Annotated in this window: 42 protein-coding genes and 2 pseudogenes; 23 read left to right on the forward strand and 21 right to left on the reverse strand. The window is 65.7% G+C overall.

Annotated elements, in window-relative coordinates; genetic code table 11:
* Positions 1-649 (reverse strand): annotated as a pseudogene (locus MKW15_RS21385) (vWA domain-containing protein); the annotation flags it as partial.
* 112 nt (positions 650-761) lie between these two features.
* Positions 762-1,244, reverse strand: a pseudogene (locus MKW15_RS21390) (AAA family ATPase); the annotation flags it as partial.
* Positions 1,245-1,388: 144 nt separating this feature from the next.
* Between MKW15_RS21390 and MKW15_RS21395 the strand changes: the two are divergent.
* Positions 1,389-2,018: an acyl-CoA-like ligand-binding transcription factor gene (locus MKW15_RS21395; RefSeq protein WP_240861881.1), complete on the forward strand. Its 630-nt coding sequence runs from the start codon at positions 1,389-1,391 to the stop codon at positions 2,016-2,018.
* A gap of 8 nt (positions 2,019-2,026) precedes the next feature.
* On the opposite strand, the gene MKW15_RS21400 is transcribed toward MKW15_RS21395, so the two are convergent.
* Together MKW15_RS21400 and kstR are read right to left on the reverse strand one after the other, a co-directional pair.
* Positions 2,027-2,176, reverse strand: a complete 150-nt coding sequence (locus MKW15_RS21400) for a DUF1059 domain-containing protein (RefSeq protein WP_240861883.1) — start codon at positions 2,174-2,176, stop codon at positions 2,027-2,029.
* Positions 2,176-2,829: a cholesterol catabolism transcriptional regulator KstR gene (gene kstR, locus MKW15_RS21405; RefSeq protein ID WP_240861885.1), complete on the reverse strand. Its 654-nt coding sequence runs from the start codon at positions 2,827-2,829 to the stop codon at positions 2,176-2,178. The genes MKW15_RS21400 and kstR overlap by 1 nt, the downstream gene beginning before the upstream one ends.
* 134 nt (positions 2,830-2,963) lie before the next feature.
* On the opposite strand from kstR, the gene MKW15_RS21410 reads away from it, so the two are divergent.
* From MKW15_RS21410 to MKW15_RS21440, 7 genes are all read left to right on the forward strand, one after another.
* Positions 2,964-5,132, forward strand: a complete 2,169-nt coding sequence (locus tag MKW15_RS21410) for an acyl-CoA dehydrogenase (protein ID WP_240861888.1) — start codon at positions 2,964-2,966, stop codon at positions 5,130-5,132.
* A gap of 114 nt (positions 5,133-5,246) precedes the next feature.
* The gene (locus MKW15_RS21415) at positions 5,247-6,326 is read left to right on the forward strand and encodes an acyl-CoA dehydrogenase family protein (protein WP_240861889.1); all 1,080 of its coding nucleotides are present in this window, start codon (positions 5,247-5,249) and stop codon (positions 6,324-6,326) included.
* On the forward strand, positions 6,316-7,479 hold the full coding sequence (locus MKW15_RS21420) for an acyl-CoA dehydrogenase family protein (RefSeq protein WP_240861891.1): 1,164 nt from the start codon (positions 6,316-6,318) through the stop codon (positions 7,477-7,479). Before MKW15_RS21415 ends, MKW15_RS21420 begins: the two co-directional genes overlap by 11 nt.
* A gap of 283 nt (positions 7,480-7,762) precedes the next feature.
* Entirely contained in the window at positions 7,763-8,773 is a 1,011-nt protein-coding gene (locus tag MKW15_RS21425) for a bifunctional MaoC family dehydratase N-terminal/OB-fold nucleic acid binding domain-containing protein (RefSeq protein ID WP_240861894.1), read from the forward strand.
* A complete protein-coding gene (locus MKW15_RS21430; RefSeq protein WP_240861896.1) occupies positions 8,770-9,183 on the forward strand; it encodes a MaoC family dehydratase in 414 nt (137 codons plus the stop codon). Before MKW15_RS21425 ends, MKW15_RS21430 begins: the two co-directional genes overlap by 4 nt.
* Complete coding sequence (locus MKW15_RS21435) at positions 9,183-10,355, forward strand: lipid-transfer protein (protein ID WP_240861898.1); 1,173 nt, start codon at positions 9,183-9,185, stop codon at positions 10,353-10,355. Before MKW15_RS21430 ends, MKW15_RS21435 begins: the two co-directional genes overlap by 1 nt.
* Positions 10,356-10,422: 67 nt before the next feature.
* Positions 10,423-12,063 (forward strand): AMP-binding protein, encoded by a 1,641-nt coding sequence (locus tag MKW15_RS21440; RefSeq protein ID WP_240861899.1) that lies wholly within the window; start codon positions 10,423-10,425, stop codon positions 12,061-12,063.
* A gap of 268 nt (positions 12,064-12,331) precedes the next feature.
* Here MKW15_RS21440 and MKW15_RS21445 read toward each other — a convergent pair whose 3' ends face one another.
* Positions 12,332-13,594, reverse strand: a complete 1,263-nt coding sequence (locus MKW15_RS21445) for an ArsB/NhaD family transporter (protein WP_240861900.1) — start codon at positions 13,592-13,594, stop codon at positions 12,332-12,334.
* 21 nt (positions 13,595-13,615) lie between these two features.
* Complete coding sequence (locus MKW15_RS21450) at positions 13,616-15,298, reverse strand: MFS transporter (protein ID WP_240861902.1); 1,683 nt, start codon at positions 15,296-15,298, stop codon at positions 13,616-13,618.
* 235 nt (positions 15,299-15,533) lie between these two features.
* Here MKW15_RS21450 and MKW15_RS21455 point away from each other — a divergent pair, with 235 nt between their 5' ends.
* Positions 15,534-15,674 carry a hypothetical protein gene (locus MKW15_RS21455; RefSeq protein WP_240861904.1) on the forward strand — a complete coding sequence of 47 codons (141 nt, stop codon included), beginning with the start codon at positions 15,534-15,536 and terminating at the stop codon, positions 15,672-15,674.
* 15 nt (positions 15,675-15,689) lie between these two features.
* Here the strand turns inward: MKW15_RS21455 and MKW15_RS21460 are convergent, their stop codons facing one another.
* The 3 genes from MKW15_RS21460 to kstD are packed head-to-tail and all read right to left on the reverse strand — an operon-like array spanning position 15,690 to position 18,773.
* Entirely contained in the window at positions 15,690-16,121 is a 432-nt protein-coding gene (locus MKW15_RS21460) for a DUF6918 family protein (protein ID WP_240861906.1), read from the reverse strand.
* 51 nt (positions 16,122-16,172) lie between these two features.
* Complete coding sequence (locus MKW15_RS21465) at positions 16,173-17,036, reverse strand: MaoC/PaaZ C-terminal domain-containing protein (RefSeq protein WP_240861908.1); 864 nt, start codon at positions 17,034-17,036, stop codon at positions 16,173-16,175.
* 3 nt (positions 17,037-17,039) lie between these two features.
* Positions 17,040-18,773: a 3-oxosteroid 1-dehydrogenase gene (gene kstD, locus MKW15_RS21470; protein WP_240861910.1), complete on the reverse strand. Its 1,734-nt coding sequence runs from the start codon at positions 18,771-18,773 to the stop codon at positions 17,040-17,042.
* Positions 18,774-19,053: 280 nt separating this feature from the next.
* Here kstD and MKW15_RS21475 point away from each other — a divergent pair, with 280 nt between their 5' ends.
* Entirely contained in the window at positions 19,054-22,899 is a 3,846-nt protein-coding gene (locus tag MKW15_RS21475) for a DUF3376 domain-containing protein (protein ID WP_240861913.1), read from the forward strand.
* Positions 22,900-23,019: 120 nt separating this feature from the next.
* The gene (locus MKW15_RS21480; RefSeq protein ID WP_240861914.1) at positions 23,020-26,025 is read left to right on the forward strand and encodes a patatin-like phospholipase family protein; all 3,006 of its coding nucleotides are present in this window, start codon (positions 23,020-23,022) and stop codon (positions 26,023-26,025) included.
* Here the strand turns inward: MKW15_RS21480 and MKW15_RS21485 are convergent.
* Genes MKW15_RS21485 through MKW15_RS21505 form a run of 5 tightly spaced genes read right to left on the reverse strand, consistent with a single transcriptional unit; the run spans position 26,000 to position 30,966 of the window.
* Entirely contained in the window at positions 26,000-26,665 is a 666-nt protein-coding gene (locus MKW15_RS21485) for a GntR family transcriptional regulator (RefSeq protein WP_308221083.1), read from the reverse strand. The two genes, MKW15_RS21480 and MKW15_RS21485, sit on opposite strands and share 26 nt — an antisense overlap.
* A complete protein-coding gene (locus MKW15_RS21490; RefSeq protein WP_240861916.1) occupies positions 26,662-27,933 on the reverse strand; it encodes a CaiB/BaiF CoA transferase family protein in 1,272 nt (423 codons plus the stop codon). Before MKW15_RS21490 ends, MKW15_RS21485 begins: the two co-directional genes overlap by 4 nt.
* Positions 27,930-29,012 carry an acyl-CoA dehydrogenase family protein gene (locus tag MKW15_RS21495; RefSeq protein WP_240861917.1) on the reverse strand — a complete coding sequence of 361 codons (1,083 nt, stop codon included), beginning with the start codon at positions 29,010-29,012 and terminating at the stop codon, positions 27,930-27,932. Before MKW15_RS21495 ends, MKW15_RS21490 begins: the two co-directional genes overlap by 4 nt.
* Positions 29,009-30,163, reverse strand: a complete 1,155-nt coding sequence (locus MKW15_RS21500; protein ID WP_240861919.1) for an acyl-CoA dehydrogenase family protein — start codon at positions 30,161-30,163, stop codon at positions 29,009-29,011. Before MKW15_RS21500 ends, MKW15_RS21495 begins: the two co-directional genes overlap by 4 nt.
* Positions 30,160-30,966, reverse strand: coding sequence for an enoyl-CoA hydratase-related protein (locus MKW15_RS21505; protein ID WP_240861922.1), 807 nt, complete (start codon positions 30,964-30,966; stop codon positions 30,160-30,162). The genes MKW15_RS21500 and MKW15_RS21505 overlap by 4 nt, the downstream gene beginning before the upstream one ends.
* Before the next feature lie 221 nt (positions 30,967-31,187).
* On the opposite strand from MKW15_RS21505, the gene MKW15_RS21510 reads away from it, so the two are divergent.
* The 3 genes from MKW15_RS21510 to dmpG are packed head-to-tail and all read left to right on the forward strand — an operon-like array spanning position 31,188 to position 33,983.
* Positions 31,188-31,976 carry a 2-keto-4-pentenoate hydratase gene (locus MKW15_RS21510; protein ID WP_240861924.1) on the forward strand — a complete coding sequence of 263 codons (789 nt, stop codon included), beginning with the start codon at positions 31,188-31,190 and terminating at the stop codon, positions 31,974-31,976.
* Positions 31,977-32,013: 37 nt separating this feature from the next.
* Positions 32,014-32,919 (forward strand): acetaldehyde dehydrogenase (acetylating), encoded by a 906-nt coding sequence (locus MKW15_RS21515; protein ID WP_240861926.1) that lies wholly within the window; start codon positions 32,014-32,016, stop codon positions 32,917-32,919.
* On the forward strand, positions 32,916-33,983 hold the full coding sequence (gene dmpG / locus MKW15_RS21520; protein ID WP_240861927.1) for a 4-hydroxy-2-oxovalerate aldolase: 1,068 nt from the start codon (positions 32,916-32,918) through the stop codon (positions 33,981-33,983). Before MKW15_RS21515 ends, dmpG begins: the two co-directional genes overlap by 4 nt.
* Before the next feature lie 33 nt (positions 33,984-34,016).
* Here the strand turns inward: dmpG and MKW15_RS21525 are convergent, their stop codons facing one another.
* Both MKW15_RS21525 and MKW15_RS21530 read right to left on the reverse strand, forming a co-directional pair.
* A complete protein-coding gene (locus MKW15_RS21525) occupies positions 34,017-34,799 on the reverse strand; it encodes a TIM barrel protein (RefSeq protein WP_240861930.1) in 783 nt (260 codons plus the stop codon).
* Positions 34,796-35,869: a Gfo/Idh/MocA family oxidoreductase gene (locus tag MKW15_RS21530; RefSeq protein ID WP_240861931.1), complete on the reverse strand. Its 1,074-nt coding sequence runs from the start codon at positions 35,867-35,869 to the stop codon at positions 34,796-34,798. The genes MKW15_RS21525 and MKW15_RS21530 overlap by 4 nt, the downstream gene beginning before the upstream one ends.
* Before the next feature lie 99 nt (positions 35,870-35,968).
* Here MKW15_RS21530 and MKW15_RS21535 point away from each other — a divergent pair, with 99 nt between their 5' ends.
* A complete protein-coding gene (locus MKW15_RS21535) occupies positions 35,969-36,997 on the forward strand; it encodes a LacI family DNA-binding transcriptional regulator (protein ID WP_240861933.1) in 1,029 nt (342 codons plus the stop codon).
* Here the strand turns inward: MKW15_RS21535 and MKW15_RS21540 are convergent, their stop codons facing one another.
* Complete coding sequence (locus tag MKW15_RS21540; RefSeq protein WP_374247819.1) at positions 36,998-37,963, reverse strand: enoyl-CoA hydratase/isomerase family protein; 966 nt, start codon at positions 37,961-37,963, stop codon at positions 36,998-37,000.
* 74 nt (positions 37,964-38,037) lie between these two features.
* Positions 38,038-38,832: a VOC family protein gene (locus tag MKW15_RS21545; protein WP_240861937.1), complete on the reverse strand. Its 795-nt coding sequence runs from the start codon at positions 38,830-38,832 to the stop codon at positions 38,038-38,040.
* A gap of 166 nt (positions 38,833-38,998) precedes the next feature.
* Here MKW15_RS21545 and MKW15_RS21550 point away from each other — a divergent pair, with 166 nt between their 5' ends.
* Positions 38,999-39,592 carry a TIGR03086 family metal-binding protein gene (locus MKW15_RS21550; protein WP_240861939.1) on the forward strand — a complete coding sequence of 198 codons (594 nt, stop codon included), beginning with the start codon at positions 38,999-39,001 and terminating at the stop codon, positions 39,590-39,592.
* Positions 39,589-40,128, forward strand: a complete 540-nt coding sequence (locus MKW15_RS21555) for a hypothetical protein (protein ID WP_240861940.1) — start codon at positions 39,589-39,591, stop codon at positions 40,126-40,128. Before MKW15_RS21550 ends, MKW15_RS21555 begins: the two co-directional genes overlap by 4 nt.
* Here MKW15_RS21555 and MKW15_RS21560 read toward each other — a convergent pair.
* From MKW15_RS21560 to MKW15_RS21570, 3 genes are all read right to left on the reverse strand, one after another.
* Positions 40,103-40,561: a C40 family peptidase gene (locus tag MKW15_RS21560; protein WP_240861963.1), complete on the reverse strand. Its 459-nt coding sequence runs from the start codon at positions 40,559-40,561 to the stop codon at positions 40,103-40,105. The two genes, MKW15_RS21555 and MKW15_RS21560, sit on opposite strands and share 26 nt — an antisense overlap.
* Positions 40,562-40,690: 129 nt before the next feature.
* Positions 40,691-41,083 (reverse strand): hypothetical protein, encoded by a 393-nt coding sequence (locus MKW15_RS21565; RefSeq protein ID WP_240861943.1) that lies wholly within the window; start codon positions 41,081-41,083, stop codon positions 40,691-40,693.
* A 4-nt stretch (positions 41,084-41,087) separates the two neighbouring features.
* The gene (locus MKW15_RS21570) at positions 41,088-42,308 is read right to left on the reverse strand and encodes a Rieske 2Fe-2S domain-containing protein (protein ID WP_240861947.1); all 1,221 of its coding nucleotides are present in this window, start codon (positions 42,306-42,308) and stop codon (positions 41,088-41,090) included.
* A 240-nt stretch (positions 42,309-42,548) separates the two neighbouring features.
* On the opposite strand from MKW15_RS21570, the gene hsaA reads away from it, so the two are divergent.
* From hsaA to MKW15_RS21600, 6 genes are all read left to right on the forward strand, one after another.
* Positions 42,549-43,724: a 3-hydroxy-9,10-secoandrosta-1,3,5(10)-triene-9,17-dione monooxygenase oxygenase subunit gene (gene hsaA, locus MKW15_RS21575; protein WP_240861949.1), complete on the forward strand. Its 1,176-nt coding sequence runs from the start codon at positions 42,549-42,551 to the stop codon at positions 43,722-43,724.
* A gap of 117 nt (positions 43,725-43,841) precedes the next feature.
* Positions 43,842-44,756, forward strand: a complete 915-nt coding sequence (gene hsaC / locus MKW15_RS21580; RefSeq protein WP_240861951.1) for an iron-dependent extradiol dioxygenase HsaC — start codon at positions 43,842-43,844, stop codon at positions 44,754-44,756.
* 1 nt (position 44,757) lies between these two features.
* On the forward strand, positions 44,758-45,342 hold the full coding sequence (gene hsaB / locus MKW15_RS21585; protein WP_240861953.1) for a 3-hydroxy-9,10-secoandrosta-1,3,5(10)-triene-9,17-dione monooxygenase reductase subunit: 585 nt from the start codon (positions 44,758-44,760) through the stop codon (positions 45,340-45,342).
* Positions 45,339-46,532 (forward strand): hypothetical protein, encoded by a 1,194-nt coding sequence (locus MKW15_RS21590; RefSeq protein WP_240861955.1) that lies wholly within the window; start codon positions 45,339-45,341, stop codon positions 46,530-46,532. Before hsaB ends, MKW15_RS21590 begins: the two co-directional genes overlap by 4 nt.
* Positions 46,529-47,311 carry an SDR family oxidoreductase gene (locus tag MKW15_RS21595; protein WP_240861957.1) on the forward strand — a complete coding sequence of 261 codons (783 nt, stop codon included), beginning with the start codon at positions 46,529-46,531 and terminating at the stop codon, positions 47,309-47,311. The genes MKW15_RS21590 and MKW15_RS21595 overlap by 4 nt, the downstream gene beginning before the upstream one ends.
* Positions 47,304-48,464 (forward strand): sulfotransferase family protein, encoded by a 1,161-nt coding sequence (locus tag MKW15_RS21600; protein ID WP_240861959.1) that lies wholly within the window; start codon positions 47,304-47,306, stop codon positions 48,462-48,464. Before MKW15_RS21595 ends, MKW15_RS21600 begins: the two co-directional genes overlap by 8 nt.
* The last annotated feature ends 130 nt before the right edge of the window (positions 48,465-48,594 follow it).

Below are 48,594 nucleotides of genomic sequence, written 5' to 3' on the forward strand. Positions count from 1 at the left end.
CTGGGTAGTACACCGCGGAGTTCGTCGGCCGCCACCGACAACGCGAACTCGACGTTCGTGAGGCCCTGCGTCGGCAAGGTGAGGAGGGCATCGACCACGTGATCGGGTGACACCGCCTCGCCCATGGGGGAGATGACCGCGGCGTCAGACCAGAAGGCGATGACCGCCAGCCTGTCTCGGCTCAGCTCACCGGCGAGCGCACCCGCGGTCGCCGCGGCGGTGCGGACCTGCTCACCGCGCGTCGAACCGGAGATGTCGACGACGAGGACGATAGATCGTCGCCTTCGCACGCGTTCGCGGACAAGGATGTCGTCGTCGGTGGGAAGTGGGGTTGCCTCAACCGCCTCGAGTGTGCGGTCGAGGTCGATCTCGTCGGAGACGCCACGCCAGCGGCGGGTCATCAGTGTTCCGGTGGCCGATCGCGGTGCCCGACGACTCGGAACAACCTGCGCCAGAGCGAGTTTCCGCGCGATCAGCCGGGCCCGTAGGCGCGCTTGTTCGTCGCTACCGGCGCCTGCAGGTCGCCGTCGCGTTCGCTGGCCTCGTCGGCGGTGCCGGGCACACCCGATCCGCGGCCCTGTCCCCGGGTCTTGGCCCGCTCCGATCGCGAGGTGATCGCAAACCCGCCGCCCGACGAAGCGACGAGCAGGTCGGGTTCTGTGTCGAGTTGTTTGGGCTTACGTCGCAGCGGCTTCCGGACACCGCGAGGTTGAGCAGCCGGGGCTTCGCCGGGTCAGCGGCGAATCCGCCTCGACGGCTCTTCAACCGGGCTCGGCCGCCGCCGGCGAAAGGAGGAAATGGTCCTGCCAGATCTCGACGAGGATCGCCTCGGGCGTCGAGAAAGCGGTGTCGTCGAGGTGGATTCGTCCCGACAGCGCCACCAGCATCGCGTCCAGGAAACAGCCGGTGTAATCCGTCGGCAGATCGCGTGGCGGATCGACGGTGTCGACTGCCGGCACCCCGACACCGCGCATGGCGCACAGTTGCGTGGTCACCATTGCCAGGTCGATCGCGCCACGCACGCTGCTGCCTTGTCGGATGTCGTCGCGGTCACGGGTGGCGCGAGTGACCGCGACCGCGTCGGCCACCACGCGTGTGGTGACGGGATCGGCTCGGCGACTGACGATCTCGCGCTCGGCGGAATCGTCCTGATAATCCACCACCAATCGGCACATCCGATCGTGCACCGACGTGGACAGCCGGGTGGTGCCGACGTTGTCGTACGGATTCATCGACGCGACGATGTTGCCCATGTCGATGTCCTCTCGTGCGAGTGTGACCCCGGTCTCAATTCGGGGATATGACACGCCGTGCCACAACTTTGCGTCCGGCGCCAGGGGATCCGGCAAAGTTCGCATGCTCGGTGGTTGAGGTGCGACGATGGGGGCATGTCGGAGCAGATGGCGGCGCGGGTCGCCGACGCCGCGCACGGGGTGGACAGAGGTGGACGTCCGTCGTCGACGAGTGCCCATGAGCTCGCGGCAGCGGCTCAGCGACTCTTCCTGCGGGACGGATTCGACGAGACGAGCGTCGAGGACATCGCGGCGGCGGTGGGCGTCAGTCGGCGAACTTTCTTCCGCTATTTCAGTGCCAAGGCCGACGTCGTCTGGGTGGAGACCGACGCCGAGCTGGCAGCGTTCCGCCGCCTGCTGACCGAATCCGATCCGGCCGACGATCCGTCGGAAGTGGTTGCCAGGGCCTTCATCTCATCCATCGACCATGGTCGTGCCGAAGACGAGTGGGCTCGCCACCGCGCTGAACTGATCTTGCGTGCGCCGGCGGTGCAGGCGCAGGCCAACGGTGTCTACCGCCAATGGCGCAGCGCCATAGCGCAATTCGTCGCTCATCGGCGCGGGGAGCGGCCGGATTCGCGTTACCCTGTCGCAGTGGCGCATGCGGCGATGGCAGCTTCGATGGCCGGACACGAGCTGTGGCTCACCGATCCCGACGCAGACCTGGCATCGTCGCTGTCGGCGATGTTCGAGCTGATGGTTCCGCGGCCGACTGCTGCTGGTTGAGCGGTGGCTCAGAAGGCCATGAACAGGATCTCGTCGCGCGAATAGTCGTGGCCGGGGTGGTTTTCGGCGAGATGTGCGCGCACCTTCTCGACGAGTTCGTCCTCGTCGGCGCCGCGGATGGATTCGCCGCACGGACAGGTGAGACGTGTCTTCGCCATCAGTTCACCCGGTCCTTCAGCAGTAGTCGCACGGTGAGTTCGAGTCGGTTGGTGACGTCGGTGGCCGACGCGCGACGGGTCAGCCATTGCACCAGATTCGACATCCACACATCCGAGAGCACGCGCGCGATCGCGAGATCCTCGTCGGAGGGCTCGCCTTCGTCGACGATCGCCCCGGCGAGTAGTCGGTCGATGATGCCGGCGACTTGGTCGACCTCCGCGGTCGCGGAGGCGTCGGCGAACATGAAGGCGCGCGTCATGGCCTCGGTCAGCAGTGGATCGCGTTGCATCGCAAAGGTGATCATGTCCAGTACGTGCCGCAGGCGTTCGATCGCGTTGTCGCCGCGCAGTTGTGAGCGGTCGACCTTGGACTCCACGCGTTCGAACTCGCGCGCCAGCGCGGTCACCAGCAGATGGACCTTCGACGGGAAGTAGCGGTAGAGGGTGCCGACCGCGACGTCGGCCTTGTCGGCGACGGTGCGCATCTGGACGGCGTCGTAGCCGCCCTTGGAGGCGAGGGCCAGGGTCGCGTCGAGGATGCGGCGGCGCCGCTCACGCTGCGCGGTGGAACCCGACTCGGTTCCGGCCGCGGGCGCCGGCGCTGCCCCGTCGGGAGCGTCGATCGCGGCATTGCCAGGTGCAGAACGGGCCATGTGCTCTCGGACATCCTCACGTATTCGAAGTCAGATGAACGCTGATTCGCTGGGTACCGAATCTACATCCACTCATGGCATATTAGAACAGGTTCTATTTATTCGTCACAACTCGACATTCACAAGGAATCACCGTGATTATCGCCACGTCCGAAGAACAGAAGGCTGTCTGTCACGCGATCGCCGACTGGGCGCAGCGGGTCGACGTGACCGAGCGCGTCCGGTCCGACCTCGACAAACCCCGCGATCAATGGGCCGATCTCATGCCACAACTCGCCGAATTCGGGGTGTTCGGCGCGGCGGTTGCCGAGGACCGCGGTGGGCTCGGCGCCCAGTTCGCCGACGTGGCGGCGATGCTCGAACAGTGCGGGACCAGCCTGGTTCCGGGGCCGCTCGTGCCGACCATCGCAGCCTCGATCGCGCTGAGTCGGAGTTCTGATCCGCGGTCGGCGGCCATCGTCGATGAGCTGGTGTCCGGTCGACGTGCGGCCGTCACCCCGGTGTCGGCCTTCTCGGGGAGTGCGGCGCCCGAACTCGCCGATGGCGAGCTCGACCTCGGGTTGGTCGCCGGCTTTGTCGACGGTTGCGTGGTGCTGACGCCGCTCGACGTCGCCGGCCGAAGCGGGTGGTGGGTGATCCCGTCGGGCATCGGAATCGCCGAGGTCATCCCGCAGAACCCGGTGGACGGCGCCGCGTCGGTATCTCGGGTGCGTATCAGCGGGCTCACTGCATCCGACGTCGTCGGACTGCACGACGCAGACCTGGTAGATGGTGTGCTGTCGGCGGCGCTCGCCGCGTACCAGAGCGGCGTCGCACGATGGTGTCTGACGACGGCCGTCGAGTACGCAAAGACGCGCACCCAATTCGGTGTGGCAATCGGATCGTTCCAGGCGATCAAACACATCTGCGCCGAGATGCTGTGCCGCAGCGAACAGATCACTGCCGTCGCATGGGACCTGGCCGGTGCGGTCGACGTCGCGTTGAGCGGAGACGACGAGGGATTCCGGCAACTCGCCGTCAGCAGACTGGCCGCCGACGCCATCGTTGCGCAGGCGTCAGTCGCCAACGCCAAGGACTGCGTCCAGATTCTCGGCGGGATCGGGTTCACCTTCGAGCACGATGCGCACCTGTACCTGCGGTCGGCCATCGCCGCCCAGGTGGCCCTCGGTCACGGGGTGCGACAACAGCAGCAGCTTGCGGTTCGTGGCCTCGCCGGCGACCGTCGCCGGTTTGCGCTCGACCTTTCCGCGGTGGAACACCGGCGCGACGAGGTGCGGTCGGCGGTGGCCGACATCGCGGCCGCCGACCCCGACGACCAGCGACGACTGCTCGCCGAATCGGGCTACCTCACACCACACTGGCCACCGCCGTTCGGGCTGGGAGCCGACGCCGCACTGCAGTTGCTGATCGACGCCGAGTTCGAGAACGCCGAAGTGGATCGCCCGGACCTGGTCATCGCGGGCTGGGCGATTCCCACCATTCTCGAACACGGCACCAGCCAACAGCGCGACCGTTTCGTCGGGCCGACCTTGGCCGGCGACATCGTGTGGTGTCAGCTGTTCAGCGAACCGGAGGCGGGGTCGGATCTGGCGGCGCTGCGTACGCGTGCCGAAAGGGTGGACGGGGGGTGGCGATTGACCGGACAAAAGATCTGGACGTCGCAGGCCCACAACGCTCAGTGGGGGATCTGCCTGGCGCGCACCGACTCCGACGCCCCCAAACACAAGGGCATCACGTACTTCCTGGTCGACATGTCCACCCCCGGCATCGACATCCGGCCACTGCGGGAACTCACCGGCCGCGCCAACTTCAACGAGGTGTTCCTCGACGACGTGGTGGTGCCCGACGACTGCGTCGTCGGGGAGGTCAACGGCGGCTGGCGGCTGGCGCGCACGACGCTGGCCAACGAGCGCGTTGCCATGGGCGGTTCCGGCCTGGGCAAGGAGATGGAATCGCTGCTCGCGCAGGTCGCCGATCGAGACCTCACCGACGGTGACCTGGCCGCGGTGGGTGAGATGGTGGCCGACGCCCACGTCGGCCGAGTGCTCGACGCCCGCGCCGTCACCGAACGGCTCGCCGGCCATGACCCCGGCGCGCTGTCGAGCGTGCGCAAACTGATCGGCGTTGCGCACCGCCAGGCGGTCCCCGAGCTGGCGTTGCGACTTCTCGGCGACGAGGCGCTTGCGGCCACCGACGCCTCCGACCTGCTGCTGCAGAATCGGTGCCTGTCGATCGCCGGCGGCACCACCCAGATCCTGCGGACCGCGGCTGCCGAACGCATTCTCGGTCTGCCTCGGGGCTGAACGCGGGCCGTCGGAGAAACCGCAGATACGGCCCCACAATCTCGAATCAACGCGCTAGTCTGATACAACTAGAACAGGTTCTAATTCCTGCTCGTTTCAAGGGAGGCATCACCGGTGGATTTTGCCCTCGACGACTCGGCGATCGCGATCCGCGACGTCGCCGACGACGTCTTCGCGCGGAGGCAACCGGATTGGGAGTCCACGTTCGGCTCTCACCCATTCGACGACGAACTGTGGCGGGCGCTTGTTGACGCCGGACTCCTGGCCCTGCCGCTGCCCGCGGACCTCGACGGTGACGAGATCGGCGTTTTGGGTCTGCTGCCCTTGCTGCGCCGCGCCGGACAGAGTGCCGCCGTGGTTCCCCTGCTGGGCACCCTCACCGCCGCGCTGGTGTTCGCGCGGTCCGGCGCGAACGCCTGGCAGCGGTGGCCGGAGGCGCTGACCGGCGGCTCGTGGGCGGCGGTCGCGATCGGTGAACAGGGCGACAACCTGACCGCGACCCCGCACACCTCCGTCCGCGGCGGCCGTCTCAACGGCACCAAGACCGGCGTGCTGCATGCCGAGGGTGCCGCTGTGCTGCTGGTGGCCAGCGATGCCGGCGTGGTCGTGGTGCCCGCCGATGCCGACGGGGTCACCATCACCCGCACCACGACGTCGAGCGGCTGGGGTGAATACACCGTCGTCTTCGACGATGTCGAGGTCGACGACGCCGACATCGTCACCCGCGACCTCGGGGTGCTGCGCGATCATTACCGCCTCGCGCTCTGCGCCTACGCGGACGGTCTCGTGGCTGGTGCCACCCGTCTGACTGCCGATCACGTCTCCACGCGCGAGCAGTTCGGCAAGCCGATCGCGCTGTTCCAAGCGGTCGGGCAGCAGCTCGCCGACATCTACGTGATCGGGCGTTCGCTCGATCTGCCCACCACCTCCGCGGCCTGGCGGCTCGACGAGGGACTCAGTGCAGCAGACGATCTCGCGATCGGGAGCTACTGGGTGGCCGAGGAGGTGCCGGCGACGATGCGCACGATGACCCACCTGCACGGCGGAATCGGTGTCGACATCACCTATCCGCTGCACCGCTACTTCTCCATCGCCAAAGACCTGGCGCGATTGACCGGCGGCGCCGCAGCACGACTCGACGAACTCGCCGATGTACGTGACGTCGCGACCGAGGAGGTGGCCGATGTTCATTGACCTGACCCCCGAACAACGCGCACTGCGTGCCGAATTACGTTCCTATTTCGCCGATCTGGTGAAGCCCGACGAAGCCCAGGTGATGCTCACCGAACGGCACGGACCCACCTACCGCGAGGTCATCCGCCGAATGGGAGCCGACGGCTGGCTCGGTGTCGGATGGCCGAAGGAGTACGGCGGCAAGGGTTTCGGTGAGATCGAGCAGCAGATCTTCACCAACGAGGCGGTGCGCGCGGATGTTCCACTGCCCGCGGTGACGCTGCAGACCGTCGGGCCCACGCTGCAAGAGCACGGCACCGACGAGCAGAAGCGTCGGTTCCTGCCGCAGATCCTGGCCGGCGAAGTGCATTTCGCGATCGGCTACACCGAACCCGAGGCGGGCACCGACCTCGCGTCGCTGACCACCAGCGCCATCCTCGACGGTGACCACTATGTGGTCAACGGTCAGAAGATCTTCACCACCGGCGGACATGACGCCGACTACATCTGGCTGGCCGTCCGCACCGACAAGGAAGCGCCCAAACACAAGGGCATCTCGATCCTCATCGTCGACACCAAGGATCCGGGCTTCAGCTGGACCCCGATCATCACTGCCGACGGTGCACATCACGTCAACGCGACCTACTACAACGACGTGCGGGTTCCGGTGTCGATGCGGGTCGGTGACGAGGGTGGCGGTTGGAAGCTGATCACCACGCAGCTCAACCACGAGCGCGTGATGCTCGGACCGGCCGGACGTATCGACGGACTCGCCGCTCGCGTGCGGGCCTGGGCGCAGCGGCCGGGCCCCGACGGCACCGTCATCGCCAAGCACCCGGATGTTCGTCGCGCACTTGCCCAGATCGACGCGTACGCCCGCATCAACGAACTGCTGAATTGGCAGGTCGCCTCCACCGGCGAAGCCATCTCGATGGCCGACGCCGCGGCCACCAAGGTGTTCTCCACCGAACGCCTGCAGGTGATCTGCCGCATGATCAACGAGATCATCGGCCGCTACGGCGATTTCACCGACCCCGACACGTCGGCCCTGGTCGACTGGCTCGATGTACAGCAGAAACGCCACGTGGTCATCACCTTCGGTGGCGGTGTCAACGAGGTGATGCGCGACATGATCGCCACCGCCGGACTCGGATTGCCGAGGGCCAAGCGATGAGCCTTCTTCCGCTCTCCAATCCGCCGAGTCTCCACCCGCTCCCTGAGGTGCGAGGAGCGCTGGCGGAGCGCACCCTACCGTTCTCTGAGAGCCCCCAACCGCTCCCTGAGGTGCTCGAGGCGCTAGCCGAGAGCCTCGAAGGGCTTGGCGAGATGACCTCACCAGGCCTTCGAGGCGCGTCGACTTCGAGACGCTCCATGCTCGTACCTCGCACGGGCTCCTCAGCCCGGCGGCTAGCGCTCCTCGCACCTCAGGCAGCGGTGGGGTCAGAGAGGACTGCAGCATGAACGCCGACACGATCCGTTCTGCCGCCCAGACCATCATCGACGGCGGTGCGAGCGCGCCGGTGCGCGGTCGCGATCCCATCAACCAGCCCATGATCAACAACTGGGTCGAGGCGATGGGCGACGAGAACCCCATCTACACAGACGAATCCGCCGCTATCGCCGCCGGGCATCCCGGTATCGTCGCACCACCCGCGATGGCGCAGGTCTGGACGATGCGCGGCCTGCACGGCGTCCGGACCGCCGACGATCCGCTCGGCCGAGCGTCGGAGCTGTTCGACGACGCGGGATACACGTCGGTGGTCGCGACCAACTGCGACACCACCTACCACCGGTACACGCGCCCGGGCGAAGAAGTGAGTCTGTCCGCGGAGTTGCTGGAGGTGGTGGGCCCCAAGAACACCGCACTCGGTGAAGGGTGGTTCTTCACCACGCGCAACGTGTGGTCGGTGGCCGACGAGGTGGTCGCGGAAATGCGATTCCGCATCCTGAAGTTCCGACCGCCGGTGAAGTCGGAGCAAGTCGCCGAGGCGCCCACGACTGAGGTCCCGGACGACCTCGATCCGGCAAAGATGCTCAAGCCCAGCGTCTCTCGCGACACTGCCTTCTTCTGGGAGGGTGTCGCCGCACACGAACTGCGCATCCAGCAGACCGGCGACGGGACACTGCGACACCCGCCGATCCCCGCGACGTGGAAGCCGCGGCTCGACGACGGGACCGTGCCACCCACCGACTACGTCGTCGCCTCGGGCGCCGGAACCGTGTACAGCTACGTCGTCCACCGGGCGCCCAAGGTTCCGGGCCGCGAGTTGCCGTTCGTCGTCGCGTTGGTCGAACTTGCCGAAGGGGTACGGATGCTCGGGGAGCTGCGTGATGTCGACCCCGCTCAGGTGCGGATCGGAATGCCGGTGGAGGCGATCTTCCTCGACTTCCCCGCCGACGACGCCGCCGGGCAACCGGCTTGGACCTTGCATGCCTGGCGTCCCGCAACAACGGACGGAGCACGATGACAAGTCTTGCGCCACAACCTGTGCAGGTCTCCGACACCCTCCCGCCCCTGATCATCGACGCAACGCCGACATTCGTCGTCGCAACCGCGCTGGCGACCCGTGACTTCCAGGACGTCCACCACGACCGGGACCTCGCGCAGGCCAAGGGGTCCAAGGACATCTTCGTCAACATCCTCACCGACACCGGCTTGGTTGAGCGGTTCGTCACCGACTGGGCGGGACCGTCGGCCCGAATCCGTTCCATCGCACTCAAACTCGGAGTCCCGTGGTATGCCTACGATTCGGTGACCTTCACCGGCGAGGTCACCGAGGTCGACGGCCGCCTGGTCACGGTGGCGGTCACGGGCACCAACTCACTCGGCAAGCACGTCATCTCCACGGTGACAGTCGAACTGGGGGAAGAGAACTGATGGGTTCACTGTCGGGTAAGGCCGCCATCGCAGGTATCGGGGCAACAGAATTCTCCAAGGACTCCGGGCGCAGCGAACTCCGGCTCGCCGCCGAGGCCGTGTCGGCGGCGATCGCCGACGCGGGTCTCACTGCCGCCGACGTCGACGGCCTGGTGAGCTTCACCATGGACACCAACGCCGAGATCGCGGTGGCGCGGGCGCTGGGTATCCGTGAGATGACCTACTTCTCGCGCATCCACTACGGCGGCGGCGCGGCCTGCGCGACGGTGCAGCAGGCCGCGATGGCCGTGGCCACCGGGGTGGCCGACGTCGTGGTTGCCTATCGCGCATTCAATGAGCGTTCGGGTCTGCGGTTCGGTCAGGTCAACAGTGCGGTCGCCAATCAGGAAAATTCGTCGGGCACCGACAACGCCTTCAGCTATCCGCATGGACTGTCCACGCCGGCTGCCTTCGTCGCGATGGTGGCGCAGCGCTACATGCACGACTTCGGTGCCACGAGTGCGGATTTCGGTCAGGTGGCGGTGGTCGACCGCAAACACGCCGCGGTCAATCCCAAAGCCTTCTTCTACGGCAAACCGATCACCCTCGACGATCACCAGAACTCGCGCTACATCGCCGAACCCCTCCACCTGCTGGACTGCTGCCAAGAATCCGACGGTGGGGTGGCGATCGTCGTCGTATCTGCCGAGCGAGCCCGGGATCTGCCCCATCCGCCGGCGGTCATCGCCGGCGCGGCGGCCGGAAGCGCCGACGATCAGTTCATCATGACCAGCTACTACCGCGACCAGCTGGCCGGACTCCCGGAGATGGGCTTGGTGGGAAGGCAATTGTGGGCGCAGTCGGGCCTGGGACCCGACGACATGGACCTCGCGATCCTCTACGACCACTTCACCCCCTACACACTGATGCAGTTGGAGGAGTTGGGATTCTGCGGTCGCGGGGAGGCCAAGGATTTCGTTCGCGAACCGGGTGCGCTGGAAGTGGGTGGTCGGCTCCCGCTCAACACCCACGGCGGCCAGCTCGGCGAGGCCTACATCCACGGCATGAACGGGATCGCCGAAGCGGTCCGCCAGCTGCGCGGAACCTCCGTGAACCAGGTGGCGAATGCCGAGCGCGTCGTCGTCACCGCCGGAACCGGTGTTCCCACATCCGGATTGGTCTTGACCACATGACAATTGACCACATGACAAGTGACCACAGGACATCTGACAGCCCGACGGTCAACAAGGAGTGCGCACGATGAAGTTCAACCTCGCCGATGTCTTCGAGACGGTTGCCGATTCGGTACCCGAGCGGATTGCGCTCAGCTATCAGGGACGTCAGATCAGCTACGCCGAGCTCGACGGCCTCGCCAATCAGGTCGCACACCTGTTCTCCGACGCGGGGATCGGGGCCTTCGACAACGTCGCCCTCTTCCTGAAGAACAGCGTCGAGCATGTGACGAGTCTGCTCGGTCTGCTCAAGGTGCGCGCGGTCCCGGTGAACATCAACTACCGCTACACCAACACCGAACTGCAATACATCTTCGACAACTCCGACTCACGCGCCATCATCGTCGAACTGCCCGAGCACCAGCGCAGCGTCGCGGAGTTGCTCCCCGACGTCCCGACCGTGCGCGTCGTGTTCGTCATCGGCGACGTCGCCGACGAATTGCGCAGCGCAGCAGCGTCGTTGCCGGACGGCCGAACCGTGCAGATCGTGTCGTTCGGGGACTACGAGTCCAAGCCTGCCGAGCGAGATTTCGAACCACGCACCGGCGAAGAGCTCTACTTGCTCTACACCGGAGGCACCACCGGATACCCGAAGGGTGTGATGTGGCAGCACGACGACTTCTTCCGCAAGCCGCTCTCGGGCGGTAACCCGTATGGCGAGGCACGTAAGGATCTGGCCGAATTGGGTTCTGCGGTCAAGGACTTCGGTTCCATCGCGTTCCTGTTGGCGGCGCCGTTGATGCACGGCGCGGCGTCGTACTCGTTGTTCACCTTCTTCACGCTCGGTGGCCGGCTGGTGATCCAGCGCGACTTCGATCCCGCGGCCATCGTCGGGGAGGTGGAGAAGGAGAAGGTCAACATCGTGCTGATCGTCGGCGATGCCATGGGTATGCCGCTCGTCGAGGAGATGGAGCGAACCAAGGGCGAGGTCGATCTGTCGTCGATGTTCTCCATCACCTCCGGTGGCGCCATCTGGTCGCAGCATGTGCGGGATCGGATGCTGGCAGTCAAACCGGATCTGGTGTTGCGGGACAACTTTGGTGCCTCCGAGTCGGGCAACGACGGCGAGATCATGATGGACGACAACGGCAACCTGAAGGTGCCGCCGACCGAGAAGATGATGGTCGTCGACGATCGGCTCAACAAGATCGAGGCGGGCTCCGGCGATGTCGGGTACATCGCCCGGATCGGCAACGTCCCGCTCGGGTACTACAAGGACGAGGAGAAGTCCGCCAAGACGTTCCCGACGCTGCCCGACGGTCGTCGGATCTCCATCCTCGGCGACATGGGGACCGTCGAGGCCGACGGCAGCATCGTCTTCCTCGGACGTGGATCGCAATGCATCAACACCGGCGGCGAGAAGGTGTACGCCGAGGAGGTCGAGGCGACGCTGCACGCGCACCCGGCGATCGCCGACGCCTTGGTGGTGCCGGTGCCCGACGAGAAGTACGGGCAGCGAGTGGCCGCGGTGGCCCGCGTCGCCGAGGGAGCGGTCGAGCCGTCGCTCGACGAGATTCAGCAGCACTGTCGGGAGACCCTTGCCGGATACAAGGTTCCGCGCACCATCGTGTTCGTCGACGAGGTCAAACGCACACCGGCCGGCAAGGCCGACTACCGCTGGGCCAAGAACGCCGCTGCCGCTGCGGAGAAACCCACCGCTTCGGTCTGATCCGTTGAATCCACTCTCCGCCGCCTTTTCCGCTCCCTGAGGCGTCGGGAAACCCCTTCCGCGAATCCCCCTCCGCTGGCTGAGGTGCGAGCCTGCGAGCCTCGAAGCCCTTGGTGGGAGGACATTGTCGTCTCACCAGGCCTTCGAGGCTCCTCGCTAGCGCTCGTCGCACCTCAGGCAGCGTATGGGAGGACAGCGCTCGTCGCACCTCAGGCAGCGGATGGGAGGACAGCGCTCGTCGCACCTCGGGCAGCCGATGATTACTCGATCAGGTGAGCGACAGCCCTACCCACAGCGCGACCACGGCGGTGAGAAGTGTTGCCGGAACTGTCAACAGGCCGAGCGTCAGGTACTGGCGCGACGTCGGAGAGCCGGTGTGGCGGTGCATGATGTCGCGCCACAACAGGTTTGCCAGTGAACCGAAGTAGGCGAGGTTCGGGCCGATGTTGACGCCGAGCAGCACGGCGAGGACCACGCCCGGACGGTCGGCGACCAGCGGCACCAGAAGCAGTGTGGCAGGCAGATTGTTGAGCAGATTCGCGAGCACGGCGGCGAGGACGGCCACACCGAGCAGCGTGAGCAGTCCGGTTCCGCTCGGAACGAGATCGGCGACCGCATCGCCGACCGCCCCCTCGCGTACCGGCAGGATGATGATGCCGAGTGCGGCGACGAAGGCGAGGAACGGGATGTTGATCGATCGCGCGGCCGATCGCAACGCCGCGAAAGGTGCACGACGCATCGATTCGACGAGCATCACCGCTGCACCGATCCACGCGACCGCGTAGAGCGGCAGCCCGACCGGCTCGGCCACCACGAACGCGGCCAGCAGCGCTCCCAACGAGATCAGCGAGAACAACGGGGTGGGCGCTACGTCGTCCGCGTCATCGCGACGATGCACGACCGGCACGTCGAGCTGACCCGCGAAGAACCACCGAAAGATCAGGTATTCCACCAGGATTGCCACGATCCACGGTGCCGCCATCAGTCCGGTGAACTCCAGGAACCCGAGCCCGGTCGCCGAGAAGGCGAGCAGGTTGGTGAGGTTGGACACCGGGAACAAGGTCGACGCGGTGTTGGCGAGATGATTGCTCGCGTACCCGACGGGTGCGACTCGTGCTCCCACCCGACGCGCGGTCAGCACCGCGACCGGAGTGAGCAACACGATGGTGGTGTCGAGGGACAGCACCGCGGTGGTGACCGCAGCCGCCACGAACACGATGCCGAGCAGCCGCGTCGGCGACCCCCGGCTGCGTCGGGCCAAGACGTGCCCCACCCAGGTGAACACACCTGTCCGCGCGCAGACGTCGGCGACCACGAACATCGCCGCGAGAAACGCGATGGTGGGTGCCATGAAGGTGAGTTCGTCGGCGGCGGCGGCCATCGTCGTCAGGCCCAGCACGAGGACAAGACCCGCCAGGGGAACGGCGAGGACCGCGGGCGGGACGCGTCGCACGCTGACGGTCACGACGATGACCACCACCAGGACTGCGATGGCGACCACCGAGCCGGCGATGCTATCGGTGGTCAGCACCGTGCACAGGGTACGCCGGGGTCATTCGAGAGCGTGTTCGTCGGCAGTCGACGGTGCGGCATCGTCGTCGTCGGAGCTGGTCTCGATGTCCGAAGGCACCGGGTTTGCCTCGATCACGCGTCGCGGCGCGAACCAGAACAAGACGGCGGAGCCGACGACGAGCACCGAACCGAGGACCACACACGCCTGGTTCATCGGCGCCACAAAGGCGCCCTGGGCGCCCTGCGCAAGCCGCTGCGCCAGGGGAGCAGCGTCGGCGGGGAGTCGGGCGATCACCTCGACGGCTTCGGCGAGCGACTTCGATATCCGGTCGGCCGCCTCGTTGGCTGCGTCGATGAGGGCCTGACCGCCGGCCGTATCACCGGCGGCGATCCGCTGCTGACCGGCCGCGGTCAACTGCTCGCGCGCGAGATCAGCTGTCGGTTCGATCCGAGACGTGTAACCCGCGGCCAGAATGCTGCCGGCGAGTGCGATGCCGATCGCGGCACCCAACTCGCGAGCCGTGTCGTTGACCGCCGACCCGATGCCCTGATTGTCGAGCGGGGTGTTGGACATGATGGCCGTCGTCGACGGTGCGGTCGCGATGCCGATCCCGGTCGCGCAGATCGAGATCATCCAGATCGACTGCCAGTAGGTGTCGTAGTCGACGGCACCGAGCAGGATCAGGCCGACACCGGCGAGCAAGATCCCACTGGCCAACACGAACCGAAGTGAGTGGAACCGAACCGCAAGCCAATTGCCGAGCAGACCGAAGATGACCGTGCCGGCGACCATCGGCATGAGGGCGAACGCCGATTGCAACGCCGTGAATCCGTAGACGAGCTGCAGCCGCTGCAGATACAGGTAGAACACCGCGAAGGAGGCGAAGAACTGCAGTGCAACCGAGAGGGATCCGGCGCCGAACGCGCGATTGGTGAACAGACGAACGTCGAGAAGCTTGTCGGTGCGACGGAGTTCGATCAGGCAGAACGCCGCGCCGAAGGCGACACCGCCGATGAGGGCGATCAACACCAGCGGGTCATCCCACCCGCGGTGCGGCGCTTCGAGTAGTCCGAGCACGACGCCGGTGACCGCGAGGATCGAGGTGATGGTGCCAGGGAAGTCGAACTTGCCGGGGTCGCGGTCCTTCGACGTCCCAATTGTGAGGCACAGCAACGCCATTGCGGCGGCCGAGATCGCGAAGGCGATGAAAATCGAACGCCACGAAAAGAACTCGAGGAGGAGGCCGGTGACGAGGAAGCCGGCGATCGCGCCGGCACCGGCGACCGCGGCCCAGATGCTGATCGCGATGGGTCGTCGTTCTCGGGGCACACCCGAGGTGATCAGGGACAGCGTCGTCGGCATGATGAGTGCCGCCGCGCCGCCGGCGAAGCACCGGGTCGCGATGAGCTGATTGGGGCCGGAGACCCAGATGGCCACCAGCGACGCGATGGCGAACAGGACCAGACCGACGATGAGCACTCCGCGTCGTCCGAATCTGTCGCCGATCGCGCCCGCCGGTAGCAGCAGCGCAGCGAGAACCAGTGTGTAGCCGTCGATGATCCAGGTCATCTGGCCTGCATCGGCGCCGGTGTGAATCGCGATCTGGGGCAGTGCTGTGTTCAGCGCTGCCATGGCTGCGACGACCATACTCACCGCGGCGCAGGCGATCAGGATGAGCCATGCAGAGCGGAGGTCCATGCCGCCGATGGTTCGCTGCTTCATGAGTGACCGCCCTTCGAGGCTCGCTGCGCGGGTCCTGAGTAGCGAGCCTGCGAGCGTATCGAAGGGCGCACCTCAAGGAGCGGTAATGAGTGCGTTGCGGTTTCGTTACCGCGACACGCGCGTCTCATGCTGTGCTCAGCGTCGCAACATGTGACACATTTATCACTGCTGTACCAACCCGGTGATGTGGACCACCGGCCCACGTTGTCCGGACAACCGAAAGCGGTGACAGGTCATGGCCTCTCCCCAGGTCGCTCCTTCACAACGTACCGACTACTCGCCTGCACGAGTGCACGTTTGGCGTGTGCTGTCGATGCTCGCCGCGCTCGTCGCGGTGGTTGTCGGCTTGCTCATCATCGTCACCTCGGCGGCATAACGCCTCACGCGGGCATTACCCCGCGTGACGTTCGATCGCGGCACCCACGCGTGGGAGTGCCGCGACGACATGGCTTTTCCCCTTTCCCCGTAGCGATCCATAGACCTTGGCGAGTGCGGGCTTCGCCGACTCGGCCTGGTCGTCGGTGACCGTCAGCAGGGCTTCGGCGGCCGCGTCGTCGTTGGCAACCAGGTGGTCGCCGAACGCGACGCCGTCGGGCTTGCTGTCCCAGAACGGTGCCAGTGCCGACAGGAAATCCGGCAGCATCAGATTCGTGGCGTTGGAGACGACGCCCGGCTTGATCTTCTGCGCGGCGGCATATGCCGTCTTGACGGCAGCGCCCGACAGACCCTTCTGGTCGGCGACCTCCGCGTCGATCACCCCCACCAGGTCCGCAACCACGGCTTCGCGGTTGTTCTCCAGCAAGGGGGTCAGCGAATCGCTCATCAGATCTCCTCGAAACTCGGTGTGGTGGCCGGTGTGGCCGCCGCGTCGAGGTTACTGCGCGCGGCGGAGCACCACATTGCCGAGTGCGGGTGCGTCGTCACGGTCGGCGACGGTGGCGGTGACGAGCAGCCGGTCGTCGGCCTCCCAGACGTTGACGTTGAGCGTTTCGCCCGGGAAGACGACCCCCGCGAAGGTCGCCGAGAACTCGCCGACCGCCGCCACGTCACCACCGAGGACCGAGTCCGTGACCGCCCGGCAGACGGTCCCGTAGCTGCACAGGCCGTGCAGGATCGGACGCGGAAAGCCGGCGCGTGAGGCGAATTCCGGATCGGAGTGCAGTGGATTGCGATCGCCGCAGAGTCGGTAGAGCAGAGCCTGCTGGGGCAGGGTGGCCACGGTGAGTCGGTGGTCGGGGTCACGGTCGGGGTAGGCGATCTTCGACGACGTGCCCCGCTCGCCCCCGAAGCCGCCCTCGCCCTTTGCGAAGATCGACGACCGGGCCGTCCACAGCGGCTCACCGTCGTCGGTGGTGGTCACCGATTCCTGCACGATCACCGCGGCCGAACCCTTGTCCTGCAGTTCGGCGATGCGGGTGCGGGTGGTCGCCTTGCCGCCCGGCGGTAGCGGCCGGTGCGCGGTGATCTGTTGACTGCCGTGCACCACTTTCGCGAGGTCGATGTCGACGCCCGGGAAGGAGACCTTGGGCGGTTCGGTCGCATGGAAGCTCGCCGCCACGGTGGCGAAGGTGGGCAACACCTTCGGCGTCGCGTCGTCGACGTAGGCCAACCCCGCGACATCCATGGGGTCGGCCGCCGCTCCCACCGCGAGGTGATAGAGCGCGACGTCCGACGGCGTCCAGGAGAAGGTGACCTCGGGGAGTTCGGCGCCGAGGGCGACGCCGGGATCGATGGGCACGGTTCAGGCTCCTGTCGACGGGGTTGCGGCACCGGCTGTTTCGGACTCGCGCGCACAGTCGAGTGCGGCGAGATAACCGAAGACGAGCGCGGGTCCGATCGTCGCGCCAGGGCCGGCATAGGTGTGGCCCATCACCGGCGCACTGGTGTTGCCGGCCGCGTACAGACCGTCGATGACCGATCCGTCGGCCCGCAGGGCCCGCCCGCTCGCGTCGGCGTCGATGCCACCCTTGGTGCCGAGGTCGCCCGGCACCATCTTCACGGCGTAGAACGGCGCCTTGTCGACGGCGCCGAGACTCGGATTCGGTTTGTTGGTGATGTCGCCGTAGTAATGGTCGTATCCGCTTGCGCCGCGGTGGAAGTCCTCGTCGGTGCCGGTCTTGGCGAAACCGTTGAAGCGGTCGGTGGTGGCCTTCAGTGCATCAGCGGGCACCCCGATCTTCTCGGCCAGCTCCGCGATGCTGCCGGCCTTGACGACGACACCCGATTCGAACCACTTTTTCGGAAGTGGCTGGCGTGCATTGATTCCCGCGAACAGGTAGCGGTTGCGGCAGCGCTGGTCGAAGACCATCCAGGCTGGCACATGCTCACCCGGGCCGTCGCCTTGGCCGAACTCGCCGCCGTACATCTGGTGTACCGCTTCGACATACGGCAGCGACTCGTTCATGAACCGCTTGCCGGCCATGTCGACGATGAACGTGCCGGGCACCGAACGTTCCGAGAGCGCAAACCACGGCCCGCGGGGAAGCGGGATGGTCGGGCCCCACCAGGCGTCGTCCATGTGGGAGACTGCTGCACCGATCTTGAGTCCCGCGTTGATGCCGTCGCCGGTGTTCGACGTCGCCCCGGTGGTCCAGTCCGAGCCGATCGGGTCGCGCTGATACTTCTTGCGCATCTCCGCGTTGTGCTCGAATCCGCCGCACGCCAGGATCACGCCGCGTCGGGCGCGAATGGTGACCTCGGCGCCGTCGGATTCGGCGATGACACCCGTGACCCGACCGTTCTCGGTGACGAGGTCTTTGAGTCCGGTGTCGAACCTGATCGGCACGCCCGCCGAGCGGACCCCGAGCAGCAGTTCGGCGGCGAGGGCGGCGCCCATGGCGATGTTCTTCTTGCCGCGGCTGCGCGACCAGAAGAAGCGTGCCGCCACCTTGCCCATCCGCCCTATGCCCTTCGGATGCCGCATCCCGATGTTGAGCCAGCGATAGTCGGACTGGAGCACCACCATGTTCAGCGGGGCCTTGGTGTACTGCGGGTGCAGCGTCTTGAGGTCGTCGCCGAGGCGGCGCGCGTCGAACGGCCGGGGTTCGATCGAGCGCCCACCGAGCCGACCACCGGGCGCCTCCGGGTAGTAGTCGGAGTAGTTCTTGACCCACTCGAGGTCCAGCGGCGCGTGCGCCATCAGGAAGTCCAGCGCCTCTGGGCCGCGGTCGATGTAGGCGTCGATGCGGTCGGCCGGCGCGTGCTCGCCGATGATGGCGTGGACGTACTCGCGAGCCTTGTCGGGAGTGTCCTCGACGCCGTCGCGCTTGAGCACGGAGTTGTTGGGGATCCAGACGCCACCTCCGGAGCGGGAGGTCGAGCCTCCCCAGTACGGCGACTTCTCGATCAGCACCGTGCGCAGACCCTTGTTGGCCGCGGTGATGGCCGCGCTCATACCGGCCGCTCCGGCGCCGACGACGATGACGTCGAACTCCTCGCCGTTCTCCTTGACTGCTGGTTCGGTCGCGTCGGCCATGTGGGTCCCTTCGTGCGCCGCGGGTGCAACGTGTTCTACCTACAAATTAGAACACGTTGCAGAAATGTGGCGCCAGGGGTGGCGGTACCTGCGCGGAAATCTGTACGTGGGAGTCCGACCGTGTGCACTGTGCGCGTGGCGCGCCTCCCAGGTACAGCTCTCCGCAGGTCACGGAGTGAAATCGAGTAGCGCGTTACTCGGGCGCCGGGGTTGCACATCGGTGATCCTGGTAGCGATCCCGCCTGACCAGTCGTTTTCGCATGCCGACCTGAGGAGTCCCGTGCCCGAAACGCCAGCGCAGCAACTGTCGAAACCCGCGAACGCTCCATCGGGCGATCCATCCACCGCGCCCGCGGCCCTGGAAGGCAAGACCCTGCGCATCGCGCTCGCCATGCGCGGTGGCGTCAGCATGGCGGTGTGGATCGGCGGCGCGGTCGCCGAGCTGGACCTGATGCGGCGTGCGGCGTGGGGGACGGAGAAATGTGGCTGCACGAACGGGTCGCCGGAACTCGCGTCGCCCAGGTGCCCGGCGCCCGGCGACGAGCGTCGTCGACGAGCGCATCTGTACCGCCAGATGCTGGACAGCGCAGGTTTCGGTCCCGTCGAGTTCGACATCCTGGCCGGCGCCAGCGCGGGCGGGTTGAACGCGATTCTGTACGCGCTCACGCAGAGCTATGGCGTGGTCAGTGACCGGACGGTCGGGCGGATGTGGTCCAACGACGGTGATCTGTGGGACCTGATTCGCGACCAGGGTTGGGGGTCTGTGCCGTCCCTGCTGGATGGCGATGGTCGATTCTTGGCGCTCGCCACGGACACGTTGAACAAGATTGGGGACGCGGCGAAGCTTGAACGCGCGCCGCAGCAGGATCAGATCGCCGTGGAACTTGCGGCGACCCTGCTGACCGACGGCGAGCAACGTTTGGGCAACCGAGCCAACTTCTCGTTCGCGCGACGGCCAGGCGGACTCAAGTCGGCATTCAGCACGATCCCCGGAGCTCCGGACGCCGCCGACGACGCTCCCGACCTTGCGAGGAGGCGCATGGCACTCGCCGCCCGGTCGACCTCGTCGTTTCCAGGCGCTTTCGAGCCGGCGGCGGTGCATTCCGTTCTCGGAGCCGACGCGACGGGACCCGTACGCACCGACGGCGGAGAACTCGTCGAGGGCAGCGCGAAGGATGCGGTCGTCAACATGGTCTCGGTGTTTCCGTTCGCTCGGCAGGGCGCCGACGGCACGGACGCAAACGAGCGGCTGGGTCGCCCCGTCGACACATTCAAGGTCATCGATGGTGGAGTTTTCGACAACATCCCGATCGATCGCGCGCTGCGGGCGATTCAACGTGCTCCGGCGTCGGATCCGTCTGAGCGGCATCTGATCTACCTGGATCCGCAACCGCCACGCCAGGACGAGTCACCGGCAGCACCGGTAGGCGGGACGCGAGGAGCGGACGCCCAGACCGCGAGTTCGGTCTCGTGGCTCTCGGTTGTGTTGGGAGCGAAGAAACTTCAGAAGCGCGAGGAGAGTGCCGCAGACGAGGTGGCACAGATATGGCGCTACAACGCCTCCGAGACGCAGGTCCGGGATCGGATGAATGCGCTCGGTGGCTTCGGGTCGCCCGCTGACGGTGTCGACTTCGGAAGCGAAGCCGGCTATCTCGACTGCCGGATCGGAAACGAGACGGAACGCATCGGTGAACTGCTTGCGGATCCGGTGGCCCAGATGTGTTCCCGGCCATTTGATTCGAGGCCCTATCCGCGATTCAAGAACAGCACGATCCTGCCGATCCGTCGGGAGGTCTTGAGGGCTTATGGGTTCATCGACTCATATCCGGCCGACGGATCGATCCCGATGGGGCCGTCACCCGAGGAGGTGAGATCGGCCAGAGAGGTCTATCGCCTTGGCGATGTCGTCCGGCTGGGCGAGGCGTGTCGCATTCTCATTGCGTGGGTTCAACAACTGCAAAGGCTTGGCGACGAGCAACTCTCGGCCGCCGAGGCGACGCCCGCACTGCGGGATCTGAAGGCCGGTCTCTACCGATGTTTGACCGTGCTGCGGGAGGGGCGTCGCATCACCACGGACGCGATGCTCGTGTCCCTTCCCGCCGGAGGTCCCGACGACGAGCCCATGAGCACGAGGATGATCAGGGGTATCGCGAGGCAGGACGGACTGTGGATATCAACCGGTGTAGCAGGCGTCCTTGCGCCGGAACCGGCTGATGTCGCCGAAGAGGAGTTCTATGCCGCACTGGCTGCGCCCGGCAGCGGTGTGACGGGAATAGGGGTGTGCGAGAAGGGCGCGCCAACGCCGCCGCCAGGGTCTTCGCTTCTGGCGTGTCTGCGGACGCGACTGGTCGACTATCTCTCGCATGTGCAGGCATGGGCCGTCGTGAATGACAATGGTGACGACGCCGCGGACCCGGACTTGTCCGCCTGGAACGAGTCGTTGTTCGCGGCAATCCGCGGGATGGATCTGACGATCGCCGGTATCACCCGTCTGTGCGCGCAGTCCGGTATACCTAACACCGCATCCACTGTGCGGTTCACCGAGATCACCGGTGACACCACACCGCGGGCCGCGTTTCCCAAACTCGTGAATGCCGCCATCGACAGCCAACTCGAGACATGGTTGCGCGCCGGTACCGATCCGGCGGTGCTCACGCCCGAGCGTCGGAAGCGGGCGATCGACGAGGCGGAACAGCTGAAGCGCGCCGACGTCAAACTGGCCGGCACGGTGCTTGCCCGGTTCGGTGGTTTCCTGGACGCGGGATGGCGGCGCAACGACTGGTGCTGGGGGCGGCTGGATGCCGCGGCCGGCGTCGTCGAATTGCTGATGAAACCCGCTGTGGGCAAGCAAGTTCGGGAGCAGGCGATCCGTGATCTCCAGAGCGAGATCCAGAAGGCTCCCGAGGGTGATTGCTCTGCGGACGACGCCCCACCGAGCGAGACGGTGCTGCGGGTCATCGACACGGTGAGCGGCGAGACCATCGACAATCTGCCGATCGGATACCGGTTCGGGGTGGTCGCCAGAACAGTGCCGTTGTTGCTGCGCGCGCTCTGGCCCGCGGAGTCCTCGGCAGGTGGAATCCAGGGCCTGTCCACCCGAATCGCCTTGCTTGCCGTGCGGCCGCTGGTGCCGGTCGTCACCCTGGCCGCAGACCTCCTGCGTCTCGTCGCGGCTGTCGGGGTCGCGATGCTTGCCGCTACCCTCCTGGGTTCTGGTGCGACCAAGTCGGTGGGCCAGGGAGTCTTCGTGACGCTGTTGGCGGCGGCCGGCGGGTATCTCCTGTGGCGCAGATTCCGGGTTCACAAACGATGGTCGCGGGTGAGAGCTGCGATCGACGCCGCGCCACGCGGGTTCGACACCACTCGGCCGGAGCGCTGGCAGAGCCGTGTGACCAAGGCGTGGCCGCGCGCCAGAAACCACCAGATCGCGGCCGCCGCACTCGCGGTGGTGCTCATCGCGATCGGAACTGCCTGGTGGATCAACAACTTCGCGAAATGGGTCGACGCCGACACGACGCTCGGTATCGGACTGGAGTTCATGGTCCTGGCCACGGTTGGAGTGGTACTCGCACTGTGGTACCTCAACGCCGAATCGCTCAAGGTCCGGACCGTGCCTCCGAAGCGAGGCGGCTGGCGTCTGTTCCTCATCGGCGCCACCTGGGTCATCTTTGCCGGGACGGGCATCTTCGCGTATTTCGCCGCGGCGAACGGTGAGTGCGTGCGCCAGATGATGAACAACTCGAAGGCCACATGCGACAGCCGCTTCGCGCATGTCATCGTCGACTGGATCCCCGGCTACGGCACGGCTGGCTATGCGGGCTTCGTGGCCGCAGCAGCCGTGCTCGGGCTCACGCTCCTCTCCTTCACCTTCTGGGCCAATTGGTGGTTCGCCATCCTTGCGGCCGCCGGTCTGGCGATCCTGGCAGGGCTGCTGCAATGGTGGTTCGAACACGTCTTCCACACGCCGATCCTCGACCTGTTCCCGATCGCGGTGTGGATGGTCGGTGTCGGAGTGACGCAACAGTGGGCGCCCAAACGGCAGCTGGCGCAGGTTGCCTCGCAGCGGGACTGGGTAGGGGCCTCGGCGCCGGACACTCCGTCGCCGTCGGCCGCGAGCACCGAGTAGCACCGAGCCGCGGGTTTCGCGTAGCCGTCTACTCGTGCACCCCGGTTCGACGGGGACGAGGCTGAGACGACGGACGTCGTGCCGTTCCCTGCACGTCGCCGTCGATGTCGGGAGATCGTCATGGAGGACGAGCAGTCAACGCGGTTGGTCGACCGCGCGCGCAGGGCGCCGATCGTGTGGATCGTCACGCTACCGGTACTCGCGATCAGCGCAGGTGTGGTGCTGATCGCCCTCAACTGGGGCGAGGCATCGCCGCCGGGGCTGCTCGCGTACACCTTCAACGATCCGACCAGCTCGATCCAGGTTAATGATGCCGTGTTTGCCGACTGGTTTGTGATCGTCGGCTACGCGATCGTGTTGGCGGTCTGTTCGATCTTTGTGTACCTGTACGCATTCGCGGATGCGACCCGCGTGATGGCACTGGTGTCGATGGGTGTCGCGGCCGTCGTAGTGGTCGCCGACGTCACCGAGAACGTCCTGCTTCTCGGCGGACCCCACTGGCGGTTCGCGGTGTCGGTGGCGGCGACGATCAAGTTCTGCATGCTGGTCGCCTCGATCCCGGTGGTACTCGGATTCGGGCACGTCCTCTTCCGACTGTTGACCTCGTGGATCACGGTCGGCCGGGTCGCCAAGCCACGAAAGAAGGACGGCGAGAACGAGCCCGCCATGCTCGACGTCGTCGACACCATCGAGGTCGCCGGCGATGAGACGAGGTGGGCCAAGGGCTTTGACGTGCCACCACCCGCCGGGCGTGGCGAGAACAGCGGCGACGAGCCGCGCGGTTTGTGCCTTTCCGGCGGCGGAATTCGCTCGGCGTGCGTGGCGATGGGGGCGATGCAGACACTGGCAAGGAGGGAGCTCTGTCCGGACGAGCAGAACCCGGGACGCAGTCCCAAGGTTCTCGACACCTTCGATCACATCGTCTCGGTCTCCGGTGGTGGCTACACCGCCGGTGCCTATCTCCTTGCGCTGCACGAGAAGCCGAACGCGCCGCGTCCTGCACTTGCGACGGCCGCAGATCGCGAAACGTCACCGGTAACAACGCCGCCTCCGCCCAAACTGTCCGATCGTTTCACCGAGGGGTCGATGGAGTTCGACCACATCCGTCGTCACTCCAGCTTCATCGCCGACTCCGCGGGCGGTCTCGCGGTGGCGCTCGGCGTGGTCTTCCGGAACCTCGTGGTGGCGTTGGTCAGCCTGTTCGCCCCTGCCGTGATCGCCGGTGGTCTGATCGCCCTCCTGTTCGCCGATATTCCACTGTCGGCGATCGACATCGTCCCAACGGGCGTGATGAGTTCCGATACGACCGCGGGACACGTTCCGATGGTGATGTGGGCCATCGGAGTGTTCGTGGCCGCCGGTGTGGTGGCCCTGCTCATCTCGGTCTTCGCCGAGGTCTTCGATCCAAAGTCGAAGCGTACGAGTCGCAATGGGGTGTCCACGGCCATCCGGATCAATGAGGCCGGGCTACGGATGGTGCAGTTCAGCGCCGGGTCGGTGATCCTGTTGGTCACTCTCTGTTTCGCCATTCCCGCGTTGATGCACACCTGCTGGAACATCGTGCACGACAACGATTCCGGTTCCTCTGACTTTCCATCGGCCGTTGGTGGCGTGACCGCGCTGTTCCTCGTTCAGTACGTCGCGACACTGGTGGCGATGCTATGGCGCCACAAGGATTCGTGGTGGCAGCGGGCCAAGGGTCTGGTCGGCAAGGGCGGAAAGCAAGGTGTGGTCAGAGCAGTGCCGCGCGGCGTCATCTCGCTGATCACGACAGCGCTGTCCCTGATCTTGCTGGGGGTGACCTGGCTGATGGTGGCGGGCGGCGTCGCCGCGAGCGGGCTGGAGGTCATCGTGGGCGATCGCCCACTCGGGCCGTTCGTCACCACGATGGCAGTCGCTGCCGGGCTGATCCTCGTCGTCGCAGCACTCGACGTCACGTCGGTGAGCTTGCACCCGTTCTATCGCCGACGCCTTGCGGCGGCCTTCGCGGTGCGACGAGGAGCGAACGTGGCAGAGCCGTACCACTACCAGGAATCCACCGACCTCTCGACTCATGGGACCACCGGAGAGGACCTGCCGCACTTCGTGTTCGCCTGCGCCGCAGCGGTCACAGGCACCGACAAGCCGGCGCCCGGCCTGAGTGCCTACTCGTACACGATGTCGGCCGACCACATCGGTGGACCCGAATTCGGGTACCTCCCGACCAAGGCCGCTGCGTCGACCTGCTCGCCCCGCCTACGCCGCGATCTGACGGTGCAAGCCGCGATGGCCACCAGCGGGGCGGCTTTCGCGTCTTCGATGGGGCGGCAGGGCCGCTGGTACCAGAAACTGCTCGCGCTGTCCGGGGCACGCCTCGGCACATGGCTACCCAATCCCGAGTTCGTCCGAGAGGTCCGGGCCGCCGACCAGGACGAGCGGGAAGCAGGCGGTGGATTGTTCCATCGCGGCCGGGACCGCAGTGTTCCCCTGCGGTTCCCGTTGTTCCGTGGCGTGTCCTATCTCTATCGAGAAGTGCTGGGCTGCAATCATCGTGGTGCCCGTCTTCTGCAGGTCACCGATGGTGGACACTACGAGAACCTGGGTTTGGTCGAATGTCTCCGACGCAAGTGTCGAACCATTTACTGCGTCGATGCCAGTGGTGATCCACCTCCGACGCTGAGCACCCTGCACGAGGCCATCCGCCTGGCCGAGTACGAACTCGGCGTGCGAATCGTCCTACGTGAGGGCGGTCTGCGCGACATCGTTCCGGGATCAGAGGAAAAGCCCACCGAGATCGATGGAATGGAGGACCAACTCGCCAAGCGTGTTGCCCTGTCACCGATCATCGTGGGCGACATCATGTATCCGGCAGCCGCGGGTCTTCCGGAGAACCATGACACCGGCTTGCTGATCTTCGCCAAAGCCGTGCTCACCGATGAATGTCCGGGATGGCTGAAACGTTATGCCGCAGAAAGCCCGACCTTCCCGCATGACAGCACATCCGACCAGTGGTTCGGTGAAGCACAGTTCGCCGCGTACGTGGAACTCGGCCGAGTGCTTGGTCGGGCGGCGTACGCAGCTGAATTCGGCGGCGAGCACGAAAGCGCAGACGACACAGAGTCTATTGGGAGCCGCCCTGCAGCATGAGTCCCGTACTCGCTTCGCCACCCTCACGATGCAGGTTCATCAGTTCGACCATTCTCGTCGTGTCGTTGGTGGCATAGGCGTCGACGATCTGGTCATGCTCGGCCAACACTCGGGCCCGCGCTGCCGGATCATGCAGGTAAGCAGCGTGATACGGCATCGCCATGGTCCACAGTCGACGGAGCTCGGCAACCATCAGCGTCAGTGGTGACTGCCCGAACATGGCGAAGTGAAAGTTCTGGTTGCGCAGACGCATCGTCACGATGTCGTCGTGTGCAGCGCTGTGGGCGACGTCGGTGCCCAGACGAACGACCTCGGCAAGGGTGATGTCATCGGGTTTCGGAAGGCTGAGTAGCACTTCGCGTTCCAGTAGGGATCTCATCCGGTAGATCTGGTCGAAGTCGGTCTTGTTCAACCGCGCCACCGTGTAGCCGACGTTCGGCTCATGAGAGACGAGTCCCGATGCGGCAAGTTGTCGCAGTGCCTCTCGCACGGGTAGCCGGCTGACACCGAAACGCTGTGCCATCAACTCCTGTCGGATCGGCTGGCCGGGGAGCAGTTCGCCGGTGACGATGAGGTGCTCGATCCCGCCGACGACCCGACCGGAGACCTTCCCCATGGTCCGATCCGAATCGATTGTCACAGTGCGGATTCCGTGGTGAGTGGCTCGCCGAGAACACCCGACGCCGCAAACTCCTCGACCGTCTCCTCGGTGTAGCCCATCGCCCGCAGCACGGCTCGGGTGTCGTGGCCGCGCGGCGCCGCGGGACGCGGACTCCGGTGCGCTGAACGACTCAGGGAGACCGGAACGCCGATTCCGCGGTACTCCTCGGTGTCCAGGAAGAGTCCACGATGGCGCACCTGCTCGGACTGCAGCGCCTCGTCGACGGTGTGCACGGCGCTGGCGGCGACGCCGGCCTTTTCGAGTCGCACAGCGAGATCCTCGCGACGATGCGTGGCGATGCGTTCGCTGAGCGTTGCGATGAGCTCGTCACGGTGCGCATGCCGATCGGCATTCGTGGCAAAACGCGGATCGGACCCCACCTCGGGAGCGCCGAGTGCCGAGGCCAGTGACCGGAACTGGCGATCGTTGGCGGCGCTGATGAACAGGTCGCCGTCTCGGGCCGTGAAGACCTGATAGGGCACCACAGTGGGATGAACATCGCCCGTTCGTTGCGGAACCGAGCCGCTGGTAAGCCAATTCGCGGAATGCGGATGCAGAATGGAGATCACCGAATCGAGCAGGGTGATATCGACGAGCTGCCCGCGGCCGCTACGGCCGCGCTCGAGCATCGCAAGAAGAATCCCCTGAACCGCGTGATTGGCAGCCATCAAGTCGACGATCGGGACACCCATGCGCAGCGGTTTGCGGTCGGGATACCCGTTGATACTCATCAATCCGCCGAAGGACTGCAGAACGGCGTCGTATCCGGGAAGCCCACCCAGTGGTCCGTCCACCCCGAAGCCGGTGATGCGGCAATACACCAGCCCGGGATTCATCGGCGCGAGCACATCGTCGTAGTCGAAACCCCAGCGCGCCATGGTTCCCGCCTTGAAGTTCTCGACCACCACGTCGGCGCCGGCCAGCAGTTCACGGAGGATGCCGCGTCCCTGGTCTGTCCGCAGGTCCAGGCTGATGTTCTCCTTGCTGTGATTGAGTCCCGCGTAATAGGCGCTGCTCGTGCCTGATTCGATGAACGGCGGACCCCATCCCCGGGTCTCGTCACCAGTCGGCGCCTCGACCTTGATCACCTCGGCGCCCTGGTCGGCGAGCGTCTGCGTGGTGTACGGCCCTGCCAGCACCCGGCTCAGATCCAGGACTCGGACACCGCTCAGGACGCCATGGTTCTCGGTACTGTCCGCGGTCCGCCACGCCTTGCGGCCGTCGATGCGGTCGTCGTGTGCGTTCATGCATTGCCCCCTGCGTCCGTGTGTTCTCCGACAATCACATCCCAGACATCGGTCCCGTCATCGAGGATCTGGGCGGCCAGCAACTGAGCCCAATCCTGTTCGCTCCCATACCGGTCGCGCCATGTCCAGAGCGACGTGGTGAACCGGCCCAACGGATGCTCTGCGGTGAAACCGATGGCGCCGTGGAGTTGATGCGCCGCGGCCGTGATCTCTCGTGCGCTCGACGACGCCACGGTCTTGGCGGCGGCGATTGCGGTTTGGGCCGCTTCGGTGGAAGAACTCTGAGATGCGTCGACGGCCGCGGTAGCCGCAGTCTCACACAGGGCTGTGAGAGCGGCCAACCAGGCGAGACGATGTTGGACGGCTTGGAATTTCGACAAGGGCCGTCCGAACTGCGTTCGCTCGTTGACGTATCGGATCGTGCGGTCCCGGATCGCGCCCGCGGAGGCTGCCATGACCGCCGAGTAGGCCAGTGCTGCACGTGTCTGCAGCTCATCGATGCCGATCGGTGACGGTGCCTGGAAGAGAACAGGAGTCGAGTCGAACGTCAGGTCGGTGACGGTCGCTCCGATCAGATCGGTTCGTTCATCGACGGTGATCCCCTGCGCGGATGTCGAGACTACTGCGAGTTGTGGAGATCCCGACCCAGCCGGTTCGACCAGGACGACCACGACGTCGGCCATGTCGGCGTGGACCACCCCGGTGACCAATCCGTCGATCACCATGGCCTCGGAGGAATCACCGAGGGCACAACGACTATCGCCCACGGCAATGGTAGCGATGGCCGACTCCACATCGAAACCGGCGCTCGCAGCGAGCCATCCAGCAAGGACGGTGTGCTCGATCACCGGCGTCAGTGCGCCGTGCGCCGAAGCTGCCGCTGCGAGGGTGACGGCGTCGGCCATGCTCCCGCCGGAACCACCGACGTTCTCGGGGATTCCGATCGCCGTGAAGCCGGCCTCCGCCAGCGCCGCCCATAGATCTCGGTCGGGCACCGCGGCGGGCGTGGTGGTGTCGATGCCCACACGGTCGACGATCGTGTCGACAACCTCGGTGATCTCGTTGTTGGGATAGGTCATCGCAATCCCATTCCCCGAGCCACGATTCCGCGGAGGATCTCATTGGTCCCGCCCCGCAGGGTGAACGCCGGTGTGTGCAGCACACTGGCCGCGAGCAGACGTGCAAACGGGTCGTGACCTCCTCGCGCTGCAACAGTGCCGCTCGACGTGCGAACGGCTTCGACCAGGTCGCCCTCGAAGGTGGACCCCACGTCCTTGACCATCGCGGCCAGCACGTCGGGGCGGCCACCCGCATCGAGTTCATGCGCGACAGCCAGTGACATTCGACGCAGCGCCCACGCCCGAGCGGTGAGCATGCCCAACGTCTTTCGCTGCTCGGGTGTAGCTCCGGTGGTGCGGAGAAGATCGGCCCAGGCGCGCAGCAGCGGCATCGTCGACAGGTATCGCTCTGGTCCGGACCGCTCAAAGGCCAACTCTCCCATGACCTGTGCCCAGCCCTGTCCGCGGACGCCCAGCAGCGCATCTGCCCCGACCCGTGCGTCGTGGAATTTCACCTCGTTGAAATGTTCGGCGCCGTCGATGCTGCGTAACGGTCGGATCTCGATGTCGGGGTGGGGGAGATCCACCACGAACTGGGAGAGACCCCGCTGCCTGTCGTCGGGGCCGCCGTCGGTACGGGCGAGCAGAACCATGGCATCGGCCAGATGGGCGCCGGTGGTCCAGACCTTGGTTCCGGTGATCGTCCACGACCCGTCGTCGTGGGGAACGGCGCGCGTTCGCACACCCGCGAGATCCGATCCGGCGTCCGGCTCGCTCATCCCGATCGCGAAGAATCGCTCACCCGCCGCGATCGCCGGCAGGTAGCGGGCCTTCTGGACCTCGGTCCCGTTGGCAAGGATTCCCGGAGCCATCTGACGGTCCGAGATCCAATGTGCGGCAACCGGTGCGCCGTGGGCGAGCATCTCTTCGGTCACGACGAACCGTTCGATGGGGGAGCGTCCGTGGCCGCCGTATTCGGTCGGCATCGTCATGCCGATCCAGCCCTGTGCGGCCACGCGCGCACTGAAGTCGCCGTCGAATCCGGTCATCCAACTGTCCGAGACGGGTTCAAACCTCCCCGCCGCCAATTCCGTTCGCAGGAATGCGCGAACCTCGGCGCGCAATGCGGCCAGGTCGGCGTCTGAGGGGCGAAGCCGCGTGGCGGCGGTCATGACTTCGCGGGACCGCGAGACGACCAGGCGCCCTGCCCCTTTCGCGACATCGACCACATCTGCACGCCGCGCTCGATCTCCAGCGCCGATGCCCAACTGACCGCGGGCGGTCCGAGTTCGAGTCGAGCGCTCTGCTTGATCCGTCGGGTCAGTTCGGGATCGGCGGCCGGCGCTGTTGTCAGGCCGGCGATCAGTCCGTCGATCTCGTTCTCCGGGGCCGCTGCATAGGCGAGGCCGCGGTCGACCGCCTGGGTTCCGGTGAACGATTGGCCGCATGTCGCCATCGCGAGGGTCGTCGACCAGCCTGTGGCGCGTCCCAGAAGCGAGAGATGTCCGCCACCAGGGTGAATGCTTCGTGCCGCGAACCCGCTGTCGATCACAGCATCCGGGGTGACGATCACGATGTCGGCGGCCAACGCCAAATTCAGGCCCGCCCCGACTGCACCGCCGACGACGCGCGCGATGGTCGGTACCGGCAGCTCGCCGATCCGGACAAAGGTGCGGTAGACCGCCGAGGTGCGTGACACGGCCTCGGGTGAGGCCGGATCCGACGACGACGCCGCGAGGTCGCGCGTATCCGCACCGCTGCAGAAGTAGGCGCCGTTCGAACGGACGACCGCCACGCCGATCCGCATGTCTCGCTCGACGCGGTCGCAGAAGTCGTCGATGAGCGCCGCCATCCCCAGCGTGATGGCGTTCTTTCGGCGCGGGTTGTTCAAGGTGAGCGTCGCGACGCCATCGGTGACATCGATGATCACCGGGGGTTGTGACGCGGCGTCGGTGCCGTCCTGCTCAGTTGTCATGAGCATGCAGACTAGCAGATTGGATACAAAATGAGATCCAAAGCAAGCTCGGGGCCTCGAGTCCCACTGGGCGGGCGATGGGGCACGAACTCGGCCGTCCGCGTCGTAACGTCTGAGCCACGAGGCGTGCCGGCAGATCGACGAGCCCTCGAGTGCCCCTCCCGCCACGCGGCGTCATGCCCTAAACTAGAACACGTTCACTCGACGGGAATGGGGACGATATGGCGGTCGACCAGGCAATTCGTGAGCGCATCGCTCTCGATTTGTGGAACGCGGAGCAGTCGGCGGTCGCGATCGACCGACCGACCGATTCGCATGCCGAACTCGACGTCGTCGACGCCTACGAGATCCAGCTCATCAACATCCGCAAACGGCTCGATGCCGGGGCCAAGGTCGCCGGACACAAGGTGGGCCTCGCGTCCGAGGCGATGCAGAAGATGATGAACGTCGACGAGCCCGACTACGGGCATCTTCTCGACGAGATGCAGTACTTCGAGTCGACGCCGATCGACCGGTCGAAGCTCTGCTATCCGCGAGTGGAGGTCGAGGTCGGTTTCATCCTGGGCGCAGACCTGCCGGGTGAGGGATGTACCAACGACGACGTCATCGAGGCCGTCGAGTGGGTGGTCCCGTCGATCGAACTGATCGATTCTCGGATCAAGGACTGGAAGATCACCCTCTGCGACACCATCGCCGACAACGCGTCGTCGTGCGGCTGGATTCTCGGTGAGCAGCGGGTGCCGATCAGCGAGATAGACACCGGCGACATCGACGCCGTCCTGCATCGCAACGGCGAGGTGGTTGCCAAGGGCAATTCGTCTGCGGTGCTGGGACATCCGCTGAACGCGGTGAGCTGGCTGGCGCGCAAGGTCGAGGCCTTCGGCGTGCGGCTGCGCAGGGGCGACGTGATCTTGCCCGGCACCGCGACCCGCGCGATAGACATCGACGCGGGTGATCATTTCGTCGCCGAGTTCGCCGGACTCGGCAGCGTGACACTGGATTTCGAGTAACAACACTTTGAACGCAGGACAATCACAGGAGGCGCAGGTGGCAGCCAAGCTGACCGCAGCGATCATCGGGTCGGGCAACATCGGCACCGATCTGATGTACAAGCTGGAACGATCCGAGGTGATCGAGCCACGCTGGATGGTGGGCATCGACGCCGATTCCGAGGGTATGAAACGGGCGGCCGATCACGGCCTGATCACCATGAGCGGCGGAGCCGACGAACTGCTCGGCTCCAGCGAGAAGCCCGATCTCATCTTCGAGGCCACGTCGGCCTACGTGCATCGTGAGTACGCGCCGAAGTATCAGGAGGCCGGAATCACCGCCGTCGATCTGACGCCCGCGGCCGTGGGCCCGGCCGTGGTGCCGCCGGCGAATCTGCGCGAACACCTCGACGCGCCGAACACCAACATGATCACCTGTGGCGGGCAGGCCACCATCCCGATGGTGCACGCGGTGAGTTCGGTTGTGCCGGTGCCGTATGCGGAGATCGTCGCCTCGGTCTCATCGGTGTCGGCCGGGCCCGGTACCCGTGCGAACATCGATGAGTTCACCCGCACGACCTCGAAGGGCGTCGAGACCATTGGTGGCGCTCAACGCGGCAAGGCGATCATCATCCTCAACCCGGCCGATCCGCCGATGATCATGCGCGATACGATCTTCTGTGCCATTCCCGAGGATGCCGATACCGACGCGATCGCTGCGTCGATCCACAAGCGGGAAAAGGAGATCCAGCAGTACGTGCCGGGGTATCGGCTCCTGCAGGACCCGCAGTTCGACCCACCGAGTGTCCTCAACGGCGGGTATGCCCGCGTGTCGATCTTCGTCGAGGTGGAGGGCGCCGGCGACTTCTTGCCGCCCTACGCGGGAAACCTGGACATCATGACCGCCGCCGCCACCAAGGTCGGCGAAGAGATCGCGAAGCAGAAGCTGGGAGTCAACGCATGAGTACCGATTTGATGGCCAACGCGCGCAAGTACTCCGACACTCTCGACATCCGGGTCACCGACTCGTCGCTGCGCGATGGCAGTCACCACAAGCGGCATCAGTTCACCGAGGACGAGGTCCGCTCGATTGTGGGCGCGCTCGACGACGCGGGTGTGCCGGTCATCGAGGTCACCCACGGTGATGGTCTCGGTGGGTCGTCGTTCAACTATGGATTCTCCAAAACCCCGGAGCAGCAACTGATCAAGGCGGCCGCGGAGACCGCGAAGCGGGCCAAGATCGCTTTTCTGATGCTGCCGGGCCTCGGGACCAAGGACGACATCCGCGCCGCGCAGGACAATGGTGGTCAGATCTGCCGCATAGCCACGCACTGCACCGAGGCCGACGTGTCCATCCAGCACTTCGGGCTCGCGCGTGACCTCGGACTCGAGACGGTCGGTTTCCTGATGATGAGTCACACCCAGAGTCCGGAGAAGCTGGCCGAGCAGGCCCGCATCATGGCCGATGCGGGGTGTCAGTGCGTGTACGTCGTGGATTCGGCCGGCGCGCTGGTGCTCGAGGATGTGACGGTGCGTGTACAGGCACTGGTCGCCGAGTTGGGCGATGATGCGATGGTGGGTTTCCACGGACATGAGAATCTCGATATCGCGGTGGCGAATTCGATCAGCGCAATCCGTGCAGGCGCCCAGCAGATCGACGGTTCGATCCGCAGGTTCGGTGCGGGAGCGGGCAATACGCCGACCGAGGCTTTTGTCGGTGTGTGCGACAAGCTCGGTATCACGACCGGCATCGATTTCATGAAGATCGCTGACGCAGCACAGGACGTTGTTCGGCCGGCGATGCCCAGCGAGTGCCTCGTTGATCGTTCGGCGATGATGATGGGCTACGCCGGTTGCTACTCGTCGTTCCTCAAGCACGCCGAAGGGCATGCGGAGCGGTACAACGTGTCGGCGGCCGAGATCCTCATCGAGGCAGGCAATCGCAAACTGGTTGGTGGTCAGGAAGATCAGCTCATCGACATCGCGCTGGAGCTGAAGAAGAAGCAGGACGCCAACGCGGGAGTGTGATCGCCTCGCACCTCAGTCAGCGGGAGGTAGGGCTCAGCGGAAGGCCGCGACGAACGCGTCGAGTGCGGTGTCGGGGTCGGTCTTCGCCCAGCCTTCCAGGCCGATGACGCCGGTGTAGTCCACGTCCTTGAGCGCTGCCGCTATGGCCGGATAGTTGATCTCTCCGGTGCCGGGTTCGCAGCGACCGGGGACGTCGGCCACCTGGATCTCGCCGATGAAAGGCAGTGCGCTCCTGACGAGTTCGATGAGGTTTCCTTCGCCGATCTGGGCGTGATAGAGGTCCAGATTCATGCGGAGGAACGGCGAGTCGACGGCCCGAACCAGCGCCATGGTGTCGGCAGCCCGTGCAAACGGTGTCCCCGGATGATCCACAGCGAGGTTGAGGTTCTCGAGTGTGAACACTCGACCGTGGCGTTCGCCGAGTTCCGCGAGCCGCTGCAGCGTATTCGCCGCCGTCAGCCACATGTCCGGAGTTGTCACCTCGATCGGGATCACCGGTAGGCCACTCGAATCAAGGCCCGTCCCATGCACATTCAGGCGCGGGCAGTCCAGGATCGACGCTACCTTGATCGACTCCTCGGCCGAGTCGAGCAGCGCTGCGATGCCGTCGGGGTCGGTGAGGTTGCCGGTGAGATAGCCCGTCATCGAGGAGAACTGTGCGCCGGATGCGGCCAGTCCTGAGATGTCTTTGGTCGACCAGTCCCAGATCTCCACCAGCAGGCCACGTTCGGCGATCGCACGGACGCGTTCGAGGAAGGGCCGGTCGAGGTAGAGCATTTCCGCACTCGCGGCCAGTGCATAGCCCGACGGTGTCATCGTGTCACCTCGTCGATGGCGACGGTGGTTCCGGTCTCCACACTGCGAATCGCTGCCAACGCGACAGCCAACGCGATTCGGGCGTCCTCGCCCGTCGGCGTCGATGAATGCTGCTCTGACCCAGCTGTGTTGATGGCTTCGACAAACGCCGCCAGTTCACCGACATATGCCGTGTGCAGAAGTTCGGTGTCACGACGCGCGGTCTCGATTTCGACGCCGCCGGCACCGAAGAAGGTCATGTCGGTGGTGCGGGCAGTGCCTGCGGTAGCCATTCCGGCCGAACCGAACACCTCACCGCGGACGTCGTAGCCGTAGAGGGCAGAAAAGCTGGCCTCCGCGGTTCCGATGGCGCCGTTGTCGAAGGTGACCGTGACGACGGCCGTGTCGAGGTGACCGGTGGCCTTGGCGTCGGGGCGGATCAGCGCGTCGGCAAACGCATGTACCGCGACTGGCCGTGCGCCCGGATTGAGGAAGCACAGTGCGTCGAAGTCGTGAATGAGTGTCTCGAGGAAGATGGTCCACTGCGGGACACGCGTCGGGTCGGCCTGCCACGGACCCGGATCGCGCGTGAGCGATCGCAGCAACTGTGGAGTTCCGACGCGTCCCGTGTCCACCATCCGTCGTGCGGCCGCGAAGCCCGGGGCAAAACGACGATTGAAGCCGACCTGCAGGACCACCCCGGCGGTCCGCGCGGCGTCGATTGCGCGGTCTGCCTCGTCCAGGGTGACCGCCATCGGCTTCTCGCAGAAGACATGTTTGCCGGCGGCGGCAGCACGGCACACCAGTTCGCTGTGGCTGCGCGCGGGAGCGGTGATGAGCACCGCGTCCACGAGTGGGCTGTCGAGCACGACGTCGATGTCGGTGGTGGCGATCTCGGCTCCGACCTGGTCGGCGAGCCGGCGGGCCGCACCGTCGACAGGGTCAGCGACGGCCACGAGATCGGCGCCGTGGACGTGTCGGGCGACGAGTTCGGCATGGCTGGAGCCGATCCGCCCGGCGCCGATTGTGGCAACTCGAACGACGTCGCTCCGGGTGGATGGGTCAATGGGTGCAGAGGTGGGTGCGGTCACGGGCGTGCCTTCTCGATCGTTGGACTAGAACGTTCTAGTAGAACGTTCTAGGGTAGGGTAGGCGACGCACCTCACAACGGTCAAGAAGGAGCTGGCAACGTGGCCCGACAGCAGCGGCCGACGCTGATCGACGTGGCGGAAGCCGCTGGAGTCTCCAAGGCGCTGGTGTCCATCGTGATGCGAGGCGCACCCGGCGCCGGCGCCGCCACCAGGGAACGTGTGCTGCGGATTGCTGCCGAGATGGGCTACGTGCCGGATCAGCGTGCTCGCAATCTCCGTTCGACGGCCACGGGCGTCCTCGGGGTCACCTTCGAACTGCGGGAACCGTTCCACGGCGACCTGGTGGATGAGATCTACGGGGCGGCGGCCGATGCCGGACGCGACGTCCTCATCAGCGCCGTGACCGCGCGACGTCCCGAATCCGTTGCCCTGCAGACCCTCCTGCGTGAGAGGTGTGAAGCAGCGATCCTGGTGGGCTCGCGATCGAACCCCGGCGAGATCGAGCGTCTCACCGAACGCATTCCGGTGACCCTGGTCGTCAGCGAAGCAGCGCCGGCCGGCGCCGGCGACGTTCGCGGCGATGATGCCCACGGCGTGCAGTTGGCCGTCGATCATCTTGTCTCACTGGGCCACCGGCGGATTGCCCATATCGACGGCGGTGATGCGCCGGGGAGCCGCGTGCGCCGGGAGGCCTTCGTTCGGTCGATGGCGGTTGCGGGGTCGATGGCCGCGCATCGACACACGAGGTCGGCGTCGGTGATCGGTGGCGGGATCACGGCCGTCGACGGTGCTCGCGCGATCCGCGGATTGCTCGAAGCAACGTCGGCCGCCGACGAGTTTCCGACGGCGATCCTCGCCTTCAACGACGAATGCGCGACCGGTGTCATCGACGTACTCGTCAGGGCCGGCAAACGTGTGCCCGAGGACATCTCGGTGATCGGATACGACGACGCGCGATTCGCGTCGCTCTTGCCGGTGCCGCTGACGACGGTGTCCCAGGACGCGCACGGGCTGGCACGTCATGCCCTCGAGGCCGTCGTGGCCATGGCCGACAACGAAACCCCACGCCGAATCGTGGTTCCCCCGAAACTCATGGTCCGCGCGACCACCGCTGCACCACCCCGATGATCAGATTGTCGAGACCTCGTCCACCAACCCCCATCGCAGCGCAGTCGGGGCGTCGAGAGTTATCCCCGACAAGACCAGGTAGGCACTCCGCCATCGTCCGATCCGACGCGGGATGCTGTAGGTTCCGCCCGCACCCGGGATCAATCCGATGCCGAGTTCGGGCAGTCCGAACCGGGTGTCGCGGTGCGCGACGACATGCCCGCAGAACGCCGCCATCTCGAGTCCGCTGCCGATTACCTGCCCGTGCACAGTCGCCCGACACCGAGTCCCGAGGCGCGCCCGCACGGCGTCGAGCGCGAGGGCCGGGCTGTGCCGGGTCCGTGCGATGTGCGCCGAGGCGGGGTCGTCGAAACCGCCGAACTCGGCCAGGTCGCCGCCGCTGCAGAAGGACCTTCCTGCGCCGCTGAGTTCGACGGCGGAGATCGACGGGTCGTGATGGGCGACGGTGAGTGCTGCGAGGAGTTCCGATCGCATCGCATCGTTGAACGCGTTGTGACGATGCGGTCTGTTGAACACGATACGGAGCGTGTCGCCCACGCGATCGAACTCAACCGGAGAACCACTGGAGGTGACCGTCGCGTTTGACGGACCGCGCTCCAACAGCCAACGCGCAAACTCCGGGCCGGCCTGCAGGGTCGAATACGCGAGCGACTCGGTGATCAACGCGGACCGCAGCGAACCGGAAGTCAAAGCCGACGCGAACACGTCGGCGTTGACGCTCGCGGTGATCGGAAATCGCTTGCAGCGCTCCGAGATCGCGACGACCGCATCATCGATGGATTCGACCCATACGCACCGGATGTCGTCGGTGTCGACCTCGGTGAGCGTGAAGCTGGCGGTGTCGAGCCAGTGGGAGGATACGAGGCGCTCAGGCGATAGGGCCACGGCAATGATCGGCGGCGCAATCGCACTGACCGCTGGTAGCTCGATGTCGGGAGGCGCCTCGGCCTCGACGATCCGTAACACCGGTACGCCACCTGTTGCAGATGAGGCTGTCCCAGACATCTCTCCTTCCTACATGCTGCGCACGACCAAGGTACTCACATCCCGGCCGGTGGATGTCCCAGGCAGAACACGGCACCGAACGGGTCGGTGAGCGCGGCGAGCGTTCCGTACGGCGTCTCCTCGCCGGCCATGAGGACGCCTGCACCGAGTCCCTCGGCCTGCTTCACGGTCGCCGCCACGTCGTCGACGCAGACATACACCTGCCAGAACGACGGCACCTCGGGCGGAAAGAGCTTGACGGAGTCCATGATTCCCGAATAGGAGTTCTCGCCGACGAACACCTGCCCGTAATGATCCGGTCCGATCGCGTCGGGGTCGCCGCCGGTACCGATCTCCTCGATCCGTGCCCCGATCGCCGAGCGATAGAACTCGAGCGACTTCGCGTAATCCTTGCTCTGACACTCGAACCAGTACGGGGTGCCGTGCTCGCCCCACTCGACGAATCCGGGATGGGTGTTCGGCTTCCAGAAGCCGATGACCGCGCCCGCCGTGTCGACGGCCACCATCATCGTGCCCATGTCGCCGACGTCCATCGGCGGCACCATGATGCTGCCCCCGGCCGCCTCGACGGCTTTGACCGTGGCATCCGGGTCGTCGGTATGCAGGTACACCGACCACACGTCCGACGGTCCGTTCGGGTCCATCACCGGACCCATTCCGGCGACGCGGTGTCCGTTCTTGACGAAGTTCCGGTAGCCACCGAAGTCGGGGTTGGCGTCCTCTGCTTCCCAGCCGAACAGGGCGCCGTAGAACTCGGCGGCCTTGTCGGGCTCACTGCTCATCAGGTCGAACCAGATCGGCGCGCCGAGGGGCGCGGAGTACTCGGCCATGGTGTGTCCTTTTCTCACGAATGTGGGTTGTACAAGTCGGCAGACCCCCAGCCTTGCCGAAACTCATCGTCGGAGGTGGAGGAACCCGAGCGAAAGTTGCGATGAGTTCGGTGTCCCAGTGTGGTCCACAGCTGTGACAGATACTCCGCCGGCGAAAGGACCAGGTATGAACGCCGACTACATCGAGATCGCGGCCAATCAGATGATCGACTTGGCAGCCAAGGTGACCGATGACCAACTCACCCGTGCGACGCCATGCGACGGTACGGATCTTTCCGGGCTGCTCGCGCATGTCATTGGTCTCAGTGCGGCGTTCGCGGCGGCGGGGCACAAGGAGTTCGGACCGTTGACATCCACGCCCCCGAATCCGGGCGCCGAAACCCTGCCGGACTTCTGGTGGGCCTCGCTCACCGGCAACCTGCGTGACCTCGTCCTGAGTTGGCAGCGGCCCGACGCGTGGGAGGGTATGACACAGGCGGGAGGCTTCGAGGCGCCCGCAGAGGTTCTCGGCACGGTCGCGCTCAGCGAGCTCGTCCTCCACGGTTGGGACGTCGCGCGATCGATCGGCGTCGACTACACGATTCCCGACCCCGTCGCGTCCGCCGTGTTCGATCTTCACCATCCACCGGAACCGCAGAGCGAGCGTGACGGGATGTTCGGACCCATCGTCGAGGTGCCCGAGGATGCGCCCATTCTCGATCGACTTGTCGGACTCGCGGGGCGCCAACCGTTTTGGCCGCATGGCACGCTGGAGGAATGACTTCTCCCGGCCGAATCGACCGGTTACGCGGCCTTGTGTGGCCGATCGCCTGCGTCGCGGGCTTGCTTCTCGTCGCGCTCGCGCAGGTCAAGTGGGGTGTGTCCGACGAGGGCGTCCGACCGTCGATCACCGGGTTGGGTCGTGTGTCGGTACCCGGCGCGGCTGCCGAGGACGTGGAGTACTTCTTCGACGGCCAGACCCGGCGACCCGGTCTGATCGTCATCGCCGCGGGTGCGGTGGTCGCGATTGCGGCGGCACTCGGCTGGTGGCGGGCGTCGTTGCGGAGGCCGGCCATCGTGGTCGTCGGCGTCGGTGCTGCCGTGGCCCTCGGAGTCGCGATCGTGACGCTGAGCGACCCGGCCGGTCATCTGTTCTCCGAACGTCTCACCGAAGCGCTCGACCTGGATCTGCCGACGATGCAGCCCGGCTATGGACTGATCGGCACGCTGATCGTCGGTGTTCTGGTGTTGGCACTGGCGGTGTTCTGGGCTGCGACGTCGTGGAGGCGCCCTACCCGAACCGACGAATCGTCTTGATCGGCGGCATCCGGTCGAGCGGGGTGAACCCGATCGGGACACCGTTGGGTCCGTACGCGTTGAAGACCTGGCCGAACCCGGCGTAGATGCCGATGTGGCTGGCGTCGCGCCAGAACACGATCGCGTCGCCCGGCGCGAGGGCGCTCATCGGGATCGCGTGACCCACCCGGGCCTGCTGCTGACTGACGCGTGGCAGCCGGATTCCCGCGGTACCGAATGCCCATTGGACCAGGCCGGAGCAGTCCCACGAGTTCGGTCCGACGCCGCCCCACTTGTACGGCTTGCCGATCTGCGTCATCGCTGCCGACAGCGCCTGCAAACCGGCCGGCGTCGAGATCGGCAGGTAGATCTCCACCGAACCCGATGACCCGGATGACCCGGTGTCGGCCGACGCGGTGGGTTCGCCCGCGGCCAGGGCGACACCGGTGGCCATGACGAGCGCAGCGCCGATCGCCGCGACACGGCAACGGAGACTCGACACGCGATCCAGGGTGACCCCTCGGTTCGGGGAAGTCTCAGGTTGCGGTTGAGATGTTATCGATGCGTGACCTTCACCTGCGGGTCACCAGTAGCCGTCGGGGTCGCTCTCGGGTGACTCGGCGGGAATGATGCCCTCGGCGACGCCGTGGTCGATGCTCGCCGACAGCCGGGGGCAGGTGGGCATCATGGCGGTGTTGCCGCCCTGCTCACGGATGCGTTCGAGTTCATTGCAGCGGGCCCGCGCATCGGCGTTCCACTGCACGCTCGTGTGGAACGAACTGGTCTTCTTGACCATGACGCACGCGTGACACGATCGGCACTCGATCTCGGTCATTCCGCCCCGCAGGTAATGCTCGCGGTCGCGGGCGGTCGCGGCATGCACGGCGGCCAGACGGTCGGGATCGCCGCCGAAATCGGGTGCCTTGGCCCAGCCGATCTGGCTGTCGGCGGTCGGACGTTCGGCGGCGCGGGTCATCGCCTCAGACCTCGGCCGTTTGGACGGAGTCGTCGGCGTCCTCGGACTCCTTCGCGGCCTCCTGCATGCGCAAGTTCTCCTGGATCTCGACACCCCAGCTCTCCAAGGCCTTCTCGGTGTCGATCTCGTACTCGAAGCGCTGGGTCATCTCGTCGGTGACGTCGGCCTTGTCGACGTAGAACTGCTCGTACCAGCGTCGCAGTTGGTAGACCGGGCCGTCTTCTTCGACGAGGAGCGGATTGTCGATGCGGGTCTTATGCTTCCAGATCTCGACGTCCTGCAGGAATCCGACCTCGACGCCGGCGCTGATCTTCTTGGCCATCTTGGCGGCCTGCTCGTTGGTGAGACCGTCGGGGACCTTGGCCATCACCCCGTACATCAGGACGAAGGAGTTGGCGTCGATCGGGTAGTGGCAGTTGGTGAGGATGGTCTCGACCGCGAACTCGCCGTAGTACTGGATCATCGGGTTCAGCATGTAGGACGGGCCGTAGTACGCCGCGATCGACTCGAGCCGGCTGTCGCCGTAGTTGGTGCCGAGCGTGACGTCGGGGCGGCCGTGCGAATTCATGTACTGCGCAGCGGTTTCGCCCTCGAAGACGTTCTTGAAGTAGTCGGGCAGGGCGAAGTGCACGTAGTAGAAGTGCGCCATGTCGACGACGTTGTCGATGATCTCGCGGCAGTTGGAGCCCTCGATGACGATCCGGTTCCACGTCCAGGCGGTCCACTCGTCGGACCCGACCTCGTCGAGCGCCGGGATGATGCAGTCCTCGGGTGGCGCGTTGCCCTCGGGGTCGTTGTAGACGAACACCTGGCCGTTGCGGACCATCGTCGGCCACGACCGGGTCTTGGCCAGCTTGGGATTGCGTTTCGCGTAGGGAACTCCGGCGCAGCGGCCGTTGCCCTTCCACTGCCAGCCGTGGAAGGGGCAGGCGACGTTACCGTCGTCCTTGATGCTGCCCTGGGAGAGGTCGGCACCCATGTGGCGGCAGAAGGCGTCGAGGACGTTGAGCTTCACCTCGCCGTTCTCGTCCCGGGTTGCCCACACGACCAGCTTGGTGCCGAAGATCTGCACCGAGTGCGGCTTGCCGTCGTCGAACTCGTCGATCAGGCCGAGGCAATGCCAACCGCGTGCGAACCGGGAGGGCGGGGCGCCGGTGTCGATCTCGCGCACTCCCGGCTCTTCACCGCTGCGCGTGGAACCGACCGTCTCGGGTGTCGCCGACATTCGTCTCTCCTGTCACTCGACTCGCGTTGCGTGGATCCGCAGACGAACGCGGACCGCATGATGCAATACTAGAACACGTTTCAATAGTGATCCGTCAATCGGGTCGAGTGGTCCAGGTCTGTCCTGGAAATGGGCATAAAGTCCCAGTACTCGACATAAATGAGAACGTGTTCTAATCTCGAGTCTGACGACGATGATGGCCGGCCACCGAGGTCGGCGACTACGGAGTAGGAGTGGACGATGCGCAGCGAAGCCGCGGAGCAGGTCCTGGAGAAGATCAACGCACTGTTGCCCGAGATCGAGCAGCGCGCGCAGCAGACCGAAGACCTGCGCCGCATCCCCGACGAGACGGTGTCGAGTCTGGAAAGCGCAGGCTTCTTCAAGCTGATGCAGCCCGAGCAGTGGGGCGGCTACCAGGTCGATCCGGTGACCTTCTACGAGGCGGTCCGTCGGATCGCGACCGCATGCGGCTCCACCGGCTGGGTGGCCGGGATCATCGGTATCCACAACTGGCACCTCGCCCTGTTCGACCAGCAGGCGCAGGAGGACGTCTGGGGCGCCGACACCTCGGTCCGGATCTCCTCGTCCTACGCGCCCATGGGTATGGGTGAGGTCGTCGACGGCGGTTACAAGGTCAACGGCAACTGGGCGTTCTCGTCGGGCTGCGAACTCGCCGACTGGACCTTTGTCGGCGGCCCGGTGATCAAGCGGGGCAAGCCCGTCGACTTCGTCAGTTTCTTGCTGCCCCGTTCGGACTACACCATCAAAGATGTGTGGAACGTGGTGGGACTCAAGGGAACCGGCTCGAACACGCTGGAGGTCAAGGACGCATTCGTCCCGACGCACCGCGTTCTGAGCATGCGCACCATGGCCGAGTACAAGAGCCCGGGCCTGGAGCGCAACACCGCACCCGTCTACCGGATGCCCTGGGGCACAATTCACCCCAGCACGATCTCGACACCGATCGTGGGCATGGCCTACGGCGCCTACCACGCGCACGTCGAACATCAGGGCAAGCGCGTGCGCGCCGCCTACGCGGGCGAGAAGTCCAAGGACGATCCGTTCGCCAAGGTGCGTATCGCCGGCGCCGCCAGTGACATCGACGCCGCGTGGCGTCAGCTGTCGGGCAACCTTGCCGCCGAATACGAACTGATCCTGCAGGGCGAGGAGCCCCCGATGGAGATGCGCACCGCCGCCCGGCGCGACCAGGTCCGCGCAACCGCTCGGGCCATCGCGTCCATCGACAGTCTCTTCGAGAACTCCGGTGCCGGAGCGTTGAACCTCGACTCGCCGATCCAGCGGTTCTGGCGCGACGCACACGCCGGCCGGGTGCACGCCGCCAACGATCCCGAGCGCGCGTACGTGGCGTTCGGCAACAACGAGTTCGGGATTCCCATCGGCGACACCATGGTCTGACTTCTCGAGGCTCGCAAGGTCGCACCGTTACCGCTCCCTGAGGTGCGAGGAGCGCAAGCGACGAGCCTCGAAGGGCCTGGCAACACTCGACAAAAAGCAGTTCCAAGGAGTCATCACATGAGTGACAGCAGTCCGATCAGATCGCTGGGATACATGCGCATCGAGGCCACCGACATGGCCGCGTGGCGGGAGTACGGACTCAAGGTTCTCGGCATGATCGAGGGCAAGGGGTCCACCGAAGGTGCGCTGTATCTGCGCATGGACGACTTTCCCGCACGTCTGGTGATCGTGCCGTCCGACCGCGACCATCTCGGTAGCTCAGGCTGGGAATGCGCGAATGCGCAAGCGCTACAGGATGTTCGCAACCGGCTGTCGGCCGCGGGCGTTGTGTACCGCGAGGGCAAGGACGAGGAACTGGCCGATCGTCGTGTCGTGGAGATGATTGTCTTCAACGACCCGGCCGGCAACACGCTGGAGGCGTTTCACGGTGCGGCACTGGAGCATCGGCGCATCGTCAGCCCGTACGGGCACCGGTTCGTCACCGAGGAGCAGGGGCTCGGGCATGTGGTGCTCACCTGCGACGACGACAAGGCCGCACTCGAGTTCTACCGCGACGTCCTCGGCTTCAAGCTCCGCGATTCGATGCGTCTGCCCCCGCAGGTCGTCGGACGTGAAGAGGGCGAGGAGGTTCCGTGGCTGCGGTTCCTCGGCTGCAACCCGCGCCACCACTCACTCGCGTTCCTGCCGATCCCCAACGAGACCGGCATCGTGCATCTGATGGTGGAGGTGGAGAACTCCGACGACGTCGGGCTGTGCCTCGACCGCGCGCTGCGCAAGAAGGTGAAGATGTCGGCGACCCTCGGCCGCCACGTCAATGACCTGATGCTGTCCTTCTACATGAAGACCCCGGGTGGGTTCGACATCGAATTCGGTTGTGAAGGAAGAACCGTCGACGATCACGAATGGATCGCACGGGAGAGCACCGCGGTCAGCTTGTGGGGGCATGACTTCACCGTCGGGTTCAAAGGCTGACATGACACAGACCCCATACGGAACTGCCGAGTTCGACTCTCGGCAGTTCCGGACGGCAATGGGTCAGTTCTGTACCGGCGTCACCGTGATCACCACGTTCGAGATCGGCGACGACGGTGTCGGCCGACCGGTCGGGTTCGCGTGTCAGTCGTTCGCGGCGCTGTCGCTCGATCCGCCGCTCGTGCTGTTCTGTCCGCAGAAGACCTCGCGCACCTGGAAGGTCATCGAGAAGACCGGGAAGTTCTGCGTCAACGTCCTGTCGAATCGCCAGCAGGATGTGAGCGCGACGTTCGGTGCGCCCGGCGACGACAAGTTCGCGTCGATCACCTGGGACCCGTCACCGGCTGGGTTGCCGGTGATCCGGCATGCGCTGACGTGGGTCGAATGCGACATCGAGCAGGTCACCGACGGCGGAGATCATTTCATCGTCATCGGGCGGGCGATCACCCTCGGTGACGTCCTGCAGGACAAGCCGCTGCTGTTCTACCGCGGCGGCTACCTGTCGACCGAACACCCGCGGGTCACACCCGCGCAGGCCGAACTCGAGAACTTTCTCACCTGGACCGGAGGAGACACCTGGCTATGAGCGCCACGGTCATGGCACCGACTTCGGTGGCCAAGCCCTTGACGGATGCGATCGCCGAGGCGGAAAAGCTCATCGCTTCAGCGGAATTCGTGGATAGCGAACAAGATCTGGCGGAGGGATACGACTACCTCGCCGGCAGCATCGCGGCGATTCTGCAACTCGTGCGGTCCCGTCAGAAGACTCACCCGAACTTCATCACCTCGACGGGCCCGTCGACCAAGATGGGCCTCGACAACCCGGACACCCTCTACTACCACGCCGACGTGGAAGATTCCGGCACCTACATCGTGCGGGGACATCGGGGTGGCACAGCAGATCTGAGCTTCCAGGTGCTGCGCGGCGACTACACGCCGTCGGAGGTGCCCGGCGGCGACGACGCGTTCGACGACCGACGCATCCCCATCGACGCCGACGGCAACTTCGAGATCACCTTCGGGCCCCCAAAGGAATCCGCAACGGACGGATACTTCGTTCTCCCCGAGGGAGCATCGATGCTCTCGGTGCGCGAGGTGTACAGCGATTGGGCGGTCCGGAAGGGATCGATCTCCATCGAGCGCGTCGACACCGTGGGCACCGCACCGGAAGAACCCGACCTGGCGCGGGTGGTGCGCCGGTATGCCACGGCCGGAAAGATGCTGACCTCGCGGATCAACACCTGGTTCAACTTTCCCAAGTGGTTCTACCTCGACGAACCGGTCAACACCTTCACCCCGCCACGCCTGACGCCTGGTGGGCTGTCCACCCAGTTCTCCTCGGTGGGCCATTTCCGGCTTGCCGACGACGAGGCCATGGTGATCACGGTCCCGAAATCGGATGCGCCATACCAGGGTTTCCAACTGGGGTCGATGTGGTACATCTCGCTCGACTACGTCAATCACCAGACGAGCCTGAATTCGTCTCAGGCGCAGGTTGATCCGGACGGCATGATCCGCATGGTGGTGTCGCGCCGCGACCCCGGCATCGCCAACTGGATCGAGACGACCGGCCGGGTGACCGGAATTCTCCAGTTCCGCTGGCAGCGCGTGGCCGCACCTATCACTCCCGAGCAGGGACCGAGTGCACAGGTCGTGGACTTCGACGACGTCGCGGCGCATCTGCCCTACCTCGATTCGAACCGGATCGATGACAGCGGGTGGCGGGATCGAATCGCTGCGCGGCAACGCGCTTTTGCCGAAAGGATGCTCGGATGACCGGCGTGCTCGACGGGAAGGTTGTCGTCGTTTCCGGGGTCGGTCCCGGGTTGGGTCGGTCGATCTGTCTGCGGGCGGCTGCTGCCGGGGCGTCGGTGGTGTTGGCCGCGCGCACCGAGTCACGCCTGAAGGAGGTCGCCGCAGAAGTCGACGCTGCCGGTGGGACATCGCTGGTGGTGCCGACCGACATCACCGACGACGACGCGGTCGACGGACTTGTGCGGTCGGTGCTCGACGAGTTCGGCCGGGCGGATGTACTGGTCAACAATGCGTTCGCGCTTCCGTCGATGAAGCCGTTGGCGCGCACCGACTTCGACCAGATCACCGCAAGCCTGGACCTGACCGTTCTGGGCACTCTTCGTGTCATCAAGGCGTTCACCGACACGCTGGCCGAAGCCGACGGCGCGATCGTCAACATCAACTCGATGGTGATCCGCCATTCCGAACCCCGATATGGCAGCTACAAACTCGCGAAGTCTGCGTTGCTTGCGATGTCGCAGACCTTGGCGACCGAACTGGGCGGCAAGGGGATTCGGATCAATACCGTCGCGCCCGGCTACATCTGGGACGACCAGCTGAAGTGGTACTTCGGCGAGGTGGCCAAGAAGTACGACATCACGCCCGAGCAGGTGTACGAGCAGACGGCCGCCAAATCCGATCTCAAGCGTCTACCCGAACCCGACGAGATCGCCGAGGCCGTCGTCTTCCTGGCGTCACCCATGGCCAGCGCGATCACCGGTCACACCCTCGACGTGAATTGTGGTGAGTACCATGACTAGTTCGCCGACGAGCACGGGAAGCCCGCGGACGTCGGTCGGTACCGTCGAGGATCTGCATGCGTCGGCCACCCGGGCCACCGGCCTGGACGACTTCGGCGACGACGCCTACCTGGAACCGCTTGGTGTACTGCTGGATTCGTATCGCACCGAGGCAGGCCTGACGGAGCTGGGCAGCAAGATGTTCCGGTTCTTCCTCAAGGGTGCGCTGATCGCGCGTCTGCTGAGCGAAGCGGCGTGGAAGGCGAATCCGGGTTACGCGGATGTCGAGATCCGACGCCCGATCTTCGTGACCGGCCTGCCACGCACCGGTACCACCGCGCTGCATCGACTACTCACTGCAGATCCCGGTCATCAGGGCTTGGAGATGTGGCTGGCCGAGTTCCCGCAGCCTCGGCCGCCGCGCGACACCTGGGCCGACAATCCGGTGTATCAGCAGATCGATGCCGGGCTGGCGCAGCATCACGTCGAGAATCCCGAATTCATGGGGTTGCACTACATGGATGCCGGCGAGGTCGAGGAGTGCTGGCAACTCCTGCGGCAGAGCGTCATGTCGATTTCCTACGAGTCGCTGGCGTACTTGCCGACGTACTCACAATGGCTCGCCGGGCAGGACTGGACTCCGGCGTACCTGCGCCACAAGCGGAACTTGCAGATGATCGGGTTGAATGATCCCGAGAAGCGTTGGGTTCTCAAGAATCCCAGCCACCTGTTTGCGCTCGACGCGCTGATGGCGGCGTATCCCGATGCGCTGGTGATCCAGACGCACCGCGAGCCGAAGACGATCATCGCGTCGATGTGCAGCCTGGCCGAGCACGCGACGCCGGGCTGGTCGACCACCTTTGTCTGCGACACGATCGGCAGCGCTCAACTCGAACTCTGGTCCCGTGGACTGCGTGAGTTCTCGGCGGCGCGTGGGCGATACGACTCGTCGCAGTTTCTTGACGTCGACTTCGCCGATCTGCGCAACGATCCGATGGGGACCGTCGAGCGGGTGTACGCGGCGCTCGACGCGCCGTTCACCGACGACGCGCGCAAGGCTGTCGTGGCCCTCGATGAGGAGAGCAAGACCGGGGACCGCAAACCGCAGCATCGATATCAGCTGTCTGACTACGGACTCGACGAGCAGACGGTGGCGGCTGCTTTCGCGGGCTGACCCGTCGAGTTCGGTGAATGGCCCTCCGCCGCTCCCTGATCCGAAGAGTCGGTGACTGCCTGTCGGGCTGGGGAATTGGGGGGCTTGTGCCGGCGTCGGTCCCCTGAAACTTGGGGATGAGTTTCTTCCC

It is taken from the genome of Gordonia gummivorans, assembly GCF_022513585.1.
Lineage (GTDB): Bacteria > Actinomycetota > Actinomycetes > Mycobacteriales > Mycobacteriaceae > Gordonia.

Coding starts and splice junctions, on each gene's coding strand:
- MKW15_RS21395 (WP_240861881.1), top strand. CDS start 1,389: ATGTCGGAGCAGATGGCGGCGCGGGTCGCCGACGCCGCGCACGGGGTG.
- MKW15_RS21400 (WP_240861883.1), bottom strand. CDS start 2,176: ATGGCGAAGACACGTCTCACCTGTCCGTGCGGCGAATCCATCCGCGGC.
- kstR (WP_240861885.1), bottom strand. CDS start 2,829: ATGGCCCGTTCTGCACCTGGCAATGCCGCGATCGACGCTCCCGACGGG.
- MKW15_RS21420 (WP_240861891.1), top strand. CDS start 6,316: ATGTTCATTGACCTGACCCCCGAACAACGCGCACTGCGTGCCGAATTA.
- MKW15_RS21425 (WP_240861894.1), top strand. CDS start 7,763: ATGAACGCCGACACGATCCGTTCTGCCGCCCAGACCATCATCGACGGC.
- MKW15_RS21430 (WP_240861896.1), top strand. CDS start 8,770: ATGACAAGTCTTGCGCCACAACCTGTGCAGGTCTCCGACACCCTCCCG.
- MKW15_RS21435 (WP_240861898.1), top strand. CDS start 9,183: ATGGGTTCACTGTCGGGTAAGGCCGCCATCGCAGGTATCGGGGCAACA.
- MKW15_RS21440 (WP_240861899.1), top strand. CDS start 10,423: ATGAAGTTCAACCTCGCCGATGTCTTCGAGACGGTTGCCGATTCGGTA.
- MKW15_RS21450 (WP_240861902.1), bottom strand. CDS start 15,298: ATGAAGCAGCGAACCATCGGCGGCATGGACCTCCGCTCTGCATGGCTC.
- MKW15_RS21455 (WP_240861904.1), top strand. CDS start 15,534: ATGGCCTCTCCCCAGGTCGCTCCTTCACAACGTACCGACTACTCGCCT.
- MKW15_RS21460 (WP_240861906.1), bottom strand. CDS start 16,121: ATGAGCGATTCGCTGACCCCCTTGCTGGAGAACAACCGCGAAGCCGTG.
- kstD (WP_240861910.1), bottom strand. CDS start 18,773: ATGGCCGACGCGACCGAACCAGCAGTCAAGGAGAACGGCGAGGAGTTC.
- MKW15_RS21480 (WP_240861914.1), top strand. CDS start 23,020: ATGGAGGACGAGCAGTCAACGCGGTTGGTCGACCGCGCGCGCAGGGCG.
- MKW15_RS21490 (WP_240861916.1), bottom strand. CDS start 27,933: ATGAACGCACACGACGACCGCATCGACGGCCGCAAGGCGTGGCGGACC.
- MKW15_RS21495 (WP_240861917.1), bottom strand. CDS start 29,012: ATGACCTATCCCAACAACGAGATCACCGAGGTTGTCGACACGATCGTC.
- MKW15_RS21500 (WP_240861919.1), bottom strand. CDS start 30,163: ATGACCGCCGCCACGCGGCTTCGCCCCTCAGACGCCGACCTGGCCGCA.
- MKW15_RS21505 (WP_240861922.1), bottom strand. CDS start 30,966: ATGACAACTGAGCAGGACGGCACCGACGCCGCGTCACAACCCCCGGTG.
- MKW15_RS21510 (WP_240861924.1), top strand. CDS start 31,188: ATGGCGGTCGACCAGGCAATTCGTGAGCGCATCGCTCTCGATTTGTGG.
- dmpG (WP_240861927.1), top strand. CDS start 32,916: ATGAGTACCGATTTGATGGCCAACGCGCGCAAGTACTCCGACACTCTC.
- MKW15_RS21525 (WP_240861930.1), bottom strand. CDS start 34,799: ATGACACCGTCGGGCTATGCACTGGCCGCGAGTGCGGAAATGCTCTAC.
- MKW15_RS21545 (WP_240861937.1), bottom strand. CDS start 38,832: ATGGCCGAGTACTCCGCGCCCCTCGGCGCGCCGATCTGGTTCGACCTG.
- MKW15_RS21550 (WP_240861939.1), top strand. CDS start 38,999: ATGAACGCCGACTACATCGAGATCGCGGCCAATCAGATGATCGACTTG.
- MKW15_RS21555 (WP_240861940.1), top strand. CDS start 39,589: ATGACTTCTCCCGGCCGAATCGACCGGTTACGCGGCCTTGTGTGGCCG.
- MKW15_RS21560 (WP_240861963.1), bottom strand. CDS start 40,561: ATGGCCACCGGTGTCGCCCTGGCCGCGGGCGAACCCACCGCGTCGGCC.
- MKW15_RS21565 (WP_240861943.1), bottom strand. CDS start 41,083: ATGACCCGCGCCGCCGAACGTCCGACCGCCGACAGCCAGATCGGCTGG.
- MKW15_RS21570 (WP_240861947.1), bottom strand. CDS start 42,308: ATGTCGGCGACACCCGAGACGGTCGGTTCCACGCGCAGCGGTGAAGAG.
- hsaA (WP_240861949.1), top strand. CDS start 42,549: ATGCGCAGCGAAGCCGCGGAGCAGGTCCTGGAGAAGATCAACGCACTG.
- hsaC (WP_240861951.1), top strand. CDS start 43,842: ATGAGTGACAGCAGTCCGATCAGATCGCTGGGATACATGCGCATCGAG.
- hsaB (WP_240861953.1), top strand. CDS start 44,758: ATGACACAGACCCCATACGGAACTGCCGAGTTCGACTCTCGGCAGTTC.
- MKW15_RS21590 (WP_240861955.1), top strand. CDS start 45,339: ATGAGCGCCACGGTCATGGCACCGACTTCGGTGGCCAAGCCCTTGACG.
- MKW15_RS21595 (WP_240861957.1), top strand. CDS start 46,529: ATGACCGGCGTGCTCGACGGGAAGGTTGTCGTCGTTTCCGGGGTCGGT.
- MKW15_RS21600 (WP_240861959.1), top strand. CDS start 47,304: ATGACTAGTTCGCCGACGAGCACGGGAAGCCCGCGGACGTCGGTCGGT.